Here is a 57671-nt window from a genome sequence, read left to right on the forward strand (position 1 = left end):
TAAGACATTGCAGTACCGTAAGGTGTTTGCCAATGCAGTAGTGGGAGAAGCAAGAATCCCCCTGCTTTAGCTGTGGGAGTGTCAAATAAAATGAAAATACAGATGAGGAGAAAATAAAATGTTATTTTTTGTAAACGATTACTGCGAGGGTGCCCATCCGGCGATCCTCCAGAAGCTTCTGGAAACCAATATGGAGAAGCTTTCCGGCTATGGCACAGACAAATACTGTGATTCTGCAAAGGAGAAGATCCGTAAAGCCTGTGGCTGCCCGGATGCAGATGTGTTTTTCCTGGTGGGAGGAACTCAGACCAATGCCACGATCATAGGTTCTGTCCTGAACCGTTATGAAGGTGTTCTTGCGGCGCAGACCGGACACGTAAGCTGTCATGAGGCCGGAGCAATCGAGTATACAGGACATAAGGTACTGACACTTCCGGCAGAAAACGGAAAGATCAAAGCAGAAAGTATCACAGATTATGTGGAAACTTTTTATGGGGATGAAAGTCACGACCATATGGTATTTCCGGGAATGGTTTATATTTCCCATCCGACAGAGTACGGAACACTTTATACGAAGAAAGAGCTGGAGGAAATTTCCGAGGTATGCCATAAATACGAGCTTCCGCTGTTTCTGGACGGAGCAAGACTTGGCTACGGTCTGGTAAGTCCGGAAGCAGATGTGACACTTGAGGATATCGCCAGATGTACAGATGTGTTCTACATCGGCGGAACCAAGGTCGGTGCACTCTGCGGTGAGGCAGTGGTCTTTACGAAAAAAGCTCCGAAGCACTTTATGACTATGGTGAAGCAGCAGGGAGCCCTTCTGGCAAAAGGCCGTCTTCTGGGAATCCAGTTTGACACACTGTTTACCGATGATCTGTATACAAGGATCAGCAAAAATGCTATTGAAACAGCTATGAAGCTGAAAAGAGCCCTTCAGGAAAAAGGATATCAGCTTTTCCTAGATTCTCCCACGAACCAGCAGTTTGTAGTTTTGGAAAATAAAAAGAAAGAAGAACTGGGCAAAGAAGTTCAGTTTGATTTCTGGGAAAAATATGATGAAGATCATACAGTGATCCGTTTTGCCACAAGCTGGGGAACAAAAATGGAAGATATTGACGCGCTGATCGAGTTGCTGTAGGGCTGTCGGCAGACGATAAAAGAGATGAGATGGAAAAACTCCGTGAGGTCCGGGTGAATGCAGACCTCACGGAGTTTTTGTTTTCGAAAATTATAACTTCTTACCCTTCTCAGCAGCTGCGGTAAGCGCTTCGAATACGGCACTGCGAAAGCCGCTCTTTTCCAGGGTGCGGACACCTTCAATGGTAGTTCCTGCCGGTGAGCAGACCATGTCTTTCAGGTCTCCCGGGTGTCTGCCGGTTTCCAGAACCATTTTTGCGCTGCCGAGAACAGTCTGGGAAGCAAATTTATAAGCCTGCTTACGAGGCATTCCCTGGCTGACAGCGGCATCTGCCATGGCTTCGATAAACATAAACACATAAGCCGGTGAACAGCCGCCTACAGCGCCTGCGGCGTCCATCAGACGCTCCGGTACCACTTCGGTACAGCCAAAGCTGTCTGTGATCTTAAGGATTTCTGCCAGTTCGTCTTCCGAAACCCGGTCATTGGTACATACAGCAGTCATTCCGGCCCCAACCTGTGCAGGAGTATTAGGCATAAAACGGACAACTTTCAGAGGAAGACCGGCTTTTTCTTCCAGCCATGCAAGAGTCTTGCCGGGAGCGATTCCGATGATGGTGTGCTCTGTCGTGAGACTGTCGTGGACCTCTGTGAGAACTTCCTCATAAAACTGCGGCTTTACTGCAAGAACGACAGTTTTTGCAGATCTGACTATTTCATTGTTATCCAGAGTGGTGACAACACCAAGAGTTTTTTCACTGCGCGCTCTGCCTTCGTCTGTAAGGTTGGAAACAATGATCTCGTCCTTTGAAAAGATCCCCTGACGGAGAATACCGCCGATCATGGCAGAGGCCATATTTCCACATCCGATAAATCCAATCTTCATAAACAAAAATCCTCCTTGAAATTTATAAAAAAGGACACGCCTGACTGCGTGCCCTCTTTGGCAATGAAAGCAGATAACGGGAATCGAACCCGCCTCCTCAGCTTGGGAAGCTGATGTTCTACCGATGAACTATATCTGCCTGCATTACTAATTATACCACCTGAAATAAGAAATACAAGTGCGATTAGCATAAATTCTGTGCATCGCGAAGCATGTTACTGAGAACGGGGTGAACAGTAATCGCTCTGCTAGCCCTGGCTCATGGTACTGTTATGATATCTGGTGGAATAAGTTACATCTTCTCCGAACCAGTCCGGCGCAGTGTAGGCATTGGCGGCTTCCTCTGTAGGAAATTCCACCTCAGCCAGAAGAACTCCCTCGTATTCTCCGTGGAACACATCCAGTTCAATAAAAAGTCCGTCTTTTTCCGGAATCACATAGCGGTCCTTGGTAATGAGGATACCGTCTGCTTTAGGCTTCAGATGCTCATAGGCTTCAGCGGTGAGCGGAAGATTATATTCTTCACGGCTCATGAGACCCTTGGATTTGTAAGTAAGAAAATAGTCATCATCCTGCCGGCGGATGCGGACGACAGGGGAAGTGCAAAGATACCCCTGCTCGATCCTGTGGCAGGGATAAGAAGCCAGATCCTGCGGAAGGTCATCCTTCCGGATCAGAAATTTACGTTCGATCTCCATATAAAAAACCTCCGGATTTGTGAAATGAAAAGATATTATGTTCAGTCTACAGGAAAAAAACAGGATTTGCAATGGCATATTTGTTGAAATTTCTTGACATTTTCAGATGGAAAAAGCATTATGGAAGGGAATGGGGAATACAGAAAATATTTATGGATTTTATAAAAGAAAGGATGAACAGGATCATGAGTAAAGTATATATTTTTTTCGCAGATGGTTTTGAAGATATTGAAGGACTGACCGTGGTAGATCTGATGAGAAGAGCCGGGATCGACATCCAGACAGTATCTATCAAAGAGACAAAAGAGATCAGAACCTCTCATGGGATCGATCTTCTTACAGACCGTACCTTTGGAGAATGTGATTTTTCCGATGCGGATATGCTTGTAATTCCGGGAGGAATGCCGGGAACAAAATATCTGGAGGAATATAAACCGCTGACTGAGCTTCTGACAGATTTCTATCAGAATGGCGGCAAGGTAGCAGCTATCTGTGCGGCACCAGGTATATTCGAGAGACTTGGATTCCTGAAAGGCAGAAATGCTACATCGTACCCATCTGTTATGGAACAGCTTAAAAGTGCCAGAACATCTCTGGAGCCTGTAGTGGTAGATGGAAATGTAACTACCAGCAGAGGCCTTGGAACAGCCATCGATTTCAGCCTTTCCCTGATCGGACAGCTGGAGGGAAGCGCAAAGGCAGAAGAGATCGCTGAATCGGTGGTGTATGTAAGAGCATGAAAAAAGAGATGAAACAGGTCCTGTGGGTAGTGGCGCTTTTTGTTATACTGATGACAGCCACAGGAAATTTGGTGTCAGCTGCCGGCTTTGACTGGTCGGATGATACATTCGGGAATGCTTGCAAAAAAGTGTATTCCGTATCTTTCAGGTCAGGTGGAGGAGCCTCCTCTGCTATATATAAAAAATTGGAAAAGAAACAGAAATATGGTTCCATGATCACGATTCCCAAAGTGCCGCAGGTCCCAGCAGGATATCAGGCAGAAGGATGGTCTCTGAAAAAAGGAGGAGCGGAGGCAGGATATAAGCCGGGAAAAAAATATTTTGTAAAAAGAAATGTAACGTTTTATGCAGTGATAAAAAAGAAGAATAATCCCAAACTGATCCTGCACAGGAATGACGGAGATATCTACAAGATCATCCAGGCTCCAAGCGGAAAAATGAAATTGCCGGTGATGGCCAATGAAGAGAATTATACATTCCTTGGATGGTCTACCAGGGCAGGTCAGAAGACCGCACCAAGGTATGAAGCCGGACAGGTGATCACAGTCAGTGGGACCATGCATCTCTATGCGGTGAGATTCTGGCGGTATCAGGAACCGAATCTGGTCAGGAACAGCTTTCATTATCCTGAGAATTACGAAAGGATCATCTTTGTGGGAGATTCCAGGACATATGGTCTTCAGAAGGTATTGTACGAACAGTTTGGAAAGGAGTATGTGGACAGCCATGTCAGCTTTGTATGCTGTTCTAATACGGAACTGGGCTGGCTGAAGTCAACGGGCGCACAGGCTCTTTTGAAAGAAATAGAAAAATGTCGTAAAAATGAAAAATACGCAAAGATCGCAGTGGTGTTTAATCATGGTATCAATGATCTCAGAGATATTAACGGAAAACAGGATCTGAATGATAGACTCTCACAGTACGTGTCTTATATGAAAAAGCTGGGAACAAAGCTTTCCATGAAAAACTGCAGTCTGTATTATATGTCTGTGAATCCGATCAATGGAGGGGAAAAGGGAAGTACCAAGAATCGTAAATGTGAGGATGTCCGGACTTTTAACAGCGGTCTTGCCGGTGAGCTTGGAAGTCAGTACCACTATATTGATGTTTACAGTTATCTGATGCGGACCGGATATGGTACTGTATCCAATACGGGAGACGGTACAGACGATGGTGTTCATTATACGCCTAAAACTTATAAAAGGATTTTTACATTTTGTCTTAACAACATAAGAAAGACAGAAAATTACTTTAACATTGAGGACGTGGGCAGCTGAGAAATGCCCTGTGGGGACATATGGAAAACTGAAAAAAATACTGGCGTTTTTACAGTGGTTATGCTATACTACAGAAATGACTGTAAATATATAATGCGAGTGTTAACTATTTTATATAAGGTATTTACTCGATATGATTAAGGAGGAACAAGAAACATGAGTTTACAGGTGGAGAAAATGGAGAAAAACATGGCGAAACTTACAATCGAGGTTTCCGCCGAGGATCTTGACAAAGCAATGCAGAATGCATATCAGAAAGCAAAAGGCAGAATTTCTATTCCGGGATTCCGTAAAGGAAAAGCTCCAAGAAAAATGATCGAGCAGATGTACGGAAAGGGAGTATTCCTTGAGGACGCTGCAAACGCTCTGATCCCTGAGCATTACAGCAAAGCACTTGCTGAGTGTGATCTTGAGATCGTTTCCCAGCCTAAGATCGATGTAACACAGGTTGAGCCTGGCAAACCATTTATCTTTACAGCAGAAGTAGCTACTAAACCAGAGGTAACTCTTGGTGACTATAAAGGACTTGAGGTTCCGAAGTCTGAGACAGAGGTAACAGACGAGGAAGTTGAGGCTGAGCTTAAGAAAGAGCAGGAGAAAAACTCCAGAACCATCACAGTTGAGGATCGTGCAGCACAGAACGGCGATACAGCAACTATCGATTTCGAGGGCTTCGTAGATGGTGAGGCATTCGAGGGCGGTAAAGGAACAGACTATCCGCTGACACTTGGTTCCAACACCTTCATCCCGGGATTCGAGGAGCAGCTTGTTGGTGCTAACACAGGTGATCACGTAGAAGTTAAGGTTACATTCCCGGAGGAGTATCAGGCAAAAGAGCTGGCTGGCAAAGAAGCTGTATTCCAGTGCGATGTTAAGAAGATCGAAGCAAAAGAGCTTCCGGAGCTTGACGATGACTTCGCTAAGGATGTATCTGAGTTTGATACACTTGCTGAGTACAAGGAAGACGTTAAGAAGAACCTGACAGAGAAGAAAGCAGAAGATGCACGTCGTGCAAAAGAAGATGCAGCAGTAGATAAAGTGATCGAGAATGCACAGATGGATATTCCGGAGGCAATGATCGAGACACAGACACGTCAGATGCTTGACGATTTCGCAAGAAGAATGCAGTCCCAGGGTCTTTCCATGGAGCAGTACTTCCAGTTCACAGGCCAGAGCGTTGACAAGATGATGGAAGACATGAAGCCACAGGCTCTTAAGAGAATCCAGACAAGACTTGTTCTTGAGAAGATCGCTGAGGTAGAGAACATCCAGCCAACAGAGGAAGAGGTTAACGAAGAGATCTCCAAGATGGCAGAGATGTACAAGATGGAAGCAGACAAATTAAAAGATCTCATCGGTGAGAACGAGATGGAGCAGATGAAGAAAGATATGGCTGTTCAGAAAGCTGTTACATTAGTTGCCGATGCAGCTGTAGAGGCGTAATAAACCTCGGAAATGGAGGGCAAAATGAGTTTAGTACCTTACGTCATTGAGCAGACCAGCAGAGGAGAAAGAAGTTATGATATCTATTCAAGACTTCTTAAGGACCGAATCATTTTCCTTGGAGAAGAGGTAAACGATGTCAGTGCGAACCTGATCGTTGCGCAGCTTCTCTTCCTGGAAGCAGAAGATCCTTCCAAGGATATCCAGCTTTATATCAACAGCCCGGGTGGTTCTGTAACTGCCGGAATGGCAATTTATGATACAATGCAGTATATCAAGTGCGATGTATCTACGATCTGCCTTGGAATGGCAGCCAGCATGGGAGCTTTCCTCCTGTCCTCCGGTGCCAAAGGCAAGAGATATGCACTGCCGAATTCGACGATCATGATCCATCAGCCATCAGGCGGTGCACAGGGGCAGGCTACAGAGATCCAGATCGTAGCTGACCAGATCGCAAAAACCAAAAAGAAGCTGAACGAGATTCTTTCTGCGAATACCGGACAGCCTCTTGAGATTGTGGAAAAAGATACTGACCGTGACAACTATATGACAGCGGAAGAAGCTAAGGCATACGGCCTGATCGACGGTGTTGTGATCCACAAATAATGCGTAAGAAAAGACTCCTGTAAAGACACAGGAGTCTTATCTTGCTTTAAAAAGGAATTTTAAATGTCTGCGAGAGACGGACATTTACGCTTAGAAAGGAAACAAAAAGATATGGCAGATAAAGTAAAAGAAGGAAAGGTAAGATGCTCCTTTTGCCATAAGACTGAAGATCAGGTACGCAAGCTGATCGCAGGTCCGGATGGAGCATATATTTGTGATGAATGTATCGGGATCTGCTCCGAGATCATGGAAGAAGAATTCAGTATGTATGATCATGAGGCAGATTATGAAACAGGGATCAACCTTCTGAAACCGGAAGAGATCCACAGTATCCTGGATGAGTATGTGATCGGACAGGATGATGCCAAGAAGGCACTTTCCGTAGCTGTTTACAATCATTACAAGAGGATTCTTGCTTCAAGAAACCTGGACGTGGAGCTGCAGAAGAGTAATATCCTGATGCTTGGTCCGACCGGTTCCGGTAAGACACTTCTTGCACAGACACTGGCAAGACTGCTGAATGTTCCTTTTGCCATCGCAGATGCCACTACTCTCACAGAGGCAGGTTATGTTGGCGAGGATGTTGAGAACATTCTTCTGAAGATCATTCAGGCAGCCGATTACGATATTGAGCGTGCCCAGTACGGAATCATCTATATCGATGAGATCGATAAGATCACAAGAAAATCCGAGAATACCTCCATCACCAGAGATGTGTCCGGTGAGGGCGTACAGCAGGCACTTCTGAAAATTCTGGAAGGAACCGTTGCAAGCGTACCTCCTCAGGGAGGAAGAAAGCATCCTCATCAGGAATTTATCCAGATCGATACTACAAACATCCTGTTCATTTGCGGTGGTGCTTTTGACGGACTGGAGAAGATCATCGAGGCAAGACAGGATACCAAATCCATTGGTTTCGGAGCAGAGGTTTCCGAGAAGGAAGACCGCAATGTGGGCGAAGTTCTGAAGGAGGTTATGCCGGAGGACTTTATTAAATTCGGTCTGATCCCGGAGTTTATCGGACGAGTTCCGGTCGTGGTAACCTTGGATTCTCTGGATGAAGAAGCACTGATCCGTATTCTGAAGGAGCCTAAGAATTCCCTCACAAAACAGTACGACAAGCTTTTTGAGCTGGATGGCGTGCAGCTTGAGTTCCAGGATGAAGCACTTGAGACAGTTGCCCGGAAATCTCTTGAGAGAAAAACAGGTGCCAGAGGACTTCGTGCCATCATGGAGCATACCCTGATGGATCTGATGTACAAGACACCATCGGACGACACCATCCGTAAGTGTATCGTCACAAAAGAGGCAGTGGAGGGAACCGGAGAGCCGGAGATCATCCACGGGGAGGCCAAGGCTCCTGCAAAAAAAGCAGGACGCAAAACATCCCGTTCGAGAAAGAAAGGCAAGCCGGAAACAGCTTGATGAAGGGAATGACATAAATGACAAATCAGGTCAATATATTGCCAATGATCGCTCTCCGTGGGACTACAGTCCTTCCGGATATGATCGTACACTTTGATGTGAGCAGGGAGAAATCTATCCGTGCCGTGGAAGCAGCCATGCTCCATGACCAGAAGATCTTTCTGCTGACACAGAAGGATCCTGAGGTGGAAATACCGGAACTTACGGATCTGTATCAGGTAGGAACCGTCGCTTATATCAAGCAGGTGGTGAAGCTTCCGCAGGATCTTTACCGGGTTCTGGTAGAGGGACAGGACAGGGCAGAGGTTCTGGGCCTGGAGCAGGAGGAACCATATCTGAAGGCGGAATGCGAGATCGTTACGGCACAGGAAGAGGATTACCCGGAACCGGTAAAGGACGCCATGCTTCGCAGCATCCGGGAGCTTTTTCAGAGATACTGCAGAGAAAGCGGAAAAGTAAGCAAGGATCTGGTAACCCAGATCATGAACATCGAAGATGTGCAGGAAACTATCGACCAGATCGCAGTAAATCTTCCGATGGCGTATCAGAACAAGCAGAAGCTTCTGGAAGCAGTGTCTTTGAATGACCGTTATGAGATCCTTGGAGCGCTTCTTGGCAGCGAGATCGAGGTGATCCATATCACCAAAGATCTTCAGCGCAAGGTGAAATCCCATATCGACAAGAATCAGAGAGAGTATATCCTCCGGGAACAGCTGAAAACCATCCGTGAGGAGCTGGGCGAGGAGAATACTGCTGATGATATCGATGAATTTAAAAAACAGCTGAAGGAGCTGGATGCATCTGATGAAGTAAAAGAGAAGATTTCTAAGGAGATCAGCCGTTTTAAAGGAATGGCAGCCAGTGCTGCAGAGGCAACGGTGCAGAGAGGCTATCTGGAAACCGTTCTTGCACTTCCGTGGAATAAGAAATCCGAGGATTCCGAGGATCTTGAGAACGCATGGAAGGTTTTGGAAGAGGGTCATTACGGACTGAAAGAGGTCAAAGAGCGTATCATGGAATTTCTTGCTGTACGTAAGCTGACCCACAAGGGAAAGAGTCCAATCCTCTGTCTGGTGGGACCTCCGGGAACCGGAAAAACTTCCATTGCACGTTCTGTGGCAGAGGCCATGAACAAGAAATACGTCCGCATCTGTCTTGGAGGTGTCCGTGATGAGGCAGAGATCCGTGGCCACAGAAAGACTTACGTCGGTGCCATGCCAGGAAGGATCACAGTCGCATTGAAGGAAGCCGGAGTCAGCAACCCGCTGATGCTTCTTGATGAGATCGACAAGACCAGCAGCGATTATAAAGGAGATACCTCCGCAGCACTTCTGGAGGTTCTGGATCCGGAGCAGAACAGTAAGTTCAATGATCACTATGTGGAGATTCCCCAGGATCTTTCCGAGGTACTGTTTATTGCCACTGCAAATGATGTTCAGGGAATCCCGAGACCTCTTCTTGACCGTATGGAGCTGATGGAAATCCCGGGATATACGGAAAATGAGAAGGAACATATCGCAAGGGAACATCTGATCCCGAAGCAGATGGAGATCAACGGTATTCCGGAAGGCAAGCTGGTGATCCAGCCGGCAGCTCTTGGCAAGCTGATCAACAACTATACCAAGGAAGCAGGAGTCCGTTCTCTGGAGAGAAGCATCGGACGTATCTGCAGAAAAACTGCACGTGCTATCATGGAAGAGGGTAAGGATAAGGTAGTTGTCACATCCAGAAATATTTCCAGATTCCTTGGCAAAGAACGATATAACTATCTGATGGCCAATGAGAAGGATGAGATCGGGATCGCCCGCGGTCTTGCATGGACACAGGTAGGCGGTGATACCCTGCAGATCGAAGTCAATATCATGCCCGGAAAAGGCGAGCTGCTTCTTACCGGACAGCTTGGAGATGTGATGAAGGAATCTGCACAGGCAGGTATCAGTTATATCCGTTCGGTTTCTGACCAATATGAGATCGATCCGGAATTTTTCCAGAAGCATGATATGCATGTACATATTCCGGAGGGTGCCGTTCCGAAGGATGGCCCGTCTGCCGGTATTACAATGGCAACTGCCATGCTGTCTGCAATTATCGAAAAACCGGTACGTGCGGATCTTGCCATGACCGGTGAGATCACCTTAAGAGGCCGTGTGCTTCCGATCGGCGGACTGAAAGAGAAGCTGCTTGCAGCTAAATATGCCAGGATCAAAGAAGTCCTTGTTCCGGAGAAAAATCGTCCGGATATCGAGGAGATGGACAGAGAGATCATCCAGGGACTGAATATCCGGTTTGTGGATAACATGAAAGAAGTTCTCGGTGAAGCTCTTGCATAAACAAAAAACAGAAAAACCCTGCCCTGACCTTCAGGACAGGGCTTTTAAAAGAAAAGGGAGGAATAACGAATGGTAATCAAAAACGTATCGCTGGATATCGTCTGCGGCATCACAAGCAAGATCCCGGACACAGGAAGGCCGGAGGTAGCTTTTGCGGGAAAATCAAATGTAGGGAAATCCTCCCTGATCAATGGTCTGATGAACCGCAAGGCCCTGGCAAGAACCAGCGCACAGCCGGGAAAAACACAGACGATCAATTTTTATAACATTAATGAGGCAATGTATCTCGTAGACCTGCCGGGCTACGGCTACGCCAAGGTTTCTGCAGCAGAGAAGGAAAAATGGGGAAAAATGATCGAGGGCTATCTTCATAATTCCAAAGAGCTCCGTGCGGTTTTTCTCCTGGTGGATATCCGCCACAAGCCTTCCGCCAATGACAAGCAGATGTATGACTGGATCTGTCACAACGGATATGAGCCGGTGATCATCGCGACCAAACTTGACAAGCTGAAACGCAGCCAGGTGGCAAAAAGCCTGAAGGAGATCCGCATCGGACTGGGCCTTCCGAAAGAGGGAAAGATCCTTCCGTTTTCTGCGGAGACGAAGCAGGGAAGAGACGAGATATGGGCACTGATCGATGAGTTGACCGGCCTTGGTGAACCGGCAGCTACAGAGGATTAAGGAGAGCAGAAAAGATGGGAATTATCAAGGCGCTTAAGCTGGGATTTGACTATCAGAGATACGATGATGACGGCAATGTGGTAGACATGCAGCGTGCAGTCAATGATGTGGACCTGGACATTAAAGCAGGAGAATTTGTGGCAGTTCTGGGACATAACGGATCTGGAAAATCCACACTGGCGAAGCATATGAATGCGCTTCTGATCCCAACAGAGGGAACGATGCTGGTGGACGGGATCGATACCGCCAGAGAGACCAAACTCTGGAAGGTACGCCAGAAGGCAGGAATGGTATTTCAGAATCCGGATAACCAGATCATAGGAACCGTTGTGGAAGAGGATGTAGGCTTTGGTCCGGAAAATATGGGAGTTCCTACAGATGATATCTGGAAACGGGTGAATGACAGCCTGGAAAAAGTCGGTATGACAGCCTATCGTTATCAGTCCCCAAACAAGCTTTCCGGAGGGCAGAAGCAGAGAGTGGCTATTGCAGGCGTGATGGCCATGCGCCCGCGGTGCATCATTCTGGATGAGCCTACCGCCATGCTGGATCCTAACGGAAGAAAGGAAGTCCTGGAGGCAGTGCGGGAGCTGAACCGTAAGGAAAAGGTAACAGTCATTCTGATCACCCATTACATGGAGGAAGTGATCCATGCTGACCGTGTTTATGTCATGGACAGCGGAAATGTTGTGATGCAGGGAAATCCCAAAGAGATTTTTTCCCAGGTGGATACCCTTAAGGCGTATGGACTGGATGTACCACAGGTAACACTTCTTGCATATGAACTGAAGAAATCCGGCGTGGATGTTCCGGATGGAATACTGACTACAGAGGAGCTGGTGAGCGCATTATGTCAATCGAATTAAAAAATGTAACCTATACCTACAGCCCCGGGACAGCCTATGAGAGCCATGCGCTGAAGGATGTCAGCCTTGTAATCCCGGACGGCCAGTTTATCGGGATCATCGGACACACAGGAAGCGGAAAATCCACGCTGATCCAGCATCTGAATGCGCTGGTACAGCCAACATCCGGCCAGGTTCTGTATAACGGAGAAGATGTGTGGGCTGAGAAATATGACCGGAAACAGCTCCGCAGCGAGGTTGGTCTGGTGTTCCAGTACCCGGAGCATCAGCTGTTTGAAAATGATGTGATCTCAGATGTATGCTTCGGACCTATGAATCAGGGACTTTCCAGGGAAGAAGCAGAGAAAGAAGCGAAGCAGGCTCTGACTCAGGTTGGAGTAAAAGAGTCCAATTTCAAGAAATCACCCTTTGAGCTTTCCGGAGGCCAGAAAAAAAGGGTAGCTATTGCAGGGGTTCTTGCCATGAACCCGAAGATCCTGATCCTGGACGAGCCCACAGCAGGGCTTGACCCGAAGGGCAGGGATGATATCCTGGATCAGATCGCAGAGCTTCATAAGGTGCGAGGGATAACCATTGTTCTGGTTTCCCACAGCATGGAGGATATTGCGAAATACGTGGAGCGCCTCATTGTTATGAATCACGGAGAAGCTGTATTTGATGATGAGCCGAAGAAGGTTTTTTCCCATTATAAGGAACTGGAAACCATGGGACTTGCCGCACCGCAGATCACTTATATCATGCATGCGCTGAAGGAACATGGGCTGCATGTGGATGCAGATGCCACAACGGTGGAGGAAGCCAGAGACAGTATCCTTGCCGCACTTGCGCAGGCGAACTCTCCATTACTGAACAAAGGAGGGGCGGAAAAATGATCAGAGATATTACCATTGGCCAGTATTATCCGGCCAAATCCGTTCTTCACAGACTGGACCCACGGACCAAATTTCTGGGAACTCTGGGATTTCTGATCTCTGTGTTCCTGTTTCATACATTTCTCGGATATGCGGTGGCAACAGCATTTCTGGTAGCTATGATCGCAATATCCAAGGTTCCGGTGAAATTCATGTTCAAGGGTCTGAAGGCTATCGTTATGATCCTTCTGATCACGGTTGTGTTCAATATCATCCTGACGCCTGGCGAAGTGCTGTGGCGTTTCGGGATCATCAAGGTCACAAGGGAAGGCCTTGTTCTTGCAGGAAGAATGGCGATCCGTCTTGTTTACCTTGTGATCGGATCTTCCATCATGACATTGACTACCACGCCGAATCAGCTGACAGATGGTCTGGAGAGACTGCTCCGTCCGCTGAACAAGATCCGGGTGCCGGTACATGAGATCGCCATGATGATGTCCATTGCCCTTCGCTTTATCCCGATCCTTCTGGAGGAGACGGATAAGATCATGAAAGCACAGATCGCCAGAGGTGCAGATTTCGAAAACGGAAACCTGATCCAGAAGGCGAAAAATATGGTACCCCTTCTTGTGCCGCTGTTTATTTCGGCGTTCCGCCGCGCCAATGATCTGGCAATGGCCATGGAAGCAAGGTGTTACCATGGTGGAGAGCACAGAACTCAAATGAAGCCGCTGCATTATGAAAAAAGAGATTATGCGGCCTATGGGATCCTTGTGGCATATCTTGCGGTGGGTGTTGCATTCCGTGTGGCGGGACTGTAGCCAAATCCTGTCGGTACTCAGACATGGAACGGTCCGAAGCGTTGCATTTTGCACAGCGGAACTGTAACCGGATCAGGCAGGCATTTTGCAGGACGGTATGTCTGTTTTGGGATAGAAAGTACTGCAGGGATGTCTGTATCAGGAGGGAATATATTTTATGAAACGAGTAGGACTTGTTGTAGCTTATGATGGAACCAAGTACTCAGGCTGGCAGACACAGCCAAATGGAATCACCATTCAGGGCGTTTTAAACGATACCTTAAGTGAGCTGCTTGGGGAAAAAATCGAGACCATCGGTGCCAGCCGTACAGATGCAGGAGTGCACGCTCTTGGAAATGTGGCGGTGTTTGATACCGAATCCAGGATCCCCGGGGAAAAATTTTCCTATGCACTGAACCAGAGACTTCCGGAGGATATCCGTATCCAGCTTTCTGAGGAGGTGGAGCCGGATTTTCATCCCCGTTACTGTGACAGTGAAAAAACATATGAATATCGTATCCTGAACCGGCGTTTTCCGGTGCCAACGGAGCGTTTGTACTCTTATTTTTACCATTATAAACTGGATGTGGATAAGATGAAGGAAGCAACATCTTATCTGATCGGACGCCATGATTTTGCTAGCTTCTGCGGCTCCGGCGCACAGGTGAAGACCACCATCCGTACCGTGACCTCCATGGACGTGTGGAGAGATGGTGACATGGTGACCATTCGCATTTCAGGAACAGGCTTCCTCTACAATATGGTGCGTATCATTTCCGGAACCCTGATCGAGATCGGAAACGGTCAGTATCCGCCGGAACGCATGGATAAGATCCTGAAAGCCTGTGACCGCGGGGCAGCAGGCCCCACAGCTCCGGCTCAGGGGTTGACGCTGATGGGAATCGAGTTTTTCTGAAAACAGGAATTTTGTTGAAAATTACAGGAAAAAACAGTTGACAGGCAAGGTGCCTTATAATATAATAAATCAATGTGACGTAGTGCGAAGATGCTTGAGCCAATAGCCCCGGCGACGGCATTTTATCAGCGGTTTCGGACATTTCCGCGATTTATTTTGCACCCGCGTTTCCATTTACTTTTTTTCGCGGAAGTACCGCGGTTTGAGAAACATTATCGTTGATAAATAACAGGAGGTAGGACCATGCAGACTTATATGGCTAATCCGGATAAAATCGAAAGAAAATGGTATGTAGTTGACGCAGAGGGTTGCACTCTGGGACGTCTGGCATCCGGTGTTGCAAGTGTTTTAAGAGGAAAGAACAAACCTCAGTTTACACCGCACGTTGACACAGGAGATTATGTAATCGTTGTAAACGCTGATAAGATCAAAGTTACAGGCAAGAAGCTTGAGCAGAAGATTTATTATAACCACTCCGACTATGTTGGTGGAATGAAAGAAACCACATTAAAAGAAATGTTAGCAAAGAAACCTGAGAAGGTTATCGAGCTCGCAGTTAAGGGAATGCTTCCGAAAGGACCTCTTGGAAGAGCTATGAACAAGAAACTTTTCGTATATGCAGGACCAGAGCACAAACATGAGGCTCAGAAGCCTGAAGTTTTAACATTTTAATAGGAGGTAGAAAACATTGGCTAGCGCAAAATTCTACGGAACAGGAAGAAGAAAGAAATCAATCGCAAGAGTTTACCTGGTACCTGGAACAGGTAAAATCACTATCAATAAAAGAGACATCGATGAGTACTTCGGACTTGAGACTCTGAAGGTTATCGTTCGTCAGCCACTGGCTTTAACAGAGACAGAGGGTAAATTCGACGTGATCGTTAATGTTCACGGCGGTGGATACACAGGACAGGCTGGAGCAATCCGTCATGGTCTTTCCAGAGCACTCCTTGAGGCAGACAAAGACTACAGACCAGCTCTTAAAGCTGCTGGATTCCTTACACGTGATCCACGTATGAAAGAGCGTAAGAAATACGGTCTCAAAGCAGCTCGTCGCGCTCCGCAGTTCAGCAAGCGATAATTCCAATCGAATACGGAAATTTATCAAAACCTCGGAAGTTTTTGATTTTCCGGGGTTTTTTTATGCCTGAAAGTTCTTGGATTTTCTAAAAAAGTGGGCGATTTTGAAGTGTAGAACACACGTAGCGCACAAAACACCTTAAAAAATATATTAAGTATATTGCAAAGAAAAATTGCGTATGATATAATGCCAGTAGGCAAAAGGTATTAAAGTGTTTATAACAAAAAGAGTGAAAGCCCTTGAAGTTGCAGCTTCTTGGGCTTTCTTCTTATTTTATTATAGTGGATAAGAAACCACTAGGCTATTTGTTGTCCCTATCATGTCTGTCTAACCATTTGCAGATGAGATGGCAAGTAACACCTGCCGCAACAGTGATGATAAAGGTAATTAAAGTGTCTATAACGTTCACCTCCTCCCGTTGCCGGGTTTCGGTTGGACAACAATAGTATTATAGCATAGAACAATACGGACGGGAAGCAAATATATTTGCCCTTTATGGCAGTGTATTTGCAGGAACGGTGTAGCGCCGAAAAAATTGAAAGCAATGTATGAGACACTTTAATAGATATTTGATCAGACAAGGACTCTGATCGGACGAATGGGAGGTATGCTTCATGCCGTTACAGATTATCAGAAACGATATTACAAAAATGCGCGTTGACGCAATCGTCAATGCTGCCAACACTTCTCTTTTGGGCGGCGGTGGTGTGGACGGCTGCATTCATCGTGCCGCCGGACCGGAACTGCTTGCAGAATGCAGTACGCTGCATGGCTGCGAGACTGGCAGCGCAAAAATCACAAAGGGATATCGCCTGCCCTGCAAATATGTGATTCATGCAGTCGGCCCGCGCTGGCGAGATGGCAAGCATCAGGAACAACAGCTTCTGGAATCCTGTTATCGGACATCTTTGAACCTGGCAAAAGAAAATGGCTGTCAGTCGGTGGCCTTTCCGCTGATTTCCTCCGGCATCTACGGCTATCCAAAAGACCAGGCTCTGAAGGTTGCAGTCGATACCATCAGTGCATTCTTGCTGGAAAATGAGATGATGGTCTACATCGTTATCTTTGATAAGAAGGCATATCAGATTAGCGGAAAACTGTTTGCTGATATCGCGGCGTACATAGATGACTGGTATGTGGATGAACATACCGACAGTCGAGTAGAACAGAGACGGCGGCTTGAAGCGCTGTCAGAGGAATCCTGCTTTGAAGCTGCATCTGCCCCGCTGCCGTCCGAAGCAATCTGTAAATCTTGCAGCAGTCAATCTCTGGAGGAGGCACTGGGGCAGATTGATGAGAGCTTTTCGGAAATGCTGCTGCGGAAGATTGACGAAAGCGGCATGACGGATGCCCAGTGTTACAAGAAGGCAAACATTGACCGGAAACTCTTTTCCAAAATTCGCTCTGATAAATTCTATAAGCCATCCAAACCAACAGTGCTGGCATTTGCTCTCGCTTTGGAGTTGCCGCTTGCCCAGATGCAGGAGATGCTCGGCAAGGCAGGATTTACTCTTTCCCATTCGAGCAAATTCGATATCATTGTAGAATATTTTGTCGAACGGGGAAACTACAATGTGTATGAAATCAACGAGGCATTGTTTGCTTTTGACCAGAGCCTGATCGGGGCATAAGGACAAAGAAATGTCGTTTTCTATGCGACCACTTCACAAAAGAAAATCGCTATATTATGGCTGTAAGGTACGAAACTGAGCAGCCATAATCTTTTGGGAGGACAAGCATATGAGAAAAAATTTAACAGAGATCGTTTTTATCTTAGACCGCAGCGGTTCCATGAGCGGATTGGAACGGGATACCATCGGCGGATTCAATTCCATGATTGAGCAGCAGAAAAAAGCAGAGGGCGAAGCACTGATCTCAACGGTGCTGTTTGACAATGTGAGCGAAGTCCTGCACGACCGTGTAAATGTAAAGGATATCCGACCGATGACTGACCGTGACTACACGGTTCGCGGATGCACAGCACTCTTAGATGCCATCGGCGGTGCGATTCATCACATTGGAAATGTTCATAAGTATGCACGACCGGAAGATGTCCCGGAGCACACCATGTTCGTAATCACTACGGACGGAATGGAAAATGCCAGCCGCCGGTACAACAGCGAAAAAGTGAAGCAGATGATCGAGCGGCAGAAAGCGAAATACGGTTGGGAGTTTTTGTTCCTTGGTGCCAATATTGACGCAGTAGAGACTGCAAGCCAGTTCGGAATCGGTGCAGATCGTGCAGTCAACTATCAGTGCGACAGTGAAGGAACCGCGTTGAATTATGAAGTGGTCAGCGAAGCAATCAGCTCTGTCCGGTGCAGTGCCCCGCTGAGCGCAGATTGGAAAAAGCGTATAGACGAGGACTACAAAGGGCGTTGCGCGAAGCGGATTTAGACGTAATGATGAATATGTTTTTTTTCTAATGATAAGCTTGAAACATAAGCTAATGCTGCAATCATTGAGTCCATTGGCTTTTTTGACTATTGTACGCAATTTCAAATTTACCCCCGTCAGCGAACTTGCTGAAAATCAGTCATATTGGGGAGAATTTGTTCGCCTTAATAATGTGCTGATTGTTGTGTTTTTGTTATGTGCTACATGGATTTTAGCAGCAATCATATCTTTTATTTCTTTTACAGCCTTTAGATGGACTGATAAGAAACAAGGGTATCAGCTTTCTTCCTTCGTAGAAAAAGAGGACGCAAGTTTGAATTTCTTTATGACAATGATTATCCCGCTTTTGCTTGATGATGTAGGAACGATTCAAGGAGCGGTAACATTCCTTATCCTCATAGATATTGACCAGATTGCTTCCGCTGAAAGAGTAATCACGGTGAACAATGCTGTTCAGTAAAGATTCTCTGATTGCATCCTCTGGATAATCTCTTCTGTCAGTTCGATCCAGATTTGAAAAGGTTGCCTTTCCTTTCTTTTTCTTTCTTTCTCATTATAAATAAGAAAGAAAGGTCAAGGGGTGTAGAAACAAGCATTTTGTTGACTTGCAATAGTCACAAGCCTCGTTGGAAAATCAAAGGGGTGTTTTTTAACCAGTTTTTGGCTTATTCGTTTCGAGAGCAACTTTGAAATCACATTCTGTTGCTTCGGCAATGAGCTGTTCTATCATGGAAATCTCTCCGTTGAGGTTGCAGAAGGTCTTTTTTGTTATATCCAGCGGAGAAAGTTATTGCAATGATAGAAGCAAAGAGTTCAGTAAAAGCAGAAACACCTTAAAAAGTATACAGAGTATATTGCGAAGAAAAATCGCGTATGATATAATGCTCGCAGGCAAAGAGATTATAAGTCCATGCGGACAAAAAAGCAAAAGCCCTCGAAGTTGCAGCTTCCAGGGCTTTCTTCTTATTTCATTTTTTATTACAGTGGACAAGGAATCATCAGGTCAGAGCTCCGCTGTTTGCAGTATAGAAGATAATTGTTGATTTTATTACGCAACAGGAATATTCAGTTAGGCTTACGCACAACAGAAAATTCTCATTCAATGCAGAAAGGGGCGGTTTTATGAAGCAGGATACACTGGAGGGCAGAGCAAAAACGAAAAACGGTGTCATTCGATTATGCTTTTCGGTGCTTTGTATTTTATTGGAAGCAGCTTTTATCATTATCGTGATCACAAGGCTGAATGAATATGCGGAGATCGTTAATCTGCTGACCAGAGTCTTTGCAGGAATTCTGGTTCTGGCACTATATGCATCCGATCAGACCTCTTCCATGAAAATGCCGTGGATCATTCTGATACTTGTGTTTCCAATCATGGGTGTAGCACTGTATCTGCTGATCGGATTAAATGGCGGAACCCGTAAAATGCGAGAACGATATGCGGATATCGACAGAAAGCTTCTGCCGTTTCTGCCGGACAATCGGGAAAAACTGGAAAATATCAAAAATAAAATCCCCAAAGCAGGAAATATCAGTGAGTATATTTGGAAAAATGCAGGTTATCCCGTATACCAGAATACGGATATTGTTTATTATGATGAGGCGGTAAAGGGATTAGAAGCACAGTTATCGGCACTGGCAAAGGCTGAAAAGTTTATTTTTATGGAATACCATGCGATAGAAGATGCAGAGGCCTGGAAAAAGATCCAGAAAGTGCTGGAGGAGCGTGTGCAGGCAGGCGTGGAGGTGCGAGTATTTTATGATGATATGGGCTCTATTGGCTTTATTAATACGGATTTTGTAAAAAAGATGGAGCAGATCGGAATCCACTGCCGGGTATTTAATCCGTTTATGCCGGGTCTGAATGTATTTCTGAACAACCGTGATCATCGAAAAATAACTGTGATCGATGGAAAAGTAGCTTTCACAGGCGGCTATAATCTGGCAAATGAATATTTTAATTACACCAATCCTTACGGACAATGGAAGGATACCGGGATCCGTCTTGAAGGCGATGCAGTTCAGTCGCTGACAGCAACATTCCTTGAAATGTGGAATGCAGCCAATGACAGGAATAATAATGAGGATTTCAGCAAATATTTTATAAGATCAGAATATAAGGCAGCTCAGAACGGATTTGTACAGCCTTATGCAGATAGTCCAATGGATGATGAACAGGTAGGAGAGGAAGTTTATATCAGCATGGTCAACAAAGCTGAAAAATACTGCTGGTTTATAACGCCATATCTGATCATTACGGATGAAATGACACATGCGCTGTGTCTTGCTGCAAAGAGGGGAGTTGATGTCAGGATCATTACACCGGGAATCCCGGATAAAAAAATGATTTACAGTGTTACACGTTCCTTTTATCATGGACTGGTTAAAAATGGAGTGCGGATCTACGAGTGGACACCTGGCTTCTGTCACGCCAAGATGAGCGTGGCAGATGACTGTATGGCAACCTGCGGAACCATAAATCTGGATTACAGAAGTCTTTATCATCATTTTGAAAACGGATGCTTTATGGCAGACAGTCCGGCTGTGTTATCTATAAGAAATGACCTAGAAGAAACAATGAAGGAATGTCGTGAAGTAACAGAACAATACCGGACAGGACGCAGTGCATATCTTCGTCTGGGACAGCTTTTCATGAGATTGTTTGCAGGATTATTGTAAGGAAGAGGTGTAGATCTATGTGTACAGCAGCAACGTATCAGACAAAGGATTTTTATATGGGAAGAACTCTTGACTATGAGTTTTCCTATGGGGAAGAGGTGACCATAACCCCAAGAAATTATGAGTTCGATTTCCGATATGCAGGAAAAGCAAAAACACATTATGCTCTCATAGGAATGGCGTTTGTAGCAGGAGATTATCCGCTTTATTATGATGCGGCTAATGAAAAGGGACTGGGTATGGCAGGACTTAACTTTGTGGGAAATGCGGCATATGCAGATGAAGCGACAGAAGCAGATAAGGATCTTGTCCAGGTGGCGCAATATGAATTTATTCCATGGATCCTTACCCAGTGTGCTTCGGTGGCTGAAGCAAGGAGGATGCTTTCCAATATGAAGCTTATGGGAACACCCTTCAGTGAACAGCTTCCAACCGCACAGCTTCACTGGATGATCGCAGACAAGGAGGAATGCATCGTTGTAGAATCCATGAAAGACGGAATGCACATCTATGACGATCCTGTTGGCGTACTTACAAATAATCCTCCATTCCCCGGCCAGATGTTTGCACTTAACAATTATGCGGGTGTATCCAGAAAGCAGCCGGAAAGTACATTTGCAGGAGTGCTGGAGCTGGATCCATACAGCAGAGGAATGGGCGGAATGGGAATTCCGGGAGATCTTTCAAGCCAGTCAAGATTTGTAAAGGTTGCATTTACAAAATTAAACGCAATATCCGGAGATGGGGAAAACGAAAGTGTCAGCCAGTTTTTCCATATTTTAGGCTCTGTTGATCAGCAGCGGGGATGCTGTGAGGTATCAGAGGGCGCATATGAGATCACGATCTATACTTCATGCTGCAACACGACAAAGGGAATTTATTATTATACCACATATGATAATCACCAGATAACCGCAGTAGATATGTATGCGGAAAACCTTGATTCAGACAAGCTGATCCGTTATCCGATCATATTAAACGGTGAGATCCGATGGCATAATAAATAAGAACAGGATTTTTACAGAAGATAATGAGGTAGGAAGATGGAAAATTATTCAATAGTATTCAGCAGCTTAACCGGTAATACAAAAAGCTGCCAGTCAGCCGATCGTAGTGTATACAGAGATTTGACTTTACAGCAGAGAAAAATATCAAGTATAATACTATAGCATTATTAAAAATCCCTTCCGGGAAAACAGAAAAACCACAATGATAAAGGAATATAACAAATGAGTATTTTAAATGTAGAACACCTGACCCACGGGTTTGGAGACAGAGCGATTTTCGAAGATGTGTCTTTCCGGCTTCTTAAGGGAGAACACATCGGACTTGTAGGCGCTAATGGCGAAGGAAAGTCCACATTTATGAGTATCGTGACTGGAAAACTGATGCCGGATGAGGGCAAGGTAGAGTGGGCAAAAAATGTCCACGCAGGCTATCTGGATCAGCATGCAGTTCTGGAAAAGGGGATGACCATCGGCCAGGTGCTGAAATCCGCTTTTGATCCTCTTCTCAAAAAAGAAGAACGGATGAACGAGATCTGCGACAAGCTGGGAACTGCAGATCCTGACGAGATGGATGGTCTGATGGAAGAGCTTGGAACGATCCAGGACGAACTGACACTTCACGATTTTTATGCGATCGATGCCAAAGTGGAGGAGGTTGCCAGAGCTCTGGGCCTTCTGGATCTTGGGCTTGACCGTGATGTTACGGATCTAAGCGGCGGACAGAGAACCAAGGTACTTCTTGCGAAGCTTCTTCTCGAGAAGCCAGATATCCTGCTTCTGGATGAGCCTACCAACTATCTGGATGAGGAGCATATTGCATGGCTGAAAAGATATCTTCTGGATTATGAGAATGCCTTTATCCTTATTTCCCACGATATTCCCTTCCTGAATTCTGTAGTTAACATTATCTATCATATGGAAAATCAGGAACTGAACCGTTATGTAGGAGATTACGATCATTTCCAGGAGGTCTATGCGGTCAAGAAGGCACAGCTGGAGGCTGCTTACCGCAAACAGCAGCAGGAGATCAGTGAGCTGAAGGATTTCGTAGCAAGGAATAAGGCCCGTGTTTCCACAAGAAACATGGCTATGTCCCGCCAGAAAAAGCTGGACAAGATGGATGTGATCGAGCTGGCAGCAGAGAAGCCGAAGCCGGAGTTCAAATTCCGTTATGGCCGAACACCAGGAAAGATGCTTTTTGAGACACATGATCTTGTGATCGGTTATGATGAGCCGCTTTCCAAGCCGCTGAATTTTACTATGGAGCGAGGACAGAAGATTGCACTGGTGGGAACCAATGGAATAGGAAAAACAACACTTCTTCGAAGTCTTCTCGGACTGATCAAGCCTCTTTCCGGAAGTGTGGAGCAGGGCGAGAACCTTGAGATCGGATATTTTGAGCAGGAAGTTAAAGGTGAGAATCGAACTACCTGTATCGAAGAACTCTGGCAGGAATTCCCGTCATTTTCCCAGTATGAAGTGCGTTCCGCACTGGCAAAATGCGGCCTGACGACCAAGCATATTGAGAGCCAGGTACGAGTTTTAAGCGGTGGTGAGCAGGCAAAAGTGCGTCTTTGCAAGCTGGTGAACCGTGACACCAATATTCTTCTTCTGGACGAGCCTACCAATCATCTGGATGTAGATGCAAAAGACGAGCTGAAAAAAGCTCTCCGGGAATACCGCGGAAGTATCCTTCTCATCTGCCATGAACCGGAATTTTACCAGGATGTGGTAAATGAAGTCTGGGATATGAGCAAGTGGACAACCAAGATATTCTGATAATGGATATAGATATATGGCAGAAAAGACAGATATAATTCAAAAAGTACAATAAATGGGACATAAAGATGACAGCATAAGGGCAGCAGAGTCTGCCAGACAGAATACAGAGGACAAATAAATGAAAGAAACACAATTGAAAAAATTCAGTATCGTTATGGAGGGCGGCGGTATGCGAGGCTTGTATACAGCCGGCGTGATCGATGTTCTGATGGAAAATGAGATTTACGCGGACAGTGCGGTGGGCGTATCGGCTGGAGCTGTTTTTGGATGCAATTATAAGTCCAGGCAGATCGGAAGAGTTCTTCGATATAACAAAAAGTACTGCAAGGATAAAAGACTTGCAAGCATCCGAAACTGGATCACCACAGGAGATGTATACAGCCGGGAATTCGGATATTACGAACTGCCCTGGAAGCTGGATATTTTTGACCGTCAGACCTACGCAGAAAATCCCATGAAATTTACAGTGGTGTGTACGGACCTGGATACAGGAAAACCGGTGTATCATGAATGTCCCAACGGAGATGTGGAGGATATTGAATGGATGCGTGCGTCTGCATCGATCCCGATAGCCTCCCGACCGGTGAAGCTTGAGGGAAAGAGACTTCTGGATGGTGGTGTGTCTGATCCGATCCCGGTTAAGTGGATGCTTTCCCGGGGATACGAAAAAAACGTAGTGGTGCTTACCAGAGATGTGAAGTACCGAAAAAAAGCAAACCCGAAGATGCAGCTTTTTCTGAAAGCAGTATTACATAAATATCCGGCTTTTCTGAAGGATCTGGAGGAACGGCATATCCATTATAATGAAACACTGGAGGAACTGGCTTCTCTGGAAAAAGAGGGGCGCGTTCATATCATCCGTCCGAGCAGTCCCATCCAGGCGGCGATGATCGAGCGTGATGAGAGCAATCTGGAGCGGATCTACCAGACAGGAAGAGCAGATATGAAAAAGGATCTGGAGAAGCTGAAAGCCTACCTGGATTCCTGAATCACAGACCGAAACAAAATTCGACTTATACCCCTTTCTATGTTATGATATTGGATATCATTACAACAGAAAGGGGTATTTTCAATGGGAGAAAAACCTCAGAATATAAAACACAGACATATAAGCCTGGGCGTGCTTGCCCATGTGGATGCAGGAAAGACGACATTATCGGAAGGCCTGCTTTTTAAATGCGGAAGGATCCGGAAAATCGGAAGAGTCGATCACAAGGATGCGTATCTGGATACCTATGAGCTTGAGAGGGAGAGAGGAATCACCATTTTTTCAAAGCAGGCAGTTTTTTCCATGGGGGATATGGAAGTGACACTTCTGGATACGCCGGGGCATGTGGATTTTTCTGCTGAGATGGAGCGTACCCTGCAGGTGCTGGATTATGCGATCCTGGTGATCAACGGAGCAGATGGTGTGCAAGGGCATACACAGACATTGTGGAGACTGCTGACACAGTATAAGATCCCAACATTTCTTTTTGTAAATAAAATGGACCAGGAAGGAACGGACAGGGAAAGACTTCTTGAGGAGCTGAAGAAGAAATTAAGCGGATGCTGTGTGGATTTTAGTGGAGAACTGGAATGCTCCGGTGCAGAAGCAGCAGGGAAAAAGGAGAATCCTGTGGATAACTCCGGGAAATCTCCGTCAGCTGAAGGAATGCAGCTGAAAGACAACGCCAGTGAAGCAGAAAAAGAGAATATATCCGGAACGCAGGGCGCTTCTGATAAAATAAATGGAACGGATGATTTTCTGGAAAATATCGCCATGTGTGAGGAGAAACTTCTGGAAAGCTTCCTGGAAACAGGAACGATCGCAAAAAAGGACGTGGCAGAGCTGATCCTGGAGCGAAAGCTTTTTCCATGCTTTTTTGGATCTGCCCTGAAGATGGAAGGCGTAGATGCTTTTATCCATGGAATGGAGACCTACATGGCAGTACCGTCCTATCCCGCAGAATTCGGAGCCAGGATCTTTAAGATCGCCAGAGATGAGCAGGGAAACCGCCTCACTTATATGAAGATCACCGGCGGCAGCCTGAAGGTTAAGGAGACGCTGACTAATGCAGGAAGAAATGGTATTCCGGCAGAGGAGATCTGGGAGGAAAAGGCAGATCAGATCCGTATCTATTCCGGTGCAAAATTTGAAATGCTCAAAGAGGCAGAGGCAGGAACCGTCTGTGCAGTTACAGGTCTTACCGAAACATATCCGGGAGAGGGACTTGGCATTGAGGCGGATTCTGCCATGCCGGTGCTGGAACCGGTACTGAATTATCAGATCATCCTTCCGGAGGGCTGTGACGCCCACAGGATGCTGAAAAGTCTGAAGGAGCTGGAGGAGGAAGAACCGCAGCTTCATATCATGTGGGATGAGCAGCTGGGAGAGATCCACGCCATGCTGATGGGCGAGGTACAGATCGAGATCCTGAAGCATCTGATCTGGGAGCGCTTTCATGTGGCAGTAGAATTTGGGACCGGTAATATCGTATACAAAGAAACCATTGCGGCACCGGTGGAAGGCGTGGGACATTTTGAACCGCTTCGTCATTATGCAGAGGTGCATCTTCTTCTGGAACCGGGAGAGAGAGGAAGCGGACTGCAGTTTTTTACTGCGGCAAATGAAGATCAGCTGGATCGGAACTGGCAGCGGCTAATCCTGACACATCTGGAGGAAAAAGAGCATCTGGGAGTCCTTACCGGATCACCCATCACCGATATGCAGATCACACTTCTCACCGGGCGGGCACATCAGAAGCATACGGAAGGTGGAGATTTCCGGCAGGCGACCTACCGTGCTGTGCGCCAGGGCCTCAAGAAAGCAGAGACAGTTCTTCTGGAACCCTATTACAGCTTCCGACTTGAGGTTCCGGCAGAAAATGTAGGACGTGCCATGACGGATATCCAGAGGATGCAGGGAACCTTTCAGGGGCCGGAAACCCAGGGAGAGCTGTCGGTGATCACAGGAAGTGCGCCGGTGGCAAAAATGAGGGATTATCAGAGCCAGGTAGTTTCCTACACAAGAGGCAGAGGTCATCTGACCTGTACTCTGAAGGGCTATGAACCCTGTCAGGATCAGGAGCAGATCGCAGAGGAGATCGGATATGATTCCGAGAGAGATCTTGAGAATCCTACAGGCTCTGTATTCTGTGCCCATGGAGCAGGCTTCGTGGTTCCCTGGTATGAGGTAGAAGAATATATGCATTTGGAAGGAGCTCAGCTTTCGGACAGTAATGATGCCTATGAGGATTCCGACAACAGCTCTGCAGGAGTGCGTTCAGTTCAGGGAACAGCCAAAAACAGTCCGGATTACAGAACAGCCAATGCCGGCCGTGGAAAATATACCTCCATGTATGGAAGCTACGAAGAGGAAAAAGAACTGAAGGCAATCTTTGAGAAAACCTTTGGTCCGGTGAGCTCAAAGAAATACAGCAGTAACAGCCGAAGCTTCGGAAATCCGGAAAGCGGAAGCAGCTTTTCCGGGAAGGGAGGCAAAGGTGCAGCAGATTCCGGCCTTCCGGCAAAAACCGGTCACGGCGCCTGGAGAAACAGCAGTCCGGCCATCCACAGAGAGGACTATCTGCTGGTGGACGGCTGCAATATCATATTTGCCTGGGAGGATTTAAGAGATCTGGCACAGGCAGACTTTCATGCGGCACAGTCCAGGTTAATGGACATACTAAGCGATTATCAGGGGATCAAGGGCTGCATCCTGATCCTGGTATTTGATGCCTACCGTGTGGAGGGCCATCCGGAGGAAACCTTCCAGTATCATAACATTCATGTTGTCTATACAAAAGAAGCGGAAACGGCAGACCAGTATATTGAACGCACTGTCCATAAAATCGGACGGAAGCATAACGTGACAGTTGCCACATCAGACGGACTGGAGCAGATCATCATTATGGGACAGGGAGCTGCCAGGATCTCAGCGCGCGGATTCAAAGATGAGATCGCTTCCGCAAAACAGCAGATGAGAGAAGAATGGCAGGAGCGCAGAGACAACAGCAAAACCTATCTCTTTGACAGTATGACACCGGAACTGAAATCTCATATGGAAGACATCCGTCTGGGAAGAAAGAAAAAAGAAGAATTATAACAAAAAATATATGCCCTCATTGTGGGCATATTTCACAAAAATAAAAAAACTTTTTGAATTCTTTTGCAAATAAATGGGAAAAGTAGTAAAATAAGGATAGAATCCTCAGTGAGAAGCTCCTTGTCTGGATATATAACCTGGCAGGGAGCTTTCATTAGAGCACAATAAGCGCCAGGATAACAAAAGAAAAGTAAAAAAATGAAAGGAAGTGGAAAAATGTTTGAAACAGGCGAATATGTTGTGTATGGTCGTACCGGCATCTGCCAGGTAACAGGAGTTACCACAATGAGGGTGGATGGTTCCTCCGGCGAGAAGCTTTATTATGTACTGAGGCCCGGAGGAGAAACAGATGGGAAGATATTTACACCGGTGGAAGGTGGAAAGCAGGTGCTTCGCGGAATCATTACAAGGGAAGAAGCGGAGAGGCTTATCGATGAGATCCCATCCATTGAGACACTGAGTATTGAGAATGAGAAATTCCGGGAGGATAGCTACAAGAAATGCATCCGTACCTGTGAATGCAGAGATCTTCTTCGGATCATCAAGACGATCTACGTCAGAAAACAGGCCAGATTATCTCATGGCAAAAAAACAACCGCTACAGACGAGCGGTATCTGAAGCTTGCAGAGGATCATCTCTATTCTGAATTTTCCATGTTACTGGATATCCCCAAAGAACATATGGCAGATTATATTGAACAGCGAGTACACCAGCAGAAGGAAGCCGAAGAACAGGTATGCGCTGTTTGACAAAGCAGAGCGTATCTGCTATGGTATTTCCGGTAACCTTCCAGAAATCCTGTATCTGTGACAGAAGCTTCACAGGAAGTGGAGAACAGATCCAGGATCAGTCTGAATGTTATAAAGAAAAGGAGATGCCAGAGAAATGAGAGAACAGCTTACCCGCAAGGATGTTGAAAAAATAGAGCAGGAGATCGAACACCGTAAACTGGTAGTACGTAAGGAAGCCATTGAGGCGGTCAAGGAGGCACGTGCCCAGGGAGACTTAAGTGAGAACTTTGAGTATTATGCAGCCAAGAAGCATAAGAATCAGAACGAGAGCCGCATCCGTTATCTGGAGAGGATGCTGAAGACTGCATCCATTGTATCCGATGCTTCCAGATCTGACGAAGTGGGAATGGACGATATCGTGGAAGTCCTTTTTGAAGAAGATAATGAGGTGGAGAAGTACAAGCTGGTTACTTCCATCCGCGGAAATTCCATGGAAAACCGTATCAGTATTGAATCGCCTATCGGCAAGGCACTGCGCGGTCATCGTGTAGGAGACCGGGTGGAAGTAAAGGTCAATGATGATTACAGCTATTACCTTGTAATAAAATCCATCGACAAGACCGGATCTGAGGATGAGGAGATCCGCGGATTCTGATCACAGATCGCAGGGCAGCTCTGCTCATGAGCATGCAGCTCAGCGGAATGAGAATATCCGCAGCACAAAACACATCATAAGAATAAAAACCACTGTACGATATATAGGACAGAGAGATTCTGACGGGAAATCGGTTTCCCGTAACAGGATCCTCTGTTTTATTTTTTTTACACAGATTTTACATTCCAGTGGGGAAAATTTTACAATAGGCCGCTATTATGAAAATCGTTGAAATGAGAAAAAAGGAAATCAAACATATCAAAAAGAGAAAGTGAAGGAGAGTATTATGGACTTTTTCAGCGTACTGGCATTGCTTGGCGGCCTTGCTATTTTCCTTTATGGAATGAACTTAATGGGAGACGGGCTTGCGAAGGTTGCAGGCGGAAAGCTTGAGCGGATCCTGGAGACACTTACCTCCAATCCCATCAGAGCCGTTCTTCTTGGAATGGGTGTGACTGCAGTGATCCAGTCATCCTCGGCAACTACCGTTATGGTCGTTGGTTTTGTAAACTCGGGAATCATGAAGCTGTCCCAGGTTGTGGGAATCATTATGGGTGCCAATATCGGTACTACCGTAACCTCATGGATCTTAAGTCTTACAGGTATCCAGAGTGATAACTTTATTATCCGGCTTTTTAAGCCGACGTCATTTTCACCGATTCTGGCACTGATCGGCGTGGTTCTGATCATGTTTACAAAAAGCCAGAAGAAAAAGGACGTGGGAGCGATCTTTGTAGGCTTTGCGATCCTGATGTATGGAATGAATGCCATGAGCGGAGCTGTGGAACCTCTTGCAGAGGTACCGGAGTTTACCGGAATGCTGGTGAAATTCTCCAATCCGATCCTTGGAGTTGTGGCCGGAGCAGTGCTGACAGCGATCATCCAGTCGTCTTCCGCATCGGTTGGTATCCTCCAGGCACTGTGCCTTACCGGAATGGTACCGTTCAGTGCAGCACTTCCTATTATCATGGGACAGAATATCGGTACCTGTATCACTGCGATCCTTTCAGCCATCGGAGCCAGCAAAAACGCAAAACGTGCGGCTATGGTCCATCTGTATTTCAATCTGATCGGAACCATGCTGTTCATGGCAGTATTTTATGCGATAAATGCAGCAGTACATTTTTCATTTATGGCACAGGCAGCGACTCCGGCCGGGATCGCGATCCTGCACAGTGCCTTCAATATCACGGCAACTCTTGTTCTTCTTCCGTTTGGAAAGGCTCTGGAGAAGCTTGCCTGTCTTACTATCCGCGACAGGAAGGAAGAGGAGGAGAAGGTGGCAGCAGATCCGGATTTCATGATCCTGGAAAGCCGTTTTCTGGAGAAACCTGCATTTGCAGTTGAGCAGAGCAGGAATGCAGCGAAAAAAATGGCAGAGGATTCTCATAGAACTCTGTTTACCGCCCTGGACCTTCTGAAGAATTTCAGCGCAGAAGGAAAGGCTCTGGTGGAAGAAGCAGAGAAAAAGGTAGACCGTTATGAGGATGAACTTGGAACCTATCTTGTAAAACTGAACCAGAAGGATCTTTCCGTTCATGACAGTCACAGTGTTTCCATCATGCTCCACTGTATCGGTGATTTCGAGAGGATTTCCGATCACGGTGTGAACATCATGGAATCCGCACAGGAGCTTTATGAAAAAGGCCTGAAGTTTTCGGATAAGGCGCTGGAAGAGTTACGTGTCATGGAGCATGCGGTGGAAGACATTGTAGATATTGCTTACAAGGTTTACGAAAATCAGGATGTGCAGCTTGCGAGAGAGATCGAGCCACTGGAGGAAGTAATCGATGAACTCAGCAAGGAACTGAAGTACCGGCATATCCAGAGACTTCGCGCCGGAGAATGTACCATTGAAATGGGATTCATCCTGTCCGATGTGACTACCAGCCTGGAGCGTGTGGCAGATCACTGTTCCAATATCGGTGTTTGTGTGACACAGGTTCATGAAGATGCTTTTGATACACATCAGCACCTGAAGCAGATCAAACATGGGCCGGACGAAACCTTCTACCGTGCGCTGGAGGTGATCCGGAATCAGTATCAGCTTCCGGAAATAAAGGATGAGCAGGCGGCAGCCCAGATGGCAGCGGCAGGCAGCCAATAAAAAGATATCGAAATGCTATGCCCTGGTTATCTGTATCAGCAGACGGCCAGGGCTTGTGCAGTAAAAAGAAAGCAGTTATACTGAAGGCATGGAACAAAAAAGACCAGACGATTATGAAGTGCCAACGGCAAAAAACGAACAGAGAGGATATAGAATGATCTACTGTGTGGAAGATGAGAGAAATATCAGAGAGCTTCTTGTCTATACCCTGGAGACAACAGGCTTTGAGGCAGAAGGTTTTGAAACCGGGGCAGAACTTGACACAGCCATGAAAAAAAATATGCCGGAACTGATCCTGCTGGATATCATGCTCCCGGGTGAAGATGGGTATAATATTTTGAAACGACTGAAAAGTGACACCAGGACCCGGGATATCCCGGTGATCATGGTCACAGCCAAAGAAGCGGAGTTTGACAAGGTAAAAGGTCTGGAGGGCGGCGCAGATGATTACATCACCAAGCCCTTCGGGATGATGGAATTTGTAGCCAGGGTCAAAGCGGTCCTTCGGCGCTGCGCAAGGCAGAGCGAAGAGAGAGAGCTGTACTGTAAGGATCTTCGTGTCAATGTGTCCCGTCACGAAGTCAGCTATCAGGGTGAGGTGAAGGAGCTGACCAGAAAGGAATTCGAGCTTCTGGAATATCTTATGGAGAACAAAGGACTGGTCATGTCCAGAAACCAGATCCTGTGCCATGTGTGGGGCTATGATTTTGACGGAGAAACAAGGACTGTAGATGTTCATGTACGGACTCTCCGACAAAAGCTGGGGGAGGCCGGAAATCTGATTGAGACAGTGCGTGGCGTGGGATACCGGATCGGAGATCATGTATGAAAAAGAAAATTCTGCATCATACAAGCATTATGATCATTTTTGCTGTTCTTGTCACGTTTCTGGCAGCAAGTGTGATCACCTACAATAAATTAAACACATACATGCAGCGTGGAGTCCGTGAGGAAGCGCAGTATATCTGCCTTGCCATGGATGAGTATGGAGATTCCTTTCTCACAAAAAAGCTTCGGACAGTATCATCAAGTCGTGTGACTCTCATCCGTAAAGACGGAACCGTTCTCTACGATTCTGAGACCTCTCCGAAAAAACTGGCAAATCACAGTGATCGTCCGGAATTTATACAGGCAGAAAAAAATGGAAAAAGCGAAAGCATCCGTTATTCAGAAACCTTTGCAAAAAAGACCTTTTATTATGCGATGAAGCTGGATGACGGAAACGTGCTCCGTGTAGGAAAAACCGTAGACTCCATATATTCCACATGGATCTCAAGTCTTGCTGTGCTGGGACTTCTGATGCTCCTGGTACTGATCCTGGAGTTTGTTTTTGCACAGAGACAGACCAGAGAGCTGATCCGTCCGGTCAACGAGCTGGATCTGGAGCATCCGCTGAACAATGTGTGCTATGAGGAGCTGCGTCCCCTTCTTGTGCGGGTGGATGAACAGAACCGGCAGATCCGGCAGCAGGTAAAAGAACTGAAGGAGGCAGAGGAGATCCGGAAGGAATTTTCTGCAAATGTTTCCCATGAGCTGAAGACCCCGCTGATGTCCATTTCCGGTTATGCGGAGCTTATGATGAACGGCATGGTTCCGGCAGATCATATACAGGAATTTTCCGGAAGGATCTACCATGAATCAATAAGACTTTCCAATCTGGTAGCGGATATCATCCAGCTTTCCAGACTGGATGAAAGCAACAGTGAGGTTCCTTTTGAAGAGGTGGATCTTTATGAGCTTGCGGAAGACGTAAGAAATAATCTCAGACATCCTGCCGGAAAGAAAAATATTTTCCTTGAGCTTGCCGGAAGTGCAGAGAAGATCAAGGGTGTCCGCCATGTACTCTATGAGATGCTTTTTAATATTGCAGACAATGCAGTTCGCTATACAGAACAGAATGGTCATGTGCGGATCATAGTAGGCAACCGGAAAGGGCATCCGTTCTACTGTGTGGCAGATGACGGGATCGGAATCCCGAAAAGTGAACAGGGAAGGATCTTTGAGCGCTTTTACCGGGTAGACAAAAGCCATTCCAGACAGACCGGCGGAACAGGTCTGGGGCTTTCCATTGTGAAGCATGGAGCAACGCTTCATCATGCACAGATCAACGTGGAAAGTGAACAGGGAGTTGGAACCAGGATGGAGATCGTTTTCCCGGAGAATACTTCTGACCGAAAATAAACTGAAAATAATCAGTAGGATTTCACGGTGAAGTGTAGTATAATAAAAAAAGGTTCAAAGGCCGGTCGGATGAGAATCTGACCGGCTTAAAATATGTATGGGAAAAAATCCCTGTATTTCTAAAAATCAGGAGGAACAAAATTATGAAAGAGCCGGTTCTGGTAGTAATGGCAGCAGGAATGGGAAGCCGCTACGGCGGACTGAAACAGATCGATCCTGTAGATCAGGAAGGTCATATCATCATGGATTTTTCCATTTATGATGCCGTACGTGCAGGCTTTAAGAAAGTGATATTCATCATAAAAAAAGAGAATGAACAGGATTTCCGCGATGCCATCGGCGACCGCTTAAGTGACAAGGTGGAGATCGTTTATGTGCATCAGGATCTCAACAACATCCCGGAAGGCTTCCAGGTTCCGGAAGGCCGTGTGAAGCCATGGGGAACCGGACATGCGGTATTAAGCTGTGCCGGAGAGATCGACGGACCGTTTGTGGTGATCAATGCAGATGATTATTATGGAACCCATGCCTTTAAGATGGCGTATGATTTCCTGATCCAGGCCCAGGAGGACACCGTACCTGCCCAGTATATGATGGTAGGCTACCGTCTTGAGAATACCCTGACAGACAACGGCTACGTTTCCAGAGGTGTCTGTGAGACAGATGAAAATGGATATCTTGCAGATATCAATGAGCGAACACACATTGAGAAACGTGACGGCGGAGCAGCCTACACAGAGGACGATGGAAAAACCTGGACAAGTCTCCCGGGAGAGACTCCGGTATCCATGAACATGTGGGGATTCACCGGCGGATTTATGAAAGAGCTGGTAAAACGCTTCCCGGTATTCCTTGAAAAGAGCATCCCGGAAAATCCTCTGAAATGCGAATATTTCCTTCCGTTTGTAGTTGACGAGCTCCTCCAGGAAAAAAAGGCAGCAGTCAGGGTCCTTACCACACAGGATAAATGGTACGGAGTGACCTATAAAGAGGACAAACCGGTAGTGGTAGCCGCGATCCAGAATCTGAAGGATCAGGGACTTTATCCGCAGGGACTCTGGGATTAAGTAGTAAACCTGGTTTTCTGCTATTGTGGAAACAAAGGAACAGTGCTAAAATAAACAGGAACAGTTAGATCCAATAGAGGAGGAGAAAAACTATGGCAATTTTAGTAACAGGTGGAGCAGGATACATTGGAAGTCATACCGTTGTAGAGCTGCAGAGCGCAGGATATGATGTTGTAGTAGTTGACAATTTATGCAATTCCAGTGAGAAGGCTCTGGACAGAGTATCCAAGATCACAGGCAAACCGGTGAAATTCTATAAAGCAGATATCCTGGACCGCGAAGCATTAAATGAAGTTTTTGACAAAGAAGAGATCGACTCCTGTATTCATTTTGCAGGACTGAAAGCAGTTGGTGAATCTGTTGCCAAGCCGTGGGAGTATTATGAGAACAATATCGCAGGAACCCTTACTCTTGTAGACGTGATGAGAAAACATAATGTTAAAAATATTATTTTCTCTTCCTCAGCAACCGTATACGGAGATCCGGCAATGATCCCGATCACCGAGGAGTGCCCGAAGGGACAGTGTACCAACCCATATGGCTGGACCAAATCCATGCTGGAGCAGATCCTTACAGACATCCAGAAGGCAGACCCGGAGTGGAACGTAGTTCTTCTTCGTTACTTCAACCCGATCGGTGCTCATAAGAGCGGAACCATCGGTGAGAATCCAAATGGTATCCCGAACAACCTGATGCCATATATCACACAGGTAGCAGTAGGCAAGCTGAAAGAGCTTGGCGTATTCGGAAACGATTACGATACACCGGATGGAACAGGTGTCCGTGACTACATCCACGTAGTAGACCTTGCCAAGGGCCATGTAAAAGCCCTTAAGAAGCTAGAAGACAATTCCGGATTAAGCATCTACAACCTTGGAACCGGAAAAGGCTACAGTGTTCTTGATATCGTTAAGAACTTTGAGGCAGCTACCGGCGTTAAGATCCCATATGTAATCAAACCACGCCGCCCAGGCGACATCGCAACCTGCTACTCCGATGCAACCAAAGCTGAGAAAGAACTTGGCTGGAAGGCAGAGAACGGAATCCGCGAGATGTGTGCAGACTCCTGGAGATGGCAGAGCCAGAACCCTAATGGATATGAGGCTTAAGGAATAGAAAGCTTAATTACATAAAAACATAAAAGCGATATAAAACACGGCAGACAGCCCCGGAGGGATGTCTGCCGTGTTGTTTTTTTGAGGGTAAAAAAGTCGCTTATCATTTCCATAAGCGACAAACAGGCCGGAAACCCGTATAAATGCGGACTTCCGGCCTGCTTTGACCATAATTCTGACTGCTAATAGTTCAGCTTTTCCATGCACTTCTGCTTTTGTTTTATGCTGCTGTGTACATAAATATCCATGGTGATCTTGACGGACGAATGTCCCAGAATTTCAGAAAGTGTCTTGCTGTCAAATCCCATTTCCGTACAACGGGTGGCAAAAGCATGCCGGAGAGAATGAATGTTGATACTGGGGATTTCACATTGCTGAAGGAGCTTCTGGAATTTACGCTGTATATTTCTGGGCTCCATACATTTACGGTTCGTACCCGTCAGCAGGTATGAATCAGGTTCAGCAGCAATCCGTTTCATTTTTTTCAATAAAAAATCAGGGATTGGAATATCCCTGATGGATGAGACTGATTTAGGAGGACCTATCATTAAAACGGTTTTGGGTTCGTCATCAGATTCACCAGAATAATCAAGATTTTTTATCCGTGAGATCGTTCGCCTTATATGTAGCAGCTTTTTATCAAAATCAATATCTTCCCACCGGATACCGCTGAGCTCACCAACGCGGATCCCTGTATAAATACATAGCAGGATGCCGATGGGAAATTCTGAGTCCTCAGCAGAGAGAACTGTGATCAGCTTTGTGAGATGTTCATGAGAAATAAGCTGAAAAGGACTGGTATTTATTTTGGGATACCGAAATTCCAGCTGTGAAAGATTCAGATACCCCTGTTTTTCACCATAGCGTAAAATACTGTGGAACAGGATCAGAAGATTTTTGATGGTACGTGGCGAAAGCCCCTGCTGTTTCAGCTTTTCAGAGAAGGAATATACAGAAGCAGAAGAGATGTATTTCAACGGCATATCACCAAATTCCGGAAGGATATGTGTATCAAGAAGTGTTTCATAGCAGGCATAGGTGCTGAGCTTTACAGCGTAACGCATGGATAACATCCATTCTTCACTGAGGTTTCGAAATACATAACACTTTCCCGGAGAGTTTTGAAGATTATTCTGACATAAAATAGCCAGCTTTTTCTTTTTTACAGCCTCGTATGTACGACCATACAGATATCCGTACTGGATCCGTCCATTCTGGTCACGACATTTTTCATAGCGCGCCTCCCATCTTCCGTCTTTCCTTTTTCTGATATTTTCCCCTTTTCTAGGCATAATCGTAGTCTCCTTTTCGCACTATTATAGCAAAAGTCTGACCATTTTTGTGACCACTAATAAGCGAAAAAAAGAAAAATTTGTCGTATATAAAAAAATTTAACCGAAAAAAACTGCATTTTTGGTCGAAAGTGGTGCATTTTTCGTATCTTGACAGTGACAGGGTGCAATGCTATCATTGATTAAGATTCAAAAACTATGCAATTTGAGAGAAAATCACCTGTCGCTTATGGAAATGATAAGTGACAAAAATAATAATTTAGATAAGTTATATTATAATGATTTTTCTTTGCAAAAAACGGAGAACCAAAATGAAAGAACCGGAAACCGGAAAAAAAGAAAACACCGGAAAAAGCGGCTACAGCATCACAACCTGGCGACTGCATCTCTGGTGCAGACATCCGGAATGGCTGCGGACCACACAGGAATTTTATAACCGGATCGCTGAATTTTATTACAACCTGCTTCTGGATCATACGGATCTCTGGGAAATGGGAAGCCAGCAGACTTTACGCGAGCTGGAGATCATGAGCATTCCGGGACGAGGCGGACGCATACCATCAGATCCCCTCCCCTGGCAAAAGGTTCCACTGTATTTTCGAAGAGCAGCAGCCAATGAAGGAATTGCTTCAGCCAAAAGCTATCTCAGCCGTTTTGCCCAGGATGAGAAGATCGGCAGAGCAGAGAAACTAAATGCAGCAGTTACCTATTACAAAGGAATGTATCAGGATTTTTCCGCTAAAGAGATCACGTTGCGTGTCTGGACAGGAGACACATGGACCTGGATGCATTGCCGGCTGTCAGGCAGAGACTTTCCGGAAAACGCCAGACTCATGTCACCATCCGTAGTTTTTGAATACAAATATGACATGCTGCATGTTCCAGTACGTCAGAACAATGAAAATACAGCAACCGTACGTCAGAGGATGCAGGCAGGATGCAGGATACTCTGTATTCAGTTTACAAACAGTGATGCCTTTGCAGCAGGCGTTGTTCTGGACGGAACCGGTCAGGAGATCGCAGTGAAGTTCTGGAAAGGCGGAAATGAATACAGCCACCATTGCAGAAAGCTTCTGGAAAAGATCCAGAAGTCCCAGGAAGCCACCGGAGGCAGACAGACAGGCAGAGTTGATCAGAAATACTGGATGCATCTGAAACATCTTTCTGAACACTATGGACACCAGGTCACAAGCCAGATCTTACGTTTTGCTGTAGAGCAGGACGTTTCTGTGATCGTACTTCCACGTTATAACCAGGAATATTCCAGAAACGTCATGAAAGGCTCAGGAAACTGGGGCCCGCTCCACTTAAGCACCAGGATCCGCCAGTATCTGGACTACAAAGCATGGAAAAACGGAATCATTGTTATCGAAGCCCACGCCACCGGCATCAGCACAAACTGTGCCAGATGCGGCGCAGAAATCATTCGGACTGACACCAGAACAGAACTATGCTGCTGCGCCAATGGACATCAGACGAACCGATATCTGAATGCTGTGAGAAATCTCGGGAAAAAGTGCCTGACACAGTTTGGACGCGGAGCATGAAGGGAAGAACAAAGGAAACAGAATATCAGTATGAAAAGCGAGCGGGTGGATTGACCTTATGGCATGTCAGAAAACAGATGTCATAAGGTCAGTGCATCGGCTTTGCCGTGCTGACAAAAAGAAAGCGAAAGCAAAACACGGTGTATATCAGTGATAAACACCGTCGGGTTGAATACCGCCTGTCGTGTGTGTACCTGAAGAAGGTGCGGGCACGGCGAAGAATGTGCCGGCTTTTGAGTTGGGGAGTGTATTCGAAGTTATGAAAAATAAAAACTTGCATATGGAGGATGAATAGAAAAAAGAGAGAAAGCATGTAAGGAAATATTGAAATGACGAAGAATACGCCTACAGTAAAAATTATAGTAGCAACACATAAAAAATATGAAATGCCTCAAGATGCAATGTATCTTCCACTGCATGTTGGCGCAGAGGGAAAAACAGATCAGAATGGAAATCCGCTGGATTTAGGGTATCAAAAAGATAATACAGGAGAAAACATTTCAAACAAAAACGCTGCGTATTGTGAGCTTACAGGCTTATATTGGGCGTGGAAAAATCTTGACACGGATTATACAGGATTGGCACATTACAGACGCCATTTTGGAAAGAAAACCAAGGCACCATTTGAAGGTGTTCTTACGTATAATGAGTTGCGCCCAATGTTGGAAAAATATAAAATTTTTGTACCTAAAAAAAGAAAGTATTATATAGAAACCTTATATTCCCATTATGAACATACACATTATGCATCTCAATTAGATATCACCAGAGAGATAATCGCTGAAAAATATCCCGATTATCTGAAAAGTTATGATGAAGTTGTAAAACACACTTACGGATATATGTTCAATATGATGATCATGCAAAAACGATATCTGAATGATTATTGTGAATGGTTATTTGATATTCTCTTCGAGTTAGAAAAACGCATTGATCCACAGGAATTATCAGCATTTCAGGGGCGATTTTATGGAAGAGTAAGCGAGATAATATTTAATGTGTGGCTTGATGCTGAGATTAAACTAGGGAAAATTAAGAAAAATGAGATTAAAGAGTTGCCTTACCAGCATATGGAAAAGATTAATTGGTGGAAAAAGAGTACAGCGTTTTTAAAAGCTAAGTTTGTTGGAAAAAGATATGAAGGGAGCTTTTAAATAAGAGGATTATGAATGAAAAAATATTAATTTCATATATTATTCCAGCATATAATGCGGCTGATACATTAGAAAGAGCTGTGGAAAGTATTACACATACTTGTAACATGGAGAAATGTGAAATATTGATTGTTGAAAATGGATCAACTGATTACACCAATAGTGTTGCATTAAAATTAATTCAAAAATATGGAGAAAATGTTAAACTAATTCATTCGGAAAAAGGAGTGTCAAGAGCTAGAAATGAAGGATTGAAAAACGCCAGAGGAGAATGGATTGTCTTTGTCGATGCAGATGATTATATAGTATCTAAAAGCAAAAAATATATTTACGAAGATATATTAAATGCTAAAGCGGATTTGTATGTATATAGTTACGAGATTGGTAATAGAGCAAATTATATAAACAATAAAGAAGAGAAAACATATTATTTTAATGACTCTGCAGAAAAAATGAAGTTGGAAATGATCGCAAATCCAACAAAATTCATGCAGGTTTGGGGAAAGATTTTTAGGAAAAGCATTATTTATGAAAATAGAATTGGCTTTAATACAAAAATGCAGCTTTCAGAGGATAGTGATTTTACATTACATTATTTAATGCATTGTTCCAGAATTAGCATAAGTGATACGATATTTTACCATTATTCTATAGACAATGAGTCTACGATGAGGAGTAACGCAGATAAAAAAGTACTTCAATATATTGAAGCTATGAATATAACGAGTAAGTATATTAAAAAACAACATGAAAATGTACAATTGGCATTTAATGATTATATTTTAATGCATTTAAATATAGCCTGTGTTAGAGGTATATTTTGCGTTAATAATAAAGAAAATTATATAAAAAAAATAGAGCATATAAAAAAAATTATAAATACACCTGTATTCAAAGATGCGATAAAAAAGTTCCATATAAAGAATAATTTTTCAGCGAGAACATTGCCTGTTTTTTTTATGAAATATAAATTGGTTCATATTGCAAGTATCATATATATTGTGCGGGCATATCAAAATTATATTTACGAAAAAAGTAGAAATTAAAATAGTCAAACATTAAATTGTGAGGAAACCTATGTATAAAATATTAGTTTTTGGTATGACAGAAAATCCAGGTGGGGTAGAGAGTGTTATTATGAATTACTATCATTACATGGATAAGAATACCTTTCATTTTGATTTTTTATGTAATTCATATAATAAAATCGCTTTCGAAGAAGAAATTATTTCCAATGGCTCACAAACATTTCATTTTCCTGCGAGAAGTAAAAATTATAAAAAATACAAAAAAGAATTAAAAAATTTTTTTGAAAATAATGCCTCTAAGTATGATGCAATATGGGTGAATGTGTGTAGTCTTGCCAATATTGATTATCTGAAAATGGCAAAAAAATATGGAATAAAAAGAAGAATTATACATAGCCATAATTCTCAAAATATGGATAGCAGGTTAAGAGGAATTTTACATAAATATAATAAAAAAAGAATTGCTTATTATGTAACGGATTTTTGGAGCTGCTCAAAAGAAGCTTCGGAATGGTTTTATGATTCTTCAATAATAAAAAAATCTATTATTATCAGTAATGCGATAGACGTAGAAAAATATTGTTTTGATGATGTGAAGCGAAAAAAATTGCGGCGAGATTTGAAGTGGGAAGAAAATTATATCATAGGAAATATAGGAAGGTTGCATTTCCAAAAAAATCAAATGTTTATTTTAGACATATTTGAAAAACTTATAAAAAAAGAACCAAAAGTAAGATTGATTTTAATAGGTGATGGAGAAGACAAGACAAAGCTTGAAAAAGAGATTGATAAAAAGAAACTAAATAAGTATGTATATATGGCCGGAATTCAGAAAGACATATGTGGATGGTTGAGTACATTCGATCTGTTTTTGTTTCCATCTAAATTTGAAGGCCTCAGCATGGCTGCGATGGAAGCTCAGGCAAATGGAGTACCTATGTTAGCATCTGACAGTGTAATTCCTAAAGAAGTTAAAATTAATCCATCATTTATATTTTGGAATTTGGAAAATTCAGCGGAGTCTTGGGCAGAAGAAATTTTAAATATCAAAGAAAATATAAACCGAGTGTCCCAAAAGGAGATAGTGGATAATTTTACAATGCGAGGATACGAAATTCATACTGAAGCAAAAAAATTAGAAAAAATATTGTTGAATGGTGTGGTGAACAAATAAGTTTAAAAATAAAAGAAACAGTAGTGGAATAATGGACTGATAAAGAGAAAATATAAAAAAACAATCAGACAATAAGGCTATTTCTATGAGACGTTTAATAGGGAAGAAAGATAGGAGCGCGTTTTATGGATATATATCGCACAATAACTATTTAACCTTTATATATTAAAGAAAGGACAGTGAGATAAGAGATTTGTGTTTTATCTCTGTAAAGTATGAGAAAGTTAGATAATACGGAAGTTAAAAAGTATATTTTGAATATATTATGTGAGTTTGCGGCATTCTGTGATCAGAATGGGCTGAGATATTATTTATCGGGAGGAACTTTGTTAGGAGCAGTACGCCATAAAGGGTTTATTCCATGGGATGATGATGTTGATTTATTAATGCCACGTCCAGATTTTGATAAATTACATGATTTATTAAGAAAAGGAAATATTCGACCATATTATAAATTAATCAGTCTACAGATGGGAAATAGTTTTTGGCCATTTGCCAAAATTATTGATACAAGAACCTATGTAAAAAATGAATATTCAAATGTTGATCAACATTTGTGGATTGATATTTTTCCGATGGATGGTATTCCGGATGATAAGGAAGAAAGTGATATATTGTTGAGTAAAGCGGAACCATTAAAAAAATGGATTAATCGATGCAGTGCAACTATAGGAAAAGGAAAAGGTTTTGTACGAAGTATAGTTAAAATACCGATGATTCTTTTTTTGCGAATGTATACACCAGAAAGATTTGGGAGAAAATTAGATAAGCTGGCTCATCAGTATGATTTTGACAAACAGGAGTATATTGGTGGAGTTGCTTGGAGTTTGGGTCCTAATGAAAGAATGAAAAAGAAAGAATACTTACCATATAATGATGTGGAATTTTGTGGGAAAAAATTTCATGCGCCAGCATGTTGGAAGTTTTATTTGACACAAATATATGGAGACTATATGCAACTTCCGCCAGAAAGTAAGCGGATAAATCATGAGTTTGATGCTTATATTGAGGGATGATTGAGGGAAAGGCGGATATAATAAATGAATTATTATGTTGTGGAAACCGATAAACATAAGTTGATACAAAAAACAGCTGGAGTTAAAGCCAGACAAGATGTAGAAACTATTTTTAAGTGGAATAATTTTAAAAAAATTGAGATTCCATGCCTGATAGAAGGACGTGAAAACAAAACAAGATTAGGAAAAATAAAAGCACATTATGATGTTTATATGTTATGGAAGAATGCATTAAAAAAAATAAAAAAAAATGATTGGATATATATTCAGTTTCCATTGTTAGAACATACAATGCTGTTTTCATTACTTATAAAAAATTTGGAAAAGAGAGGAATACATACTTCAATAATCATACATGACGTTGAGGCAATTCGTTTTACATTAAGAAATGATGTTCCATTATCTCGAAAAATTAGAATGAGATTTGAAGAAATTAGTTCATTTAAGAATTGCAGTAAAATCATTGTGCATAATGAAAAAATGAAGTCATTTATGCATGAAAAATGGAAAATACATAAAGATAAAATGGATATATTAGGAATATTTGATTATTTAGTTGAGAATTATAATGAAGAATTATTAGAAAAGAGAAACTTAAGCAGAAAAGGTCCAGTTATCATAGCGGGAGCATTGAGTAAACACAAGGCTGGATATATATATAATTTACCGGAAAATTGTAACTTTAATTTATATGGGATTAATTTTGAACGAGAAAAAGCTTCTTCAAATACAAATTATGTTGGGGCATTTAATCCAGAAGAATTAATTTATAATCTACAAGGTAGTTTTGGCTTGGTCTGGGATGGGGACAGCAGTGCTACTTGTACTGGAGTTTATGGAGATTATCTTAAAATTAATAATCCGCATAAGACATCAATGTATTTGGCAGCTGGAATTCCTGTAATTATATGGGAAGAAGCTGCATTAGCAAATTTTATTAAGAAAAATCATTGTGGAATAACAATAAAGTCAACAGATGAAATTAGAAACATAATAGACAATATGCTCGATGAAGAATATGAAACATTAAAAGCTAATGCGTGCAAAATTGGTGGGAAATTAAGAAGAGGATATTTCTTAAAAAGTGCAATGAAACAAAGTATATAATATTTGTGAAGTTATATTGAACTTCTAATATATGAGGAACAGGTGAAAATGTTTAATCTTATAGTACTTATTTTAGTAACAATTGTATTTTTAATGTTTGGGTATTTAATTACTCATGTAGATATTTTTTCTCCATTTTGCGTTTTTTGTGAAATGTTTTTAATTGCAGAATTTTTGTGCCTTTTTTTTTCAAGGATGTACAAGGTAGAAATTCATTTGAATACTATTTTAGTAATTGCTTTAGGAATGATTTCATTTGGAATTGTTAGTGCTTTTTTTTACATGAAAAGAGTTGATGTTCGAAATTATGGAGAACAACATTCCAGAAATTATATTTCTATAAATTATTTGATTCAACTAGTATTTCTTATTTTGGAAGTTCTAGTAGTGTTTTATCATGCTAAATATATAAAAGATGTTGTAGCTGCGTTTGGGTATAGTACTTCATCAATTTTTGATATAGCCGGCAAGTACCATGTCATTGCACTGTTCAATTATAATAATTTTATTGAAAAGGCAGTCTCTGCATCTTTTATATATAGACATGGTATTGTTTGGATAACTGCATATGCATATGTATTGCTTTATATTTTAATTAATAATTTAGCCGTAAAGAAAAAAATAGAAATTATACAGATAATATATTTGGGAATTTATGCATTTGATCAGATGTTATCAGGTGGTAGAACTGCATTATTTAGGATGATAACTGCAATTTTGATAATAACGGTAATATGTTTTGGACTTAATAAACGTCGAAATTTTACAAAGTTATTATTTAAAATTGTAGGTATTATTTTTGGAATAATTTTATTACTTATCGGAATCAATATGCTTTTAAATCGTACGGGTGAGAATAGCACTTTAAATCTAATTCTGGAATCAATCTATGTATATATTGGAGCTCCAATACAAAATTTGGATACGTATTTACAAGGAACTCGTCATACACCTGAATTGTGGGGCAGTCAGGTGTTTCGTAATATCTATACATACTTGGGAGGAAAATATGGAATAAGTCAATATTTATATCAATTAGATCTTCCATTTTTAAAACATAATGGATTAAATACTGGTAATGTATATACAACCTTTTATCAGTTTTATTATGATTTTGGTTATGATGGTATTGTACCGCTTATGGCAATAATTGCTTTATATTTTAGTTGTGCTTATAGAAAAATATATAACAATAAACCTTTTACAATAATAATATATGCATATTTATTTAATGATTTAATTATGTTGATTTTTTCAGACAGATTTTACGAAACGGTAGCATCAATAGGTTTTGTGAAGCACTTGTTAGTCACATTTATATTATATAAGGTGTTGATTGATAAAGGAGTTGCATTGGAGTATAGACATGGGATTAAACTTAAATTCAAAAGGCAAAAGAAAACAGTAATACCAATGGGAACAAATTAGAACAAAAAATGGACAAATAATCAAGAGATAATTGAATTTGATTAACACGAGCTAGAGACTAGGAGGTTCAAGGGATGAATATTGCAGTGATTTTTGCTGGAGGTGTTGGAAGCCGTATGCATAGTAAAGATCGACCGAAACAGTTTCTTGAAATGTATAATAAACCAATAATAATACATACATTGGAATATTTTGAAAACCATTCTATGATAGATGCGATTGTGGTTGTGTGTATAAAAGATTGGATTCCATATTTAAATAAACTTCTTTATAAATTTCGTATTGAAAAAGTAAAATCTGTAGTTCCTGGAGGGGAAACAGGTCAATTATCCATATACAATGGTCTTAAATCTGCAAAACAGATTGCAAAAGATGAAAAAAGCATTGTTTTAATTCATGATGGCGTTAGACCATTGATTAATGAGAAAGTAATTAGTGATAATATTCAATCGGTGATTAAATATGGTTCTGCAATCACAACAGCTAAAGTAAAAGAGACAATACTTGTTGTTAATGAGGGAACAGCAACAATTGATTATGTCCCAAGTCGGAACAATTCAAGAGTTGCCAAAGCTCCACAAAGTTTTTGGCTAGATGATATTTTGAAAGCTCATGAAAAAGCACTTTCAGAAGGTGAAAAGAATTGTATTGATTCTTGCACAATGATGCAAAGATATGGATATGATCTTTATCTGATTGATGGACCAGGAGAAAATATTAAAATTACAACACCAGAAGATTTTTATACTATGCGAGCTATTCTTGAAGCAAAAGAAAATGAGCAAATATATGGGCTTGAATAAGGATAATAAAAAGCTTATAAAGAAAAATAAATTAAAGGAGGAGATGCTGGATGAGAAAAGGACCGCTAGAGGATGATTTGCAATATATCGCAAAATATCCGTTACAGTATGAGCAGCTGAAGGAAACCACTGTTCTGGTAACTGGGGCAACTGGGCTTATCGGAGCTTCAATAGTAAGAGCACTTATAGCAGTAGAAGGTATTCATATTATTGCATTAGTGAGAAATATTGAAAAAGCAAATAAATTATATAGTAGACATGAGTTGGACAATATTGAGCTTATTGTTGGTGATATCACATTTCCTATTAATGTTAATAAAAAAGTTGACTGGATCTTTCATTGTGCTGCTGTAACAACATCTAAATTAATGATTGAAAAACCAGTAGAGACATTATCTACAGCAATAGAAGGTACAAAAAATATTTTAGAACTTGCTTGTAAAAATGAATGTAAATCAATGGTATATATTTCATCAATGGAAATGTATGGAACATTTAATAATTCTGATACAGAGATAACAGAAGATAAGATTGGTTACATTAATCCATTGAAAGTACGTAGTAATTATCCTGAAAGTAAGCGGTTATGCGAAAATATGTGTGTTGCATATATGAGAGAATACGGAGTTAAAGTCAAGATTGCTAGGTTAGCACAAACGTTTGGCGCAGGAATTTTGCCAGGGGAGAATCGTGTATTTGCTCAATTTGCTAAAAGCGTAATTTCAGGAAGAGATATAGTATTGCATACGAGAGGATTATCGGAAGGAAATTATTGTTATACTCGAGATTGTGTTTTAGGATTATTTATAATTTTACTTTACGGAGAAAATGGTGAAGCATATAATGTGGCAAATCCAAAATCACATACTACAATTGCAGAAATGGCGCATATGGTTGCGGATAAAATTTCAAATGGGAAAATTAAAGTAATATACGATATTCCTAAAGATAATGTATTTGGTTATGCAGAAGATACGAAAATGAAGTTAAATTCTGATAAATTACAAGCTTTAGGGTGGACACCAGAAATAGGCTTAGAGGATGCATATAAGAGAATGATTGAACAGATGAAGATTGAGGAAATATAGAGTAAGTACGAAAATCTTATAAGTAAGAGAGTAGAAAAAATAAATGAAAAAGAAATCAATAAAACTAAATTTTGTTATGAATATAATTCTGACAATGTCTTCTTTCATTTTTCCATTGATAACTTTTCCGTATGTATCAAGAGTTTTATTGCCAGTTGGAACAGGAAAAGTGTCGATGGCAACATCTGTTATTACATATTTTTCTATGTTTGCTCAATTAGGTATTCCTACATATGGAATTCGGGCGTGTGCAAAAGTTAGGGATAATCGTGAGAAACTTTCCAAGGTGGCACAGGAACTTTTGATCATTAATATAATCATGAGTATGATTTCTTATATGGTATTGATTATATTGTTGTTTTATGTACCTAAATTTAGATGTGAAAAAGAATTGTATGTAATATTGAGTTTTAACATTATTTTGACATCTATCGGCATGGAATGGTTATATAAAGCCTTGGAACAGTATACTTATATCACAGTACGATCAGTTATTTTCAAATTTATCGCACTGATTTTTATGTTCTTTCTCGTACATAAACAGACGGATTATGTTATTTATGGTGGAATAACAATTTTTGCAGCTTCTGCATCGAATATTTTAAATTTGATTAATGCACATAAATTTATAAATCTGAAGCCTGTTGGAAATTACAATTTTAGACGACATCTAAAACCAGTATTGATATTCTTTGCTATGTCATGTGCAACAACAATATATACAAATCTTGATACGGTAATGTTGGGATTTATGACAACAGATACAGATGTGGGATATTATAATGCAGCAGTAAAAATTAAAGTAATCCTTGTGAGTGTTGTAACATCATTAGGGACAGTATTGTTGCCTAGAGCATCTTATTATATACAAAGAGGAGAATTGAAAGAGTTTCATAGAATTACAAGAAAGGCATTGAATTTTGTCTTTTTAATGGCAACACCTTTGTTTGTATATTTTATTTATTTTGCAAAAGAAGGGATTTTCTTTTTGTCAGGTAATAATTATGTTGGCTCTATTATACCCATGCAGGTGATTATGCCAACTCTTTTATTAATTGGTATTACAAATATACTTGGAATTCAGATACTTGTACCAACAGGACGAGAGAAAATTGTATTATATTCTGAGATTGTTGGTGCTGTCGTGGATGTCATTATCAATGCACTATTGATCCCGGTTTATGCGTCAACGGGAGCTGCAATAGGTACATTGGTTGCTGAGTTTGCAGTTTTTGTTGTCCAGTTTTATGCGCTAAAAGATGAAATTTTGAATACTTTTCGACAGATACATTATATAAAAATATTAATTGCATTGTCTGTCGGTAGTATTGTATCTTTGTGGGTGAAAATATTAAATTTAGAATGTTTTTTTTCATTAGTAATATCATCACTTCTTTTTTTTGGTGCATATGGATTTGTATTACTGATTTTGAAAGAAGAACTGTTTCTTGAAATTTTTAATACAATAAAAAATAAAATAATATAATATCTGTTGCATTAAATGATGAAAGGGAGAGATTAAATAAAAAGAATGGAAAATGTAAACAAAAACAACATATATCGGCAAGAAGATAAGGATATATTAAGAATTATATTGGTAGCTTTGGTAGTTATAGGTCACGGGACATATTATAATATAACTACAAAATTTGGAGGCATTAATTACGGAACTATGATGTCAGATGCGTCTATATCTGATACAATGTTTCATAAAATTACAAGCATTTTAACAAATTTTATTTATACATTTCATATGCCAGCATTTATAGCGCTATCTGGAAGTCTTTTTTCATTGAAAAAGAATATTAATACCAGGGGAACTATTATAAAAAAGACAAAAAGGTTACTGGTTCCATTTATTGCTGTATGGATTTTCTGGAATTTACCTGTTAAATATTTTTCGGGTTATTACCATGGTGTTAGTATAAAGGGAATGCTATTGCAGTTGATTTTTCCTTCATGTGTATATTTATGGTATTTAGAATGTTTGTTTTTTGTGTTTGTCATTGCAAGTTTTGTTTGTAAATTAGAAACAAAAAAGCAAATAGTTATAGTTAGCTTTTGTTGGTGCATAGGAGTAATCTTATATAAAGGATTGGATCAATATCACGTTTTGGGAGATCCTTTATATTATCTTTTATGGTTTTATCTGGGATATAGATTGGAAAATATGATTGAGTGGTTGAAAAAACATAATATTTGGAAAGATTCATCGATATTATGTTTGTTTGGGCTGGTATGTTTATCTTTTATTGTCGATAAAATAGTAAAGATTCATTTTTTCCATTTTTTGAGTTCGTATATTGTATGTCCATTTTTTATGTTGATAGTTTTAAACTATATAGTAAGGCATATAAAAATAAATGGTAGAGCAATAAAGTCATTGAGTGACTATGGAATGGGAATATATTTGTATGCAGAACCATTAAATTATTTATTTTTATTTTGGTTTTATCGTTTTTGTGGAATTGAATTTTTTGGTTCAGAGTTCGGGGCAGCAATAATATATTTTTCAAGAATTGTTATAACACCAATAATAGCAATAGGTATTACATGGATATTAAAAAAATTTAATTTGAAATATTTATATTAATAAGGCAGATAGAAAGTTAAAGATGTAACTAAAGAAATTGATAACAGGGAGAAATTAAAATGATGTACAATTATTTAGTAGTAGGTTCCGGCTTATACGGAGCAATCTTCGCGCACGAAGCAAAAAAATCAGGAAAGACAGTTCTTGTAGTAGACAAGCGACCGAATATTGCTGGAAATGTTTACACAGAGAAAACAGAAGGTATTAACGTACATAAATATGGAGCACATATTTTCCATACTAACAACAAGAAAGTATGGAATTATATCACTCAGTTTGCAGAGTTCAACAGGTTTACAAACAGCCCGGTCGCTAATTATAAAGGGGAACTTTACAGTCTTCCTTTTAATATGTATACATTTAATAAAATGTGGGGTGTGGTAACACCGGAGGAAGCTGCAGCGAAGATTGAGGAGCAGAGAAAAGAAGCTGGAATTACAGAACCAAAGAATCTGGAAGAGCAGGCAATTTCACTGGTCGGACGTGACATTTATGAAAAGTTGATCAAGGGTTATACCGAGAAACAGTGGGGACGTGACTGTAAGGATCTTCCTTCGTTTATTATTAAACGTCTGCCGGTTCGTCTGACATTTGATAATAACTATTTTAATGCTTTGTATCAGGGTATCCCAGTTGGAGGTTACACGAAGATGGTAGCAAATCTTCTGGAAGGTATTGAGGTTCGTTTGAGTACAGATTATCTGGAAAACAAAGATGAATTAGATGCGATGGCTGAAAAAGTAGTTTACACAGGTCCGATCGATGCATATTTTGATTATAAGCTTGGTACACTGGAATATCGTTCCGTGCGTTTTGAAACAGAAACTCTGGATAAACCGAATTTCCAGGGAAATGCAGCTGTGAATTATACGGATCGGGAAACTCCATGGACGCGTATCATTGAGCATAAATGGTTTGAATTTGGTAAGGATGAGGAAGGTAACGATCTTCCTAAGACAGTGATCAGCCGAGAATTCAGTTCTGAGTGGAAGCCGGGGGATGAGCCGTATTATCCTGTTAACGATGAAAAGAATGGAGCTCTTTACGCAGAGTATAAAAAGCTGGCAGAAGCTGAGACAAATGTGATTTTTGGCGGACGTCTTGGTGAATATAAATATTATGACATGGATCAGGTTATTGCGGCTGCATTAGACCGCTGTGAAAAAGAATTGCATTAAGATCAGGAAATGAGGGGAAATTAAATGCAAACAACATTACTTATCATGGCTGCTGGTATCGGTTCCCGTTTTGGCGGTGGTATCAAACAGCTGGAGCCGGTTGATGAACAGGGCCATATCATCATGGATTATTCGATTCATGACGCAATCGAAGCAGGTTTTAACAAGGTGGTTTTTATTATCCGAAAGGATATTGAAAATGAATTTAAGGATGTGATCGGGAATCGGATCGAGGCGGTCTGCAAGGCGCATTCTGTTACTGTGGAGTATGTTTTCCAGGATATCAACGATATTCCGGGAGAACTTCCGGAAGGCCGTACGAAGCCTTGGGGTACCGGACAGGCGGTTCTGGCTGCAAAGGATGTTTTGACAACGCCTTTTGTTGTGATCAATGCAGATGATTATTATGGAAAAGAAGGATTCCGTGAGATTCATGATTATCTTGTAAAAGGAGGCCAGTCCTGCATGGCTGGTTTTGTGTTGAAGAATACGTTGTCTGATAATGGTGGTGTGACACGTGGTATCTGCAAAATGGATGAGTATAATAATCTGACGGAGATTGTGGAGACTTCCAATATTGTAAAGAATGCAGAAGGTGCCGAGGCGGACGGCGTAAAGCTGGATACAGAATCACTTGTTTCTATGAATATGTGGGGATTGGCACCGGAGTTCCTGAAAACGCTGGAAAGTGGTTTTCAATATTTTTTTGAAAAAGTGGTCCCGGAGAATCTTATAAAGGAGGAATTTTTGATTCCAACATTTATTGGAGAACTTCTGGCAGAAGGAAGGATATCCGTAAAGGTTCTTCGTACCAATGATACTTGGTATGGTATGACTTATAAAGAGGATGTTGCTGCAGTGAAGGATAGTTTCAGAGAGATGTTGGAAAAAGGAATTTACAGAGAAGAGCTTTTTGCTGATTTATAAGAGTTTTTTTGTATAAAAGCGAGGCCGTCAGTAAATGGGGATAATGTTACTATTATTTTATATAGAAGGCATATAAGAATATAGAATCATTTGCAAATGGCCCCAATATATAAAGAAATAAAGGAACATTGTGATGAATATATCGGTGATGAATTCGAAGGATAATTGGAATATATTTAGCAAAAATCGTAATGCAATTTATGGTGTGGCGATAATTTCAATTATGATATTTCATTTTTTTGAAGATATAGCAAATTCAAATTTATCCGGAGGGGGATTGGGATTTTTAGGCAAGTTGTATAACACATTCATTGGTAGTGTTGGAGTTGAGTTCTTTGTTTTTCTGTCCGGCGTTGGATTATATTTTTCGATGTCAAAAGATTCCAATATTTTGCATTTTTTTCAGAAGAGAATAAAGAGAATTTTGCCAGTTTATCTTATGGTTGCTATTCCATATTGGATTGTGATTGATCTTATTATCATGCAAAAAGGTGTCAAGATGTTTGCATTTGATTTTGGCTTTGTTACATTTTTTACACAAGGGACAAGAACCTTTTGGTATGTGTTATTTATTGTTTTTGCATATTTAATTTATCCATTTGTTTATAAGATATTGCATGTAAAGTGGTCAGATTGGGGGCAACTGTTAATTCTTCTTATTATAGCTTTAGTTATTCAATTTTTACCGAGAATTGTAGATCCTGTATTGAATTTAAATATAGAAATTCTATTGGGAAGATTTCTTGTTTTTTTCATAGGGTGTTGGTGTGGAAAAAAAGTTTACCAGAATGCTTGTATTAATAATATAGATAAAATGGGAATTTTATTTGGAGTAATGATAATGCTGTGCGGCTTTTTACCGGTAACCAAAATAGTTGTGTCAAAACTAGGATTTAGGATTTTGATGTGTTTTTGGGGGATTTTTTTGCTGTATTGTATTGCTGTAAGTATGCGAAAGATGCCTAAAAGAATTGTAAAGATATTGGAGCAGTTTGGAAAAATATCTTATGAATTATATTTGACTCATGTTGCAATTAGAGCACTTATGAATGTTATAGGGATAAAGACATTTTATTTTCAAAATTATGTTTTTTGTATTTTGATAAGTTTGTTTTTGACATACACAATTGTAAAATTACAAAAAAAGCTGATTTAGGGTAATAGATAACAATCGGCTTCTGCCTTGGTCAGAAGAATAGCAAAATGCTCAGATCCTCTGTAAAGGATCTGAGCATTTTCAATACGAACTATTTCTTCTGTAATTTCAGCACGTCCTCAAGAGAAAGGCCTGAAAATCTGGATATGTCTTCAGGGGAGAATCTTGGATCCTGAAGCATACGCTGTGCTGTCAGCATAGCTTGTTCCTGATGGCCTTCGGCACGCGCATCATCGCACATTTCCTGAACAGCCTGACACATATTAACCCTCCCTTCTGTTTCTGTGAAACGTAAATTGATACCGGTTATGGAGTCGATGACCCGGGCTGCTTTGAGCTCGAGTGAGCGGAAGCCGGGGGTCTGTGAGGTAAGCTCCTGGAGCTTCCGTTTATCTTTGGAATATTTGATGAAGAGCATGACTTCTTTGAGATTGCTCTGGAGTTTGTCAAGTTCTTCATCCTTTATCTCGGCAGGTGAGAAGAGATTGATCCGGTAATCCGGGACCATGGAAAGAATTTCGGGGTCCTGGACAGAGAGCATTTCGTGGAGGCTCCTGGGAGCGTTCCAGGTGTCGGAACCGAAGTACACGACCGTGGTTATGACTGGGATGAGCCGGTCATCCTTGTAGAAGCCGGTGAGATATTCTCCGGATGTGGAAGGCCATTGTTTCGCTTCTCTGTGGGATCTGGCGGAATTTTCTACCTGCCCTGCGTATTCTAATGCATCATAGACCATGTTCTTGACCGGCATTGCGAAGTGAGGTTCCGACTGGTTCTCAATCCCCAGGAGAAGATAGATCCTTGAATCGTCGTGCATAACATTAAGAGATTTGAATTCGTCCCGGAATTTCTGGACAGGAACTTCTGAAATGCCGGATCCGTAGGGGACAGCGAGAGCTGTGGTATCCAGTGGATGAAGCGTGTCAGGGTCTATGACGTTTTTTCCTTTGTACAGCATATGGTTGAACACATCCGCAAAAACGCGGTTGTCAGCCATGTAATCTTTGGTGATGGTATCCTTTGTACCTATAGGTTTCACCATCTTCGATCTGTTTATGTGATCAGAGTAGTTTATTATCTGATCCAGTTACAGGGTATCATACATTTTGGTGTTTGAGAAGCGGATATCTGATATTTTATCATTTTTGCAGCTTGCGGAGATCTGTTTGACAACATTCTTATATAAGATTTACCGGGATTTTACAGTGGCTTCTTGCCAGCTACCCTTTTTCGGTGTTAAAATAACAGCATCAATGAAAGAACAGGGAGAATGAAATCAATGTACGATTATCTTATCGTAGGTGCCGGTCTTTACGGTGCGGTTTTTGCACAGGAGGCGAAGCGTGCCGGGAAGTCAGTGCTTGTGATCGACAAGCGTCCGCATATTGCGGGAAATGTATATACAGAGAAGGTGGAAGGAATCAACGTGCATAAATACGGTGCACATATTTTCCATACCAATAATAAGAAGGTCTGGGATTATATCACCCGGTTTGCCACCTTCAATCGTTTTACCAACAGTCCGGTTGCCAATTATCACGGGGAGCTGTACAGTCTTCCGTTTAATATGTATACCTTTAACAGAATGTGGGGCGTGGTGACTCCGGAGGAGGCTGCGGCAAAGATCGAGGAGCAGCGGCAGGCAGCAGGGATCACAGAACCTTCGAATCTGGAGGAACAGGCTATCAGCCTTGTAGGTACGGATATTTATGAGAAGCTGATCAAGGGCTATACGGAGAAGCAGTGGGGACGTCCATGTACGGAGCTTCCTGCTTTTATCATCAAGAGGCTTCCGGTGCGTCTGACTTTTGACAATAACTATTTCAATGCGCTGTACCAGGGAATCCCGGTGGGTGGTTATACGAAGATGGTTGCCAATCTGCTGGACGGTATCGAGGTACGGCTGAATGAGGATTATCTGGAGAAAAAAGAGCAGTACGATGCAATGGCGGAGAAGGTGATCTACACAGGTGCCATCGACGCGTATTTTGACTATAAGCTGGGAACTCTGGAGTATCGTTCCGTGCGTTTTGAGAACGAGACACTGGATAAACCTAATTTCCAGGGAAATGCAGCAGTGAATTATACGGATGTGGAGACTCCATGGACTCGTATCATAGAGCATAAATGGTTTGAGTTCGGAAAGGATGAGGAGGGTAATGATCTTCCGAAAACGGTGATCAGCCGGGAATACAGTTCCGAGTGGAAGCCTGGAGATGAGCCGTATTATCCGGTCAATGATGAGAAGAACGGAGCGCTTTACGGACAGTATAGGGAGCTTGCAGAGAAGGAACCGAAGGTGATCTTCGGCGGCCGTCTTGGCGAATATAAATATTATGACATGGATGCGGTGATCGCTTCTGCGCTGGATATGTGTGAGCGGGAGCTTGCATAAAAAAGATACTGGATATAACTAATGATAAGATCCTCTTATATTTCGGAGTCAAGGCAAAAGAGAAATATAAGGGGATTTTATGCATAGAATGGCAGTGAGATTTTTTGAGGGAGGAAAGAGCAATGAAAAGGTGCAAAGGTGTGCTTCTGGCAGGAATGCTGGTGCTGAGTATGAGTGTTCCGGTGTATGCGGACAAGTCGGTTGTGGTGAAGGTGGAAGCTCCGGCAGATACCACAGATTATTATATGACGGTGGATTCCGGTGGAGTTGGTGTGGATATCTATCCGTCCACCGACGGAAAAGGTGAAAAGCTCAATGATAAGACGGTAAGGGATGGTACTGTCCTGCATATCGAAGGGGAGACAGAGAAGAATGGTGAGACCTGGGGATATACAAAGTATAATGGCAGATACGGTTATGTGCCGCTGGAGGAGCTGCGGCCCTCAAAGGATGCGGAGCTGGCGAAGGCTGGAATCGCAGGGGGCACGGAGAAAGAGACTTCTGCAGTGAATCAGGGAGACGCATCCGATACGCAGGATTCCGCAGCCGGCGAAGGACAGGGAACGTCTGCAGGGACGGCCAGCACAGGCAGTTCTCAGGCTCAGAATGACGAAGGACAGGGAACGTCTGCAGAGACGGACAATACAGGCAGCTCTCAGGCTCAGAATGGCGAAGGACAGGGAACATCTGCAGGGATGGCCAGCACAGATGAAGCTCAGGCTCAGAGAGGTGAGGTTCAGGGGCCACCTGCAGGGATGGCCAGCACAGGTAGTTCTCAGGCTCAGAGCGGCGAGATCCAGGGACCGCCTGCAGCGGATGGAACAACAGAAGGTGGGGAATCTGTGGATGAAGCTGTCACCAAGCCGGTCAATGGCACAGCTGCGACATCTTTTAAAGAAGAAAATTCCTGGTATAAAAGTCCGTTTATCTGGATCGGGATCGCAACAGTACTTGCAGTAATCGGAATTCTGGGTTATCATTTGAAGAAACGTTAACAGATAAACCAGATCAATATAAGAAAAGTGGAGAATTTTGTGAAGAGATTACAGCTTGTCAGGAAGAAATTACTGCCGCTTCTTCTGTGTGTGGCAGTTGCGGGCAGCCAGATTCCGGTCATGGCAGCCGATGTGGAAGGTTTCAGTGATTCTGCGGAAGGATTCAATGAAGAATGGTCAGAAGATACACAGACGCAGTCAGCGGAAGCAGAGGATACGACGGAGACTGCAGAAGGGAATACCACAGGGAATACCGGTATCCCGGATGAACAGACCGAGGATATTGCAGAGGCAGCCGACGGGGATACCGAGGATGTAGCTTTGCAGAGCTCCGAGGAGGATACAGAGACTCCCGAAACATCAGAAGGATTGTCTTCTGATTCCCAGGAGGATACCTTTGGCGACGGTGAGGAGAGCTTCGGGGATGCCTCAGACAGTGGTGAGTCCGGCATCGAATATATCAAGGGCCGTCCGCTTACGGAGGAAGAGGAGCAGGAACAGCTGGCACCCTTTGATAATCTGACCTCTTATTCCACCGCCGTGGAGATCGGAAATGATGTGGATGAGGTACCGATGGGAAGAGCTGCGGCCTATCCGCCCTATTATAATGCAGCGGATCAGGGATATGTCACTTCCGTAAAGAATCAGGAGCCCTACGGTATGTGCTGGGCATTTGGAATGGCCTCTCTTCTGGAAACTTCGTTTCTGACCCAGGGCCTTGGAACTTATGATCTGTCGGAAGAGCATCTGGCGTATTTTTTTGCAAACAGAAAGAATGACCCGCTTGGAAATACCTACGGGGATGTCAATAAGCATATGGGGACAGATGATAAAGGAAACGCAGATTATCATGAGGGCGGAAATGATCTTCTGGCTTCCATGTTTCTGAGCACCTGGTCCGGAATGACAACAGAAGGGGATGTGCCTCTGGCTACAGATTCCACGCATACACAGAAAACCGGTGTGACTCCGGCGGCATCCAAGGCGTATAATGCAGCTGCTTATCTGAAAAATGCCTATTTTTCCGATTATTCCGTAAATGCCATGAAGAAGCTTCTGGTTGCAAATAATTCAGTTACTGTGATGTATAATGCACAGAATGCCTATTACAATGCAAGTACAGCGGCCTATTCCTATCCTACCAGCACCAAGAACGTGAATCATGTAGTTACAGTGGTGGGGTGGGATGACAATTATTCTGCGAAGAATTTCCGGGCATCTTCCAAGGTAAAGGGAGACGG

General features: G+C 42.6%; 51 protein-coding genes and 1 tRNA gene (1 of these 52 running past the window's edge). 47 read left to right on the plus strand and 5 right to left on the minus strand.

Features of this window, described 5'->3' with window-relative positions; all coding sequences use genetic code 11:
* The first annotated feature begins 118 nt into the window (after nucleotides 1-118).
* Nucleotides 119-1141, plus strand: coding sequence for an aminotransferase class I/II-fold pyridoxal phosphate-dependent enzyme (locus ABCM67_RS05535; RefSeq protein WP_022426165.1), 1023 nt, complete (start codon nucleotides 119-121; stop codon nucleotides 1139-1141).
* Nucleotides 1142-1231: 90 nt separating this feature from the next.
* On the opposite strand, the gene proC is transcribed toward ABCM67_RS05535, so the two are convergent.
* From proC to ABCM67_RS05550, 3 genes are all read right to left on the minus strand, one after another.
* Complete coding sequence (gene proC, locus ABCM67_RS05540) at nucleotides 1232-2026, minus strand: pyrroline-5-carboxylate reductase (protein ID WP_015527371.1); 795 nt, start codon at nucleotides 2024-2026, stop codon at nucleotides 1232-1234.
* Between the two features lie 68 nt (nucleotides 2027-2094).
* Nucleotides 2095-2165: transfer RNA gene (locus ABCM67_RS05545), tRNA-Gly, on the minus strand.
* Nucleotides 2166-2274: 109 nt separating this feature from the next.
* Nucleotides 2275-2724 carry a CYTH domain-containing protein gene (locus ABCM67_RS05550; protein ID WP_173740657.1) on the minus strand — a complete coding sequence of 150 codons (450 nt, stop codon included), beginning with the start codon at nucleotides 2722-2724 and terminating at the stop codon, nucleotides 2275-2277.
* Nucleotides 2725-2906: 182 nt separating this feature from the next.
* Between ABCM67_RS05550 and ABCM67_RS05555 the strand changes: the two genes are divergently transcribed.
* The 29 genes from ABCM67_RS05555 (at nucleotide 2907) to galE (ending at nucleotide 35543) form a co-directional block, all read left to right on the plus strand.
* Nucleotides 2907-3464 carry a DJ-1 family glyoxalase III gene (locus ABCM67_RS05555; RefSeq protein WP_092068762.1) on the plus strand — a complete coding sequence of 186 codons (558 nt, stop codon included), beginning with the start codon at nucleotides 2907-2909 and terminating at the stop codon, nucleotides 3462-3464.
* Nucleotides 3461-4741 (plus strand): InlB B-repeat-containing protein, encoded by a 1281-nt coding sequence (locus ABCM67_RS05560; RefSeq protein WP_092068695.1) that lies wholly within the window; start codon nucleotides 3461-3463, stop codon nucleotides 4739-4741. The genes ABCM67_RS05555 and ABCM67_RS05560 overlap by 4 nt, the downstream gene beginning before the upstream one ends.
* Before the next feature lie 156 nt (nucleotides 4742-4897).
* Nucleotides 4898-6184, plus strand: coding sequence for a trigger factor (gene tig / locus ABCM67_RS05565; RefSeq protein WP_015527366.1), 1287 nt, complete (start codon nucleotides 4898-4900; stop codon nucleotides 6182-6184).
* Nucleotides 6185-6208: 24 nt separating this feature from the next.
* Entirely contained in the window at nucleotides 6209-6790 is a 582-nt protein-coding gene (gene clpP, locus ABCM67_RS05570; protein ID WP_015527365.1) for an ATP-dependent Clp endopeptidase proteolytic subunit ClpP, read from the plus strand.
* A 111-nt stretch (nucleotides 6791-6901) separates the two neighbouring features.
* On the plus strand, nucleotides 6902-8215 hold the full coding sequence (gene clpX, locus ABCM67_RS05575; protein ID WP_022426169.1) for an ATP-dependent Clp protease ATP-binding subunit ClpX: 1314 nt from the start codon (nucleotides 6902-6904) through the stop codon (nucleotides 8213-8215).
* Nucleotides 8216-8232: 17 nt separating this feature from the next.
* Nucleotides 8233-10545, plus strand: a complete 2313-nt coding sequence (gene lon / locus ABCM67_RS05580; RefSeq protein WP_173741422.1) for an endopeptidase La — start codon at nucleotides 8233-8235, stop codon at nucleotides 10543-10545.
* A gap of 69 nt (nucleotides 10546-10614) precedes the next feature.
* On the plus strand, nucleotides 10615-11226 hold the full coding sequence (gene yihA / locus ABCM67_RS05585) for a ribosome biogenesis GTP-binding protein YihA/YsxC (RefSeq protein WP_015527362.1): 612 nt from the start codon (nucleotides 10615-10617) through the stop codon (nucleotides 11224-11226).
* 14 nt (nucleotides 11227-11240) lie between these two features.
* Nucleotides 11241-12092, plus strand: coding sequence for an energy-coupling factor transporter ATPase (locus ABCM67_RS05590; protein WP_059086107.1), 852 nt, complete (start codon nucleotides 11241-11243; stop codon nucleotides 12090-12092).
* Nucleotides 12077-12964, plus strand: coding sequence for an energy-coupling factor transporter ATPase (locus ABCM67_RS05595; protein ID WP_015527360.1), 888 nt, complete (start codon nucleotides 12077-12079; stop codon nucleotides 12962-12964). The genes ABCM67_RS05590 and ABCM67_RS05595 overlap by 16 nt, the downstream gene beginning before the upstream one ends.
* Complete coding sequence (locus tag ABCM67_RS05600; protein WP_015527359.1) at nucleotides 12961-13764, plus strand: energy-coupling factor transporter transmembrane component T; 804 nt, start codon at nucleotides 12961-12963, stop codon at nucleotides 13762-13764. The genes ABCM67_RS05595 and ABCM67_RS05600 overlap by 4 nt, the downstream gene beginning before the upstream one ends.
* A 157-nt stretch (nucleotides 13765-13921) precedes the next feature.
* Complete coding sequence (gene truA, locus ABCM67_RS05605) at nucleotides 13922-14659, plus strand: tRNA pseudouridine(38-40) synthase TruA (RefSeq protein WP_021650594.1); 738 nt, start codon at nucleotides 13922-13924, stop codon at nucleotides 14657-14659.
* A gap of 243 nt (nucleotides 14660-14902) precedes the next feature.
* Nucleotides 14903-15331: a 50S ribosomal protein L13 gene (rplM, locus tag ABCM67_RS05610; protein WP_021650595.1), complete on the plus strand. Its 429-nt coding sequence runs from the start codon at nucleotides 14903-14905 to the stop codon at nucleotides 15329-15331.
* Nucleotides 15332-15347: 16 nt separating this feature from the next.
* Nucleotides 15348-15740, plus strand: a complete 393-nt coding sequence (rpsI, locus tag ABCM67_RS05615) for a 30S ribosomal protein S9 (RefSeq protein WP_059086106.1) — start codon at nucleotides 15348-15350, stop codon at nucleotides 15738-15740.
* A 614-nt stretch (nucleotides 15741-16354) separates the two neighbouring features.
* Nucleotides 16355-17371 carry an O-acetyl-ADP-ribose deacetylase gene (locus ABCM67_RS05620; protein WP_092068680.1) on the plus strand — a complete coding sequence of 339 codons (1017 nt, stop codon included), beginning with the start codon at nucleotides 16355-16357 and terminating at the stop codon, nucleotides 17369-17371.
* 109 nt (nucleotides 17372-17480) lie between these two features.
* The gene (locus tag ABCM67_RS05625) at nucleotides 17481-18137 is read left to right on the plus strand and encodes a hypothetical protein (RefSeq protein ID WP_173741423.1); all 657 of its coding nucleotides are present in this window, start codon (nucleotides 17481-17483) and stop codon (nucleotides 18135-18137) included.
* Nucleotides 18138-18189: 52 nt separating this feature from the next.
* Nucleotides 18190-18597, plus strand: a complete 408-nt coding sequence (locus ABCM67_RS05630; protein ID WP_173739341.1) for a hypothetical protein — start codon at nucleotides 18190-18192, stop codon at nucleotides 18595-18597.
* Nucleotides 18598-19259: 662 nt separating this feature from the next.
* On the plus strand, nucleotides 19260-20816 hold the full coding sequence (cls, locus tag ABCM67_RS05635; protein WP_195274218.1) for a cardiolipin synthase: 1557 nt from the start codon (nucleotides 19260-19262) through the stop codon (nucleotides 20814-20816).
* A 17-nt stretch (nucleotides 20817-20833) separates the two neighbouring features.
* A complete protein-coding gene (gene bsh / locus ABCM67_RS05640; protein WP_021652254.1) occupies nucleotides 20834-21823 on the plus strand; it encodes a choloylglycine hydrolase in 990 nt (329 codons plus the stop codon).
* Between the two features lie 222 nt (nucleotides 21824-22045).
* On the plus strand, nucleotides 22046-23602 hold the full coding sequence (locus tag ABCM67_RS05645) for an ABC-F family ATP-binding cassette domain-containing protein (RefSeq protein WP_021652255.1): 1557 nt from the start codon (nucleotides 22046-22048) through the stop codon (nucleotides 23600-23602).
* A gap of 121 nt (nucleotides 23603-23723) precedes the next feature.
* Nucleotides 23724-24593 carry a patatin family protein gene (locus tag ABCM67_RS05650; protein ID WP_288721435.1) on the plus strand — a complete coding sequence of 290 codons (870 nt, stop codon included), beginning with the start codon at nucleotides 23724-23726 and terminating at the stop codon, nucleotides 24591-24593.
* 84 nt (nucleotides 24594-24677) lie between these two features.
* A complete protein-coding gene (locus tag ABCM67_RS05655) occupies nucleotides 24678-27692 on the plus strand; it encodes a translation factor GTPase family protein (protein ID WP_342992605.1) in 3015 nt (1004 codons plus the stop codon).
* Between the two features lie 216 nt (nucleotides 27693-27908).
* A complete protein-coding gene (locus ABCM67_RS05660) occupies nucleotides 27909-28442 on the plus strand; it encodes a CarD family transcriptional regulator (protein ID WP_022427065.1) in 534 nt (177 codons plus the stop codon).
* Nucleotides 28439-28582 carry a hypothetical protein gene (locus ABCM67_RS05665; RefSeq protein WP_158526432.1) on the plus strand — a complete coding sequence of 48 codons (144 nt, stop codon included), beginning with the start codon at nucleotides 28439-28441 and terminating at the stop codon, nucleotides 28580-28582. The genes ABCM67_RS05660 and ABCM67_RS05665 overlap by 4 nt, the downstream gene beginning before the upstream one ends.
* Nucleotides 28579-29079: a transcription elongation factor GreA gene (gene greA, locus ABCM67_RS05670; protein ID WP_015527340.1), complete on the plus strand. Its 501-nt coding sequence runs from the start codon at nucleotides 28579-28581 to the stop codon at nucleotides 29077-29079. Before ABCM67_RS05665 ends, greA begins: the two co-directional genes overlap by 4 nt.
* 286 nt (nucleotides 29080-29365) lie before the next feature.
* Nucleotides 29366-31186, plus strand: a complete 1821-nt coding sequence (locus ABCM67_RS05675) for a Na/Pi cotransporter family protein (protein ID WP_022427064.1) — start codon at nucleotides 29366-29368, stop codon at nucleotides 31184-31186.
* 154 nt (nucleotides 31187-31340) lie between these two features.
* Entirely contained in the window at nucleotides 31341-32015 is a 675-nt protein-coding gene (locus ABCM67_RS05680) for a response regulator transcription factor (RefSeq protein ID WP_022427063.1), read from the plus strand.
* Nucleotides 32012-33367, plus strand: coding sequence for an ATP-binding protein (locus ABCM67_RS05685; protein ID WP_022427062.1), 1356 nt, complete (start codon nucleotides 32012-32014; stop codon nucleotides 33365-33367). The genes ABCM67_RS05680 and ABCM67_RS05685 overlap by 4 nt, the downstream gene beginning before the upstream one ends.
* A gap of 143 nt (nucleotides 33368-33510) precedes the next feature.
* Nucleotides 33511-34434: a sugar phosphate nucleotidyltransferase gene (locus tag ABCM67_RS05690; RefSeq protein ID WP_021652265.1), complete on the plus strand. Its 924-nt coding sequence runs from the start codon at nucleotides 33511-33513 to the stop codon at nucleotides 34432-34434.
* 92 nt (nucleotides 34435-34526) lie between these two features.
* Nucleotides 34527-35543: a UDP-glucose 4-epimerase GalE gene (gene galE, locus ABCM67_RS05695; RefSeq protein ID WP_015527335.1), complete on the plus strand. Its 1017-nt coding sequence runs from the start codon at nucleotides 34527-34529 to the stop codon at nucleotides 35541-35543.
* A gap of 188 nt (nucleotides 35544-35731) precedes the next feature.
* On the opposite strand, the gene ABCM67_RS05700 is transcribed toward galE, so the two are convergent.
* Entirely contained in the window at nucleotides 35732-36841 is a 1110-nt protein-coding gene (locus ABCM67_RS05700) for a site-specific integrase (RefSeq protein ID WP_022427060.1), read from the minus strand.
* A 311-nt stretch (nucleotides 36842-37152) separates the two neighbouring features.
* Here ABCM67_RS05700 and ABCM67_RS05705 point away from each other — a divergent pair, with 311 nt between their 5' ends.
* The 14 genes from ABCM67_RS05705 to ABCM67_RS05770 all read left to right on the plus strand — a co-directional run bounded on the left by ABCM67_RS05705 (nucleotide 37153) and on the right by ABCM67_RS05770 (nucleotide 53040).
* On the plus strand, nucleotides 37153-38388 hold the full coding sequence (locus ABCM67_RS05705; RefSeq protein ID WP_173740650.1) for a zinc ribbon domain-containing protein: 1236 nt from the start codon (nucleotides 37153-37155) through the stop codon (nucleotides 38386-38388).
* 329 nt (nucleotides 38389-38717) lie between these two features.
* The gene (locus tag ABCM67_RS05710; RefSeq protein ID WP_147602906.1) at nucleotides 38718-39542 is read left to right on the plus strand and encodes a DUF4422 domain-containing protein; all 825 of its coding nucleotides are present in this window, start codon (nucleotides 38718-38720) and stop codon (nucleotides 39540-39542) included.
* A gap of 11 nt (nucleotides 39543-39553) precedes the next feature.
* Nucleotides 39554-40588 (plus strand): glycosyltransferase family 2 protein, encoded by a 1035-nt coding sequence (locus ABCM67_RS05715; protein ID WP_173740649.1) that lies wholly within the window; start codon nucleotides 39554-39556, stop codon nucleotides 40586-40588.
* A gap of 31 nt (nucleotides 40589-40619) precedes the next feature.
* Nucleotides 40620-41744: a glycosyltransferase family 1 protein gene (locus tag ABCM67_RS05720; RefSeq protein ID WP_147602908.1), complete on the plus strand. Its 1125-nt coding sequence runs from the start codon at nucleotides 40620-40622 to the stop codon at nucleotides 41742-41744.
* Between the two features lie 215 nt (nucleotides 41745-41959).
* Nucleotides 41960-42760 (plus strand): LicD family protein, encoded by an 801-nt coding sequence (locus ABCM67_RS05725; RefSeq protein ID WP_147602909.1) that lies wholly within the window; start codon nucleotides 41960-41962, stop codon nucleotides 42758-42760.
* 24 nt (nucleotides 42761-42784) lie between these two features.
* Entirely contained in the window at nucleotides 42785-43867 is a 1083-nt protein-coding gene (locus ABCM67_RS05730; protein ID WP_118368687.1) for a galactofuranosyltransferase, read from the plus strand.
* 48 nt (nucleotides 43868-43915) lie between these two features.
* Nucleotides 43916-45295: an O-antigen polymerase gene (locus ABCM67_RS05735; RefSeq protein WP_118368688.1), complete on the plus strand. Its 1380-nt coding sequence runs from the start codon at nucleotides 43916-43918 to the stop codon at nucleotides 45293-45295.
* A gap of 74 nt (nucleotides 45296-45369) precedes the next feature.
* The gene (locus ABCM67_RS05740; RefSeq protein WP_092068630.1) at nucleotides 45370-46098 is read left to right on the plus strand and encodes an IspD/TarI family cytidylyltransferase; all 729 of its coding nucleotides are present in this window, start codon (nucleotides 45370-45372) and stop codon (nucleotides 46096-46098) included.
* Between the two features lie 50 nt (nucleotides 46099-46148).
* Nucleotides 46149-47186, plus strand: coding sequence for an NAD-dependent epimerase/dehydratase family protein (locus ABCM67_RS05745; protein WP_118368689.1), 1038 nt, complete (start codon nucleotides 46149-46151; stop codon nucleotides 47184-47186).
* 43 nt (nucleotides 47187-47229) lie between these two features.
* Nucleotides 47230-48672, plus strand: a complete 1443-nt coding sequence (locus ABCM67_RS05750) for a flippase (RefSeq protein WP_147602910.1) — start codon at nucleotides 47230-47232, stop codon at nucleotides 48670-48672.
* A gap of 45 nt (nucleotides 48673-48717) precedes the next feature.
* Entirely contained in the window at nucleotides 48718-49779 is a 1062-nt protein-coding gene (locus ABCM67_RS05755) for an acyltransferase (protein ID WP_118368691.1), read from the plus strand.
* Between the two features lie 62 nt (nucleotides 49780-49841).
* On the plus strand, nucleotides 49842-50957 hold the full coding sequence (gene glf, locus ABCM67_RS05760; protein WP_334297696.1) for a UDP-galactopyranose mutase: 1116 nt from the start codon (nucleotides 49842-49844) through the stop codon (nucleotides 50955-50957).
* Between the two features lie 24 nt (nucleotides 50958-50981).
* Entirely contained in the window at nucleotides 50982-51884 is a 903-nt protein-coding gene (locus tag ABCM67_RS05765; RefSeq protein WP_118368693.1) for a sugar phosphate nucleotidyltransferase, read from the plus strand.
* A gap of 133 nt (nucleotides 51885-52017) precedes the next feature.
* On the plus strand, nucleotides 52018-53040 hold the full coding sequence (locus ABCM67_RS05770; RefSeq protein WP_147602911.1) for an acyltransferase: 1023 nt from the start codon (nucleotides 52018-52020) through the stop codon (nucleotides 53038-53040).
* Nucleotides 53041-53131: 91 nt separating this feature from the next.
* On the opposite strand, the gene ABCM67_RS05775 is transcribed toward ABCM67_RS05770, so the two are convergent.
* Nucleotides 53132-54082, minus strand: a complete 951-nt coding sequence (locus ABCM67_RS05775; RefSeq protein ID WP_202031289.1) for an Rpn family recombination-promoting nuclease/putative transposase — start codon at nucleotides 54080-54082, stop codon at nucleotides 53132-53134.
* Nucleotides 54083-54319: 237 nt separating this feature from the next.
* Between ABCM67_RS05775 and glf (ABCM67_RS05780) the strand changes: the two genes are divergently transcribed.
* From glf (ABCM67_RS05780) to ABCM67_RS05790, 3 genes are all read left to right on the plus strand, one after another.
* Nucleotides 54320-55435 carry a UDP-galactopyranose mutase gene (glf, locus tag ABCM67_RS05780; RefSeq protein WP_110102878.1) on the plus strand — a complete coding sequence of 372 codons (1116 nt, stop codon included), beginning with the start codon at nucleotides 54320-54322 and terminating at the stop codon, nucleotides 55433-55435.
* Nucleotides 55436-55557: 122 nt separating this feature from the next.
* Complete coding sequence (locus tag ABCM67_RS05785; RefSeq protein WP_342992608.1) at nucleotides 55558-56430, plus strand: hypothetical protein; 873 nt, start codon at nucleotides 55558-55560, stop codon at nucleotides 56428-56430.
* Nucleotides 56431-56469: 39 nt separating this feature from the next.
* Nucleotides 56470-57671, plus strand: the 5' end (the start) of a protein-coding gene (locus ABCM67_RS05790; protein ID WP_147602914.1) for a C1 family peptidase. The gene runs 1723 nt beyond the window's last position; the window shows 1202 of its 2925 coding nt (coding positions 1-1202); its start codon is at nucleotides 56470-56472; its stop codon lies beyond the right edge, outside the window.

The organism is Blautia sp. 2227st1_G12_2227SCRN_220401 (assembly GCF_039062885.1).
Classification (GTDB): domain Bacteria; phylum Bacillota; class Clostridia; order Lachnospirales; family Lachnospiraceae; genus Blautia_A; species Blautia_A fusiformis.

Coding starts and splice junctions, on each gene's coding strand:
- ABCM67_RS05745 (WP_118368689.1), top strand. CDS start 46,149: ATGAGAAAAGGACCGCTAGAGGATGATTTGCAATATATCGCAAAATAT.
- bsh (WP_021652254.1), top strand. CDS start 20,834: ATGTGTACAGCAGCAACGTATCAGACAAAGGATTTTTATATGGGAAGA.
- ABCM67_RS05755 (WP_118368691.1), top strand. CDS start 48,718: ATGGAAAATGTAAACAAAAACAACATATATCGGCAAGAAGATAAGGAT.
- ABCM67_RS05600 (WP_015527359.1), top strand. CDS start 12,961: ATGATCAGAGATATTACCATTGGCCAGTATTATCCGGCCAAATCCGTT.
- ABCM67_RS05785 (WP_342992608.1), top strand. CDS start 55,558: ATGAAAAGGTGCAAAGGTGTGCTTCTGGCAGGAATGCTGGTGCTGAGT.
- glf (WP_334297696.1), top strand. CDS start 49,842: ATGTACAATTATTTAGTAGTAGGTTCCGGCTTATACGGAGCAATCTTC.
- ABCM67_RS05775 (WP_202031289.1), bottom strand. CDS start 54,082: ATGGTGAAACCTATAGGTACAAAGGATACCATCACCAAAGATTACATG.
- proC (WP_015527371.1), bottom strand. CDS start 2,026: ATGAAGATTGGATTTATCGGATGTGGAAATATGGCCTCTGCCATGATC.
- glf (WP_110102878.1), top strand. CDS start 54,320: ATGTACGATTATCTTATCGTAGGTGCCGGTCTTTACGGTGCGGTTTTT.
- ABCM67_RS05680 (WP_022427063.1), top strand. CDS start 31,341: ATGATCTACTGTGTGGAAGATGAGAGAAATATCAGAGAGCTTCTTGTC.
- ABCM67_RS05700 (WP_022427060.1), bottom strand. CDS start 36,841: ATGCCTAGAAAAGGGGAAAATATCAGAAAAAGGAAAGACGGAAGATGG.
- ABCM67_RS05710 (WP_147602906.1), top strand. CDS start 38,718: ATGACGAAGAATACGCCTACAGTAAAAATTATAGTAGCAACACATAAA.
- ABCM67_RS05770 (WP_147602911.1), top strand. CDS start 52,018: ATGAATATATCGGTGATGAATTCGAAGGATAATTGGAATATATTTAGC.
- ABCM67_RS05650 (WP_288721435.1), top strand. CDS start 23,724: ATGAAAGAAACACAATTGAAAAAATTCAGTATCGTTATGGAGGGCGGC.
- ABCM67_RS05750 (WP_147602910.1), top strand. CDS start 47,230: ATGAAAAAGAAATCAATAAAACTAAATTTTGTTATGAATATAATTCTG.
- yihA (WP_015527362.1), top strand. CDS start 10,615: ATGGTAATCAAAAACGTATCGCTGGATATCGTCTGCGGCATCACAAGC.
- ABCM67_RS05595 (WP_015527360.1), top strand. CDS start 12,077: ATGTCAATCGAATTAAAAAATGTAACCTATACCTACAGCCCCGGGACA.
- ABCM67_RS05705 (WP_173740650.1), top strand. CDS start 37,153: ATGAAAGAACCGGAAACCGGAAAAAAAGAAAACACCGGAAAAAGCGGC.
- ABCM67_RS05725 (WP_147602909.1), top strand. CDS start 41,960: ATGAGAAAGTTAGATAATACGGAAGTTAAAAAGTATATTTTGAATATA.
- truA (WP_021650594.1), top strand. CDS start 13,922: ATGAAACGAGTAGGACTTGTTGTAGCTTATGATGGAACCAAGTACTCA.
- cls (WP_195274218.1), top strand. CDS start 19,260: ATGAAGCAGGATACACTGGAGGGCAGAGCAAAAACGAAAAACGGTGTC.
- ABCM67_RS05740 (WP_092068630.1), top strand. CDS start 45,370: ATGAATATTGCAGTGATTTTTGCTGGAGGTGTTGGAAGCCGTATGCAT.
- ABCM67_RS05765 (WP_118368693.1), top strand. CDS start 50,982: ATGCAAACAACATTACTTATCATGGCTGCTGGTATCGGTTCCCGTTTT.
- ABCM67_RS05645 (WP_021652255.1), top strand. CDS start 22,046: ATGAGTATTTTAAATGTAGAACACCTGACCCACGGGTTTGGAGACAGA.
- clpP (WP_015527365.1), top strand. CDS start 6,209: ATGAGTTTAGTACCTTACGTCATTGAGCAGACCAGCAGAGGAGAAAGA.
- ABCM67_RS05690 (WP_021652265.1), top strand. CDS start 33,511: ATGAAAGAGCCGGTTCTGGTAGTAATGGCAGCAGGAATGGGAAGCCGC.
- ABCM67_RS05550 (WP_173740657.1), bottom strand. CDS start 2,724: ATGGAGATCGAACGTAAATTTCTGATCCGGAAGGATGACCTTCCGCAG.
- ABCM67_RS05675 (WP_022427064.1), top strand. CDS start 29,366: ATGGACTTTTTCAGCGTACTGGCATTGCTTGGCGGCCTTGCTATTTTC.
- ABCM67_RS05685 (WP_022427062.1), top strand. CDS start 32,012: ATGAAAAAGAAAATTCTGCATCATACAAGCATTATGATCATTTTTGCT.
- ABCM67_RS05625 (WP_173741423.1), top strand. CDS start 17,481: ATGAGAAAAAATTTAACAGAGATCGTTTTTATCTTAGACCGCAGCGGT.
- ABCM67_RS05620 (WP_092068680.1), top strand. CDS start 16,355: ATGCCGTTACAGATTATCAGAAACGATATTACAAAAATGCGCGTTGAC.
- ABCM67_RS05590 (WP_059086107.1), top strand. CDS start 11,241: ATGGGAATTATCAAGGCGCTTAAGCTGGGATTTGACTATCAGAGATAC.
- greA (WP_015527340.1), top strand. CDS start 28,579: ATGAGAGAACAGCTTACCCGCAAGGATGTTGAAAAAATAGAGCAGGAG.
- ABCM67_RS05535 (WP_022426165.1), top strand. CDS start 119: ATGTTATTTTTTGTAAACGATTACTGCGAGGGTGCCCATCCGGCGATC.
- ABCM67_RS05720 (WP_147602908.1), top strand. CDS start 40,620: ATGTATAAAATATTAGTTTTTGGTATGACAGAAAATCCAGGTGGGGTA.
- ABCM67_RS05735 (WP_118368688.1), top strand. CDS start 43,916: ATGTTTAATCTTATAGTACTTATTTTAGTAACAATTGTATTTTTAATG.
- galE (WP_015527335.1), top strand. CDS start 34,527: ATGGCAATTTTAGTAACAGGTGGAGCAGGATACATTGGAAGTCATACC.
- lon (WP_173741422.1), top strand. CDS start 8,233: ATGACAAATCAGGTCAATATATTGCCAATGATCGCTCTCCGTGGGACT.
- rplM (WP_021650595.1), top strand. CDS start 14,903: ATGCAGACTTATATGGCTAATCCGGATAAAATCGAAAGAAAATGGTAT.
- tig (WP_015527366.1), top strand. CDS start 4,898: ATGAGTTTACAGGTGGAGAAAATGGAGAAAAACATGGCGAAACTTACA.
- ABCM67_RS05730 (WP_118368687.1), top strand. CDS start 42,785: ATGAATTATTATGTTGTGGAAACCGATAAACATAAGTTGATACAAAAA.
- ABCM67_RS05630 (WP_173739341.1), top strand. CDS start 18,190: ATGCTGCAATCATTGAGTCCATTGGCTTTTTTGACTATTGTACGCAAT.
- ABCM67_RS05660 (WP_022427065.1), top strand. CDS start 27,909: ATGTTTGAAACAGGCGAATATGTTGTGTATGGTCGTACCGGCATCTGC.
- ABCM67_RS05655 (WP_342992605.1), top strand. CDS start 24,678: ATGGGAGAAAAACCTCAGAATATAAAACACAGACATATAAGCCTGGGC.
- ABCM67_RS05560 (WP_092068695.1), top strand. CDS start 3,461: ATGAAAAAAGAGATGAAACAGGTCCTGTGGGTAGTGGCGCTTTTTGTT.
- clpX (WP_022426169.1), top strand. CDS start 6,902: ATGGCAGATAAAGTAAAAGAAGGAAAGGTAAGATGCTCCTTTTGCCAT.
- ABCM67_RS05715 (WP_173740649.1), top strand. CDS start 39,554: ATGAATGAAAAAATATTAATTTCATATATTATTCCAGCATATAATGCG.